The 57,671-nt window shown below is 67.7% G+C and carries 42 protein-coding genes, 2 tRNA genes and 2 pseudogenes (1 of these 46 only partly in view); 30 read left to right on the top strand and 16 right to left on the bottom strand.

Annotation, left to right across the window (positions count from 1 at the left end):
* Both WJ16_RS11235 and WJ16_RS11230 read right to left on the bottom strand, forming a co-directional pair.
* Window positions 1-2: a 2-nt sliver of an MFS transporter gene (locus tag WJ16_RS11235; protein WP_069257115.1), read on the bottom strand. It extends 1,231 nt beyond the left edge of the window; only 2 of the gene's 1,233 nt are visible here; the start codon is cut by the window's left edge — 2 of its three bases fall inside, at window positions 1-2; its stop codon lies off the left edge, out of view.
* 186 nt (window positions 3-188) lie between these two features.
* Window positions 189-1,130 carry a LysR substrate-binding domain-containing protein gene (locus tag WJ16_RS11230; protein ID WP_069257114.1) on the bottom strand — a complete coding sequence of 314 codons (942 nt, stop codon included), beginning with the start codon at window positions 1,128-1,130 and terminating at the stop codon, window positions 189-191.
* 146 nt (window positions 1,131-1,276) lie between these two features.
* Between WJ16_RS11230 and WJ16_RS11225 the strand changes: the two genes are divergently transcribed.
* Both WJ16_RS11225 and WJ16_RS11220 read left to right on the top strand, forming a co-directional pair.
* The gene (locus tag WJ16_RS11225) at window positions 1,277-2,317 is read left to right on the top strand and encodes an alpha/beta hydrolase family protein (protein ID WP_069257113.1); all 1,041 of its coding nucleotides are present in this window, start codon (window positions 1,277-1,279) and stop codon (window positions 2,315-2,317) included.
* Between the two features lie 161 nt (window positions 2,318-2,478).
* The gene (locus WJ16_RS11220) at window positions 2,479-3,234 is read left to right on the top strand and encodes a 4'-phosphopantetheinyl transferase family protein (protein WP_069257112.1); all 756 of its coding nucleotides are present in this window, start codon (window positions 2,479-2,481) and stop codon (window positions 3,232-3,234) included.
* Window positions 3,235-3,255: 21 nt separating this feature from the next.
* On the opposite strand, the pseudogene WJ16_RS11215 reads toward WJ16_RS11220, so the two are convergent.
* Window positions 3,256-3,633, bottom strand: a pseudogene (locus WJ16_RS11215) (amino acid ABC transporter substrate-binding protein); the annotation flags it as partial.
* A 179-nt stretch (window positions 3,634-3,812) separates the two neighbouring features.
* Here WJ16_RS11215 and hutH point away from each other — a divergent pair.
* The 10 genes from hutH to WJ16_RS11165 all read left to right on the top strand — a co-directional run bounded on the left by hutH (window position 3,813) and on the right by WJ16_RS11165 (window position 16,365).
* Complete coding sequence (gene hutH / locus WJ16_RS11210; RefSeq protein ID WP_069257111.1) at window positions 3,813-5,336, top strand: histidine ammonia-lyase; 1,524 nt, start codon at window positions 3,813-3,815, stop codon at window positions 5,334-5,336.
* Between the two features lie 4 nt (window positions 5,337-5,340).
* Window positions 5,341-6,036 (top strand): histidine utilization repressor, encoded by a 696-nt coding sequence (gene hutC / locus WJ16_RS11205; protein ID WP_069257110.1) that lies wholly within the window; start codon window positions 5,341-5,343, stop codon window positions 6,034-6,036.
* Between the two features lie 39 nt (window positions 6,037-6,075).
* Entirely contained in the window at window positions 6,076-7,764 is a 1,689-nt protein-coding gene (gene hutU, locus WJ16_RS11200) for a urocanate hydratase (protein ID WP_069257109.1), read from the top strand.
* 2 nt (window positions 7,765-7,766) lie between these two features.
* Complete coding sequence (locus WJ16_RS11195; RefSeq protein WP_069257108.1) at window positions 7,767-8,390, top strand: HutD/Ves family protein; 624 nt, start codon at window positions 7,767-7,769, stop codon at window positions 8,388-8,390.
* Between the two features lie 4 nt (window positions 8,391-8,394).
* Entirely contained in the window at window positions 8,395-9,618 is a 1,224-nt protein-coding gene (gene hutI, locus WJ16_RS11190; protein WP_069257107.1) for an imidazolonepropionase, read from the top strand.
* 199 nt (window positions 9,619-9,817) lie between these two features.
* Window positions 9,818-11,194: a formimidoylglutamate deiminase gene (locus WJ16_RS11185; RefSeq protein ID WP_069257106.1), complete on the top strand. Its 1,377-nt coding sequence runs from the start codon at window positions 9,818-9,820 to the stop codon at window positions 11,192-11,194.
* 59 nt (window positions 11,195-11,253) lie between these two features.
* Complete coding sequence (gene hutG / locus WJ16_RS11180) at window positions 11,254-12,051, top strand: N-formylglutamate deformylase (RefSeq protein ID WP_069257105.1); 798 nt, start codon at window positions 11,254-11,256, stop codon at window positions 12,049-12,051.
* 743 nt (window positions 12,052-12,794) lie between these two features.
* Window positions 12,795-13,601 (top strand): gamma-glutamyl-gamma-aminobutyrate hydrolase family protein, encoded by an 807-nt coding sequence (locus tag WJ16_RS11175; RefSeq protein WP_069257104.1) that lies wholly within the window; start codon window positions 12,795-12,797, stop codon window positions 13,599-13,601.
* Window positions 13,602-13,613: 12 nt separating this feature from the next.
* Window positions 13,614-14,951 carry a glutamine synthetase family protein gene (locus WJ16_RS11170; RefSeq protein WP_069257103.1) on the top strand — a complete coding sequence of 446 codons (1,338 nt, stop codon included), beginning with the start codon at window positions 13,614-13,616 and terminating at the stop codon, window positions 14,949-14,951.
* 28 nt (window positions 14,952-14,979) lie between these two features.
* On the top strand, window positions 14,980-16,365 hold the full coding sequence (locus WJ16_RS11165; protein WP_069257102.1) for an aspartate aminotransferase family protein: 1,386 nt from the start codon (window positions 14,980-14,982) through the stop codon (window positions 16,363-16,365).
* Between the two features lie 375 nt (window positions 16,366-16,740).
* Here WJ16_RS11165 and WJ16_RS11160 read toward each other — a convergent pair.
* The 3 genes from WJ16_RS11160 to WJ16_RS11155 form a co-directional block, all read right to left on the bottom strand.
* Window positions 16,741-16,815 (bottom strand) — tRNA-Val (locus tag WJ16_RS11160).
* A gap of 61 nt (window positions 16,816-16,876) precedes the next feature.
* The gene (locus tag WJ16_RS34790; protein WP_157126755.1) at window positions 16,877-17,062 is read right to left on the bottom strand and encodes a hypothetical protein; all 186 of its coding nucleotides are present in this window, start codon (window positions 17,060-17,062) and stop codon (window positions 16,877-16,879) included.
* Window positions 17,059-17,961, bottom strand: coding sequence for a LysR family transcriptional regulator (locus WJ16_RS11155; RefSeq protein ID WP_069257101.1), 903 nt, complete (start codon window positions 17,959-17,961; stop codon window positions 17,059-17,061). Before WJ16_RS11155 ends, WJ16_RS34790 begins: the two co-directional genes overlap by 4 nt.
* A gap of 174 nt (window positions 17,962-18,135) precedes the next feature.
* Between WJ16_RS11155 and WJ16_RS11150 the strand changes: the two genes are divergently transcribed.
* From WJ16_RS11150 to WJ16_RS11140, 3 genes are all read left to right on the top strand, one after another.
* Window positions 18,136-19,887, top strand: coding sequence for an acyl-CoA dehydrogenase family protein (locus tag WJ16_RS11150; RefSeq protein ID WP_069257100.1), 1,752 nt, complete (start codon window positions 18,136-18,138; stop codon window positions 19,885-19,887).
* A complete protein-coding gene (locus WJ16_RS11145; protein ID WP_069257099.1) occupies window positions 19,884-21,086 on the top strand; it encodes a CaiB/BaiF CoA transferase family protein in 1,203 nt (400 codons plus the stop codon). The genes WJ16_RS11150 and WJ16_RS11145 overlap by 4 nt, the downstream gene beginning before the upstream one ends.
* A 151-nt stretch (window positions 21,087-21,237) precedes the next feature.
* On the top strand, window positions 21,238-22,653 hold the full coding sequence (locus tag WJ16_RS11140) for an MFS transporter (protein WP_069258035.1): 1,416 nt from the start codon (window positions 21,238-21,240) through the stop codon (window positions 22,651-22,653).
* Window positions 22,654-22,829: 176 nt separating this feature from the next.
* Here WJ16_RS11140 and WJ16_RS11135 read toward each other — a convergent pair whose 3' ends face one another.
* Both WJ16_RS11135 and argA read right to left on the bottom strand, forming a co-directional pair.
* The gene (locus WJ16_RS11135) at window positions 22,830-23,105 is read right to left on the bottom strand and encodes an oxidative damage protection protein (RefSeq protein WP_006478357.1); all 276 of its coding nucleotides are present in this window, start codon (window positions 23,103-23,105) and stop codon (window positions 22,830-22,832) included.
* A 49-nt stretch (window positions 23,106-23,154) separates the two neighbouring features.
* Complete coding sequence (gene argA / locus WJ16_RS11130; RefSeq protein ID WP_069257098.1) at window positions 23,155-24,534, bottom strand: amino-acid N-acetyltransferase; 1,380 nt, start codon at window positions 24,532-24,534, stop codon at window positions 23,155-23,157.
* 23 nt (window positions 24,535-24,557) lie between these two features.
* Here argA and hrpA point away from each other — a divergent pair, with 23 nt between their 5' ends.
* From hrpA to WJ16_RS11105, 5 genes are all read left to right on the top strand, one after another.
* The gene (gene hrpA, locus WJ16_RS11125; RefSeq protein ID WP_069257097.1) at window positions 24,558-28,766 is read left to right on the top strand and encodes an ATP-dependent RNA helicase HrpA; all 4,209 of its coding nucleotides are present in this window, start codon (window positions 24,558-24,560) and stop codon (window positions 28,764-28,766) included.
* Window positions 28,767-28,946: 180 nt separating this feature from the next.
* Window positions 28,947-29,936 carry a YVTN family beta-propeller repeat protein gene (locus WJ16_RS11120; protein WP_069257096.1) on the top strand — a complete coding sequence of 330 codons (990 nt, stop codon included), beginning with the start codon at window positions 28,947-28,949 and terminating at the stop codon, window positions 29,934-29,936.
* A 16-nt stretch (window positions 29,937-29,952) separates the two neighbouring features.
* Entirely contained in the window at window positions 29,953-30,927 is a 975-nt protein-coding gene (locus WJ16_RS11115; RefSeq protein ID WP_069257095.1) for a sterol desaturase family protein, read from the top strand.
* A gap of 111 nt (window positions 30,928-31,038) precedes the next feature.
* Complete coding sequence (locus WJ16_RS11110; protein ID WP_069257094.1) at window positions 31,039-31,866, top strand: EI24 domain-containing protein; 828 nt, start codon at window positions 31,039-31,041, stop codon at window positions 31,864-31,866.
* On the top strand, window positions 31,863-32,678 hold the full coding sequence (locus tag WJ16_RS11105) for a competence/damage-inducible protein A (RefSeq protein WP_069257093.1): 816 nt from the start codon (window positions 31,863-31,865) through the stop codon (window positions 32,676-32,678). Before WJ16_RS11110 ends, WJ16_RS11105 begins: the two co-directional genes overlap by 4 nt.
* A 115-nt stretch (window positions 32,679-32,793) precedes the next feature.
* Here the strand turns inward: WJ16_RS11105 and WJ16_RS11100 are convergent, their stop codons facing one another.
* A complete protein-coding gene (locus WJ16_RS11100) occupies window positions 32,794-33,258 on the bottom strand; it encodes a rhodanese-like domain-containing protein (protein WP_069257092.1) in 465 nt (154 codons plus the stop codon).
* A gap of 406 nt (window positions 33,259-33,664) precedes the next feature.
* On the opposite strand from WJ16_RS11100, the gene glnA reads away from it, so the two are divergent.
* From glnA to WJ16_RS11080, 4 genes are all read left to right on the top strand, one after another.
* Entirely contained in the window at window positions 33,665-35,080 is a 1,416-nt protein-coding gene (glnA, locus tag WJ16_RS11095; RefSeq protein ID WP_069257091.1) for a type I glutamate--ammonia ligase, read from the top strand.
* A 160-nt stretch (window positions 35,081-35,240) separates the two neighbouring features.
* Entirely contained in the window at window positions 35,241-36,383 is a 1,143-nt protein-coding gene (gene glnL, locus WJ16_RS11090) for a nitrogen regulation protein NR(II) (RefSeq protein WP_069257090.1), read from the top strand.
* Between the two features lie 46 nt (window positions 36,384-36,429).
* Window positions 36,430-37,941, top strand: a complete 1,512-nt coding sequence (ntrC, locus tag WJ16_RS11085) for a nitrogen regulation protein NR(I) (protein ID WP_069257089.1) — start codon at window positions 36,430-36,432, stop codon at window positions 37,939-37,941.
* 89 nt (window positions 37,942-38,030) lie between these two features.
* Entirely contained in the window at window positions 38,031-40,145 is a 2,115-nt protein-coding gene (locus WJ16_RS11080) for a prolyl oligopeptidase family serine peptidase (RefSeq protein WP_069257088.1), read from the top strand.
* 23 nt (window positions 40,146-40,168) lie between these two features.
* Here the strand turns inward: WJ16_RS11080 and xth are convergent, their stop codons facing one another.
* On the bottom strand, window positions 40,169-40,945 hold the full coding sequence (gene xth / locus WJ16_RS11075; protein WP_069257087.1) for an exodeoxyribonuclease III: 777 nt from the start codon (window positions 40,943-40,945) through the stop codon (window positions 40,169-40,171).
* A 181-nt stretch (window positions 40,946-41,126) separates the two neighbouring features.
* Here xth and WJ16_RS11070 point away from each other — a divergent pair.
* Window positions 41,127-41,203: transfer RNA gene (locus WJ16_RS11070), tRNA-Met, on the top strand.
* A 108-nt stretch (window positions 41,204-41,311) separates the two neighbouring features.
* Here WJ16_RS11070 and WJ16_RS11065 read toward each other — a convergent pair.
* Window positions 41,312-42,004, bottom strand: coding sequence for an aspartate/glutamate racemase family protein (locus tag WJ16_RS11065; RefSeq protein ID WP_069257086.1), 693 nt, complete (start codon window positions 42,002-42,004; stop codon window positions 41,312-41,314).
* Between the two features lie 137 nt (window positions 42,005-42,141).
* Here WJ16_RS11065 and dinB point away from each other — a divergent pair, with 137 nt between their 5' ends.
* Window positions 42,142-43,305: a DNA polymerase IV gene (gene dinB, locus WJ16_RS11060; RefSeq protein WP_069257085.1), complete on the top strand. Its 1,164-nt coding sequence runs from the start codon at window positions 42,142-42,144 to the stop codon at window positions 43,303-43,305.
* Between the two features lie 61 nt (window positions 43,306-43,366).
* Here the strand turns inward: dinB and WJ16_RS11055 are convergent, their stop codons facing one another.
* From WJ16_RS11055 to fixL, 4 genes are all read right to left on the bottom strand, one after another.
* Window positions 43,367-45,454, bottom strand: coding sequence for a M3 family metallopeptidase (locus WJ16_RS11055; RefSeq protein ID WP_069257084.1), 2,088 nt, complete (start codon window positions 45,452-45,454; stop codon window positions 43,367-43,369).
* 240 nt (window positions 45,455-45,694) lie between these two features.
* Window positions 45,695-46,555, bottom strand: a complete 861-nt coding sequence (gene folD / locus WJ16_RS11050; protein WP_069257083.1) for a bifunctional methylenetetrahydrofolate dehydrogenase/methenyltetrahydrofolate cyclohydrolase FolD — start codon at window positions 46,553-46,555, stop codon at window positions 45,695-45,697.
* Window positions 46,556-46,796: 241 nt separating this feature from the next.
* Window positions 46,797-47,435: an oxygen response regulator transcription factor FixJ gene (gene fixJ / locus WJ16_RS11045; protein ID WP_006493245.1), complete on the bottom strand. Its 639-nt coding sequence runs from the start codon at window positions 47,433-47,435 to the stop codon at window positions 46,797-46,799.
* A complete protein-coding gene (fixL, locus tag WJ16_RS11040; protein WP_069257082.1) occupies window positions 47,432-49,948 on the bottom strand; it encodes an oxygen sensor histidine kinase FixL in 2,517 nt (838 codons plus the stop codon). Before fixL ends, fixJ begins: the two co-directional genes overlap by 4 nt.
* Here fixL and WJ16_RS35830 point away from each other — a divergent pair.
* The 4 genes and pseudogenes from WJ16_RS35830 to lpdA form a co-directional block, all read left to right on the top strand.
* Window positions 49,868-50,085, top strand: a pseudogene (locus WJ16_RS35830) (hypothetical protein); the annotation flags it as partial. The gene fixL and the pseudogene WJ16_RS35830 sit on opposite strands and share 81 nt — an antisense overlap.
* A 136-nt stretch (window positions 50,086-50,221) precedes the next feature.
* Window positions 50,222-52,918, top strand: a complete 2,697-nt coding sequence (gene aceE / locus WJ16_RS11035) for a pyruvate dehydrogenase (acetyl-transferring), homodimeric type (protein WP_069257081.1) — start codon at window positions 50,222-50,224, stop codon at window positions 52,916-52,918.
* Window positions 52,919-52,987: 69 nt separating this feature from the next.
* A complete protein-coding gene (gene aceF, locus WJ16_RS11030; protein ID WP_069257080.1) occupies window positions 52,988-54,634 on the top strand; it encodes a dihydrolipoyllysine-residue acetyltransferase in 1,647 nt (548 codons plus the stop codon).
* 275 nt (window positions 54,635-54,909) lie between these two features.
* Entirely contained in the window at window positions 54,910-56,676 is a 1,767-nt protein-coding gene (lpdA, locus tag WJ16_RS11025; protein WP_069257079.1) for a dihydrolipoyl dehydrogenase, read from the top strand.
* A 203-nt stretch (window positions 56,677-56,879) separates the two neighbouring features.
* Here lpdA and WJ16_RS11020 read toward each other — a convergent pair whose 3' ends face one another.
* Window positions 56,880-57,446, bottom strand: a complete 567-nt coding sequence (locus WJ16_RS11020) for a phasin family protein (protein ID WP_069257078.1) — start codon at window positions 57,444-57,446, stop codon at window positions 56,880-56,882.
* Window positions 57,447-57,671 lie beyond the last annotated feature (225 nt).

Below are 57,671 nucleotides of genomic sequence, written 5' to 3'. Positions count from 1 at the left end.
ATGCGTGTCTCCGGAAGGGACGCGCGGCAAAACGGCCGCGCTCGATCCGATTAGACGATCGGGCTCGTCGTCGCTCAAGCGATCATTCGGTCAGATTGGCATGCGTGGAAGGAATGCGACGAGGGGCGCGCAGGATGGGGCGGGCGCGTCCGGCCATGTTCAGGCCGGTTCGTGAAGGCCGCGCCGGCTCACGCCGATGCCGTGTCGTGCGCCCGCATCGCGGCGTCGCATTCGGCGGCTTCGGCGAGCATCCAGTCGCGGACGTCGGCGACTTCGCGGCGCGGGGCCGGATCGTGCTGGAACAGCCAGTAGCCGTATGCATCCGACAGCGCCTGCGTGTGCGGCCCGAGCACCGCGAGCCGGCCGTCCGCGAGCATCGGCGCGACGAGCGCGAGCCGGCCGAGCGCGACGCCCTGGCCCGCGATCGCGGCCTGGATCACCTGGTCGTACTGGTTGAAGCGCAGCACGCCTTTCGCGCGCGCATCGCCGAGCCCGGCCGCGTGCAGGTGCGCGCGCCATTGCAATTGCGGCTGCGGCGGTCCGTCGAATTCGAGCAGCACGTGATCGGCGATCGCGGCCGCGTTCGTGACGGGCCGCGCGGCGAGCGCCGGATGCGCGACCGGCACGACGATCTCGTCGAACAGGCGCAGCGCGCCGGCCGGCGCGCGGTCGCGCGGACAATAGCGGATCCCGAGGTCGATGCCTTCGGCACGCAAATCGAGTACCTTGTCGTTCGCGGCCACGCGCAGGTCGATCTCCGGCAGGCGCGCCTGCAGCCGCCCGAGCCGCGGCAGCAGCCACAGCGCGGTGACGCCGATGCTCGCGGTGATCGTGACCGGCTGGCGCTCGCGCGCGGCGGCGAGCGATGCGACGGTGGCCTGCAGGTCGTGCAGCGCCGCATCCGCGACGCGGAACAGCCGCTCGCCTTCCGGCGTGAACGTGATCTTCCGGTAGCCGCGCTGCAGCAGCGCGACGCCGAGATGCGATTCGAGCGCGTGGATCTGGCGGCTGACGGCCGATTGCGTGACGCACAGGTCCTGCGCGGCGAGCGTGATGCTCATGCGGCGCCCGACGGCGACGAAACCGCGGACGAGGTCGAGCGACGGGAGACGGACGAGCGGCGTTGACATGCGCGTGACTCATGCGAACGGAGCAGCAAGATTGGTTGAGAACGCGGGGCGCGTCAAGTTCAATGGAGGCTGGTGCGTGGCGTAACGCCTCGTGGAAGGGCGGGCTGGAGCCGGTGCGCGGGTGGCGGAGCGCAGGTGGAGACACGATGACATTTTCGAACGAAGTCGAAGGACCGAAGCCGGGCAACCGGGCGATGGACGCATTGCCGCCCGAGCCCGTGACGCTGCGCGCGGCCGACGGCTATGTATTGCGCGGCCATGTGTGGCGCCATCGCGGCGGCAGTGTCGTGCGACCGGTGACGGTCGTCAATTGCGCGACGTCGGTGCGGTGCGACTACTACTTTCGTTTCGCGGCGTGGCTGTTCGCGCAGGGGCGCGACGTGCTCGTCTACGACTACCGCGGGATCGGCGGGTCGCGCCCCGCGCAGCTTGCGAAGCTGCGCGCGAACTGGCTCGACTGGGGGCGGCTCGATTGCGAAGCCGCGCTGCAATACGCGCGCGACGCGTTCCCGGGCCAGCCGATCGACGTCGTCGCGCACAGCATCGGCGGGTTCGTGCTCGGGCTCGCGGCGTCGAACGTTCACGTGCGGCATGCGGTGACGGTCGGCGCGCAATATGCGTACTGGCGCGATTACCTGCCGGCCGAACGGCGGCGCATGTGGTGGAAGTGGCACGTCGCGATGCCGGTGCTCGCGGCCGTGTTCGGCTACGTGCCCGCGAAGCGGCTCGGCTGGATGGAGGACACGCCGCGCGGCGTCGCGTTGTCGTGGGTGCGCTCGCAGGCACGCTTCGAGGACGGCTACACGCGCGGCCTGCTCGCCGAACCCGCCGCGAGCCGCGCCGCATTGCCCGCCCGCTTCGCGGCGCTGTCGGCGCCGATGCTCGCGATCGGCCTCGACGACGACGGCTTCGGCACGGTCGACGCGATCGAGCGGCTGGTCGGCTACTACACGGGCAGCGACGTCACGCATCTGCGAATCGCGCCGGCCGATATCGGCGTCGATGCGATCGGCCATTTCGCGTTTTTCCACAGCCGCTTCACCGACACGCTGTGGCCGGTGGCGCTCTACTGGCTGCAGCATGGCGTGCTGCCGGCCGATGCGCCGGGCAACGTGCACGCGCTGCACCCGGCATCGCGTCGGCGGCCCGCGGGCGGCGGCGTACCGGGCGTCGCGGCGAACGGCTGACGAAGCGGTTGCACGCATGCGCATGCCGGCAGGGGCGGCACCCGCGCGGCGCAATGCGCCGACTGCCGCCGCCGCCATCGACACCGGCGGCCCGCGACGGCGCGCCGCGCCGCGTGATCGATTAACATCGGACGTTTGATCCCACAGGCCGCCGCACGTCGATGCTCGTCCCGCCCGATTTCGCTTCCTCGTCCGAAACTCCGCGCGCGTGGCGCATGCAGGCGCTCGACGCGCCGCCCGCCGCCTCCCGTGCCGGCGTGCGGCTCGCGCGCATCGATTTCGACTGGCGCGTGCAGCTTGCGTCGCCCGCGTTCGCGGCGCTCGACCGAGCCGAGCGCGCGCGGGCGGCGCGCTTCCTGAGACACGAGGATGCGGTGCGCAGCGCTGCGACGCGCGCCGCGCTGCGCGACGTGCTCGGCGCGGCCCTCGGCATCGCGCCGCAGGCGGTCGCGATCGTCGTCGACGCGTCGGGGCGTCCGTCGCTGGACGGTGCGCATTGCACGTCGCTCGACTTCAACGTGTCGCATGCGGGCGATCATGCGCTGCTTGCGTGGGCGCCCGCGGGCCGCGTCGGCGTCGATATCGAGGGCTGCGATCGCGTGGCCGACTGGCGCGCACTGGCGCGTGAAGTCTGCGCGCCCGCCGAGGCCGCCTATCTCGACGGCCTGCCGGCCGCCGCGCGCGCCGGCGAATTCATGCGCGTCTGGTGCGCGAAGGAGGCGCTGCTCAAGGCGCTCGGCACGGGCATCGTCGGCGGCCTGGGCGCGTTCGCGGTCTTGCCGCCGCGCGATGCCGCGACCCCCGCGACGACGATCGTCGAGCCGGCCGCGCCCGCCGCCGGCGTCGCGGCGTTCGATGCGGCGTGGTTCGACGCGGCATCCGGCTACGCCGCGTGCGTCGCGTGGACGCGCGGGTGAGCCGAAGCCGGTGCGCGGCGCTCATTCGAGCGGCGCGTCGTTCGGCGCCGCATAGCGCGCCCTGATCACGTCGCTCATCGCGAAGTCGAACGACAGCCCCTTCGGCGGCACCGGCTTCATGAACCACTTGTCGTACAGCGCGTCGATGTCGCCGCGCTTCATCAACTGCACGAGCACACCGTCGACGAGCGCCTTGAACTGCGGATCGTCCTTGCGCAGCATGAACCCGTAGGCTTCCGACGATTGCGGCGTGCCGACGAGGTGCCAGTCGGCCGGCTTCGCGGCGAGCTGGCGCGCGCCCGCGAGCAGCACGTCGTCCATCATGTAGGCGGCCGCGCGGCCCGATTCGAGCGTGACGCGTCCTTCGCCGTAGTCCTTCGCGCTGATGATCCGCATGTTGCCAAGAACAAAATAATCGCAACATCCGTTAAGCACCGGTTCGCACGCGCCGATCCGGCGGGCCGCACCGGGCATCAGGGAAACTCCCGAGTCGAAATCTGTGAAAAACGGGTTGTCTAGACAAGTTGGCGTGGCTACACTTCAATCCATTCCGAACTTGTCTAGACAGGATTGCTCACATGATTACGTTGACCCCCGGCCATCTGACCCTCCCGCAACTGCGCCAGATCGCGCGCGAATCGGTGCAGCTCACGCTCGACCCGGCGAGTTTCGCGAAGATCGACGCCGGCGCGAAGGCCGTCGCCGACATCGCGGCGAAGGGCGAGCCGGCCTACGGCATCAACACGGGTTTCGGCCGGCTGGCCAGCACGCACATCCCGCACGACCAGCTCGAACTGCTGCAGAAGAACCTGGTGCTGTCGCACGCCGTCGGCGTGGGCGAGCCGATGGCGCGTTCGTCGGTGCGGCTGCTGATGGCGCTGAAGCTGTCGAGCCTCGGCCGCGGCCATTCGGGCATCCGCCGCGAAGTGATGGACGCGCTGATCACGCTGTTCAACGCGGACGTGCTGCCGCTGATCCCGGTGAAGGGCTCGGTCGGCGCATCGGGCGACCTCGCACCGCTCGCGCACATGTCGGCCGTGCTGCTCGGCGTCGGCGAAGTGTTCATCCGCGGCGAGCGCGCGAGCGCGATCGACGGTCTGCGCGTCGCGGGCCTCGCGCCGCTCACGCTGCAGGCGAAGGAAGGTCTCGCGCTGCTGAACGGCACGCAGGCATCGACCGCGCTGGCGCTCGACAACATGTTCGCGATCGAAGACCTGTACCGCACCGCGCTGGTCGCGGGCGCGCTGTCGGTCGACGCGGCAGCCGGCTCGGTGAAGCCGTTCGACGCACGCATTCATGAACTGCGCGGCCATCGAGGCCAGATCGACGCAGCGGCGTCGTATCGCGACCTGCTCGAAGGCTCGCCGATCAACCAGTCGCACCGCGACTGCGACAAGGTGCAGGACCCGTACAGCCTGCGCTGCCAGCCGCAGGTGATGGGCGCGTGCCTGGACCAGATGCGCCATGCGGCCGACGTGCTGCTGGTCGAAGCGAACGCCGTGTCGGACAACCCGCTGATCTTCCCGGACACCGGCGAAGTGCTGTCGGGCGGCAACTTCCACGCGGAGCCCGTCGCGTTCGCGGCCGACAACCTCGCGCTCGCCGCAGCGGAAATCGGCGCGCTGGCCGAACGCCGCATCGCGCTGCTGATCGACGCGACGCTGTCGGGCCTGCCCCCGTTCCTCGTGAGGGACGGCGGCGTGAACTCGGGCTTCATGATCGCGCACGTGACGGCGGCCGCGCTCGCCTCGGAAAACAAGACGCTCGCGCACCCGGCATCGGTCGACTCGCTGCCGACTTCGGCGAACCAGGAAGACCACGTGTCGATGGCGACGTTCGCCGCGCGCAAGCTCGCCGACATCGCGGACAACACGAAGCACATCCTCGCGATCGAACTGCTGGCCGCCGCGCAGGGCGTCGACCTGCGCGCGCCGTACCACACGAGCCCGAAGCTGACGCCGGTGATGGAAACGATCCGCAGCAAGGTCGCACATTACGAGCTCGACCACTACTTCGCACCGGACATCGCGGCGATCGCGAAGCTGGTCGGCGAGCGCGCGTTCGCGAAGGTCGCACCGTTCTCGTTCGCATCGGAGCAGTAAGCCGATGAGCGCGCCGGTCTACCAGGAGATCAAGGATTTCATCCTGGGCCGCATTCATGCGGGCGAGTGGGAGGAGGGCGATCAGGTGCCGTCCGAGAACGAGCTGGCGCGCGAATTCAAGGTGGCGCGCATGACGGTCAATCGCGCGCTGCGCGAGTTGACGGCCGAGCAGGTGCTCACGCGCATGAAGGGCGCGGGCACTTACGTCGCGCGGCCGAAGTACGAGTCGACGCTGGTCGCGATCCGCAGCATTTCGGAGGAAGTCGGCGCACGCGGGCATGCGTATCGTGCCAGCGTGCTCGGCCTCGACGCGATCCGCGCCGACGACGCGCTCGCCGACGAGATGCAGGTGGCCGTGCGCACGAAGCTGTTTCATTCGCAGGTGCTGCACTTCGAGAACGACGAGCCGGTGCAGCTCGAAGAACGATGGGTGAATCCGGCGGTTGCGCCGGATTACGCCGAGCAGGATTTCACGAACACGACGCCGAACCTGTACCTGATGCGCGCGGCGCCGCTGCAGCGCGTCGAGTACCGGATCGAAGCGGCGGCCCCGGCGCCGGAGCGGCGCGAGCAGCTGCGGATGGACGACGTCGAGCCGTGTCTGGTTTTACATCGGCGCACCTGGTCGCAGGGCGTCGTCGCCTCGGTGGCGAATCTGTGGCACCCCGGCAGCCGTTATCGCTTCACCGGGCATTTCTGATTCCTATTTGATAGTCATTTTCCTTCGGGAGCAGTCGTCATGAACCATCCGAAACACATCGATCCCCGTCTCGATCCGACGCGCACGATCCGCGCGCCGCGCGGCAGCGAGAAAGTCTGCAAGACCTGGCTGGCCGAAGCGGCCTACCGGATGATCCAGAACAACCTCGACCCGGAAGTCGCCGAGCACCCGCATGCGCTCGTCGTGTACGGCGGCATCGGCCGCGCGGCGCGCAACTGGGAATGCTACGACCAGATCCTCGCGTCGCTGAAGGATCTCGAAGAGAACGAGACGCTGCTGATCCAGTCGGGCAAGCCGGTCGGTGTGTTCCGCACGCACAAGGATGCGCCGCGCGTGCTGCTCGCGAACTCGAACCTCGTGCCGCACTGGGCGAACTGGGATCACTTCCACGAGCTCGACCGCAAGGGCCTGATGATGTACGGCCAGATGACGGCCGGCAGCTGGATCTACATCGGCAGCCAGGGCATCGTTCAGGGCACCTATGAAACGTTCTTCTCGGTCGCCAACCAGCACTTCAACGGCGATCCGTCGGGCCGCTGGATCCTGACGGGCGGCCTGGGCGGGATGGGCGGCGCGCAGCCGCTGGCCGCGACGATGGCCGGCTTCTCGATGATCGCGGTCGAATGCGACGAGACGCGGATCGACTTCCGCCTGAAGACGCGCTACGTCGACAAGAAGGCGACGACGCTCGACGAAGCGCTCGGCATGATCGACGACGCGAAGCGCACCGGCAAGCCGGTGTCGGTCGGTCTGCTCGGCAACGCGGCCGACGTGTTCGCGGAACTCGTCACGCGCGGCATCACGCCGGACTGCGTGACCGACCAGACGAGCGCGCACGACCCGATCAACGGCTACCTGCCGCAAGGCTGGACCGTCGCGCAATGGCGCGAAGCGCAGAAGGTCGATCCGCAGAGCATCGTGAAGGTCGCGAAGCAGTCGATGGCGGTCCAGGTGCGCGCGATGCTGGCGCTGCAGGAACGCGGTGCGGCCACGCTCGACTACGGCAACAACATCCGCCAGATGGCACTCGAAATGGGCGTCGAGAACGCGTTCGACTTCCCGGGCTTCGTGCCGGCGTACATCCGCCCGCTGTTCTGCGAAGGCAAGGGCCCGTTCCGCTGGGTCGCGCTGTCCGGCGATCCGGAAGACATCTACAAGACCGACCAGAAGGTGAAGGAGCTGATCCCCGACGATCCGCACCTGCACAACTGGCTCGACATGGCGCGTGAGCGCATCGCGTTCCAGGGCCTGCCGGCACGGATCTGCTGGGTCGGCGTGAAGGATCGCTATCGTCTGGGCCAGGCGTTCAACGAGATGGTGAAGAACGGCGAACTGAAGGCGCCGATCGTGATCGGCCGCGACCACCTCGACACGGGTTCGGTCGCGAGCCCGAACCGCGAGACGGAATCGATGAAGGATGGTTCGGACGCGGTCAGCGACTGGCCGCTGCTCAACGCACTGCTGAACACGGCAGGCGGCGCATCGTGGGTGTCGCTGCACCATGGCGGCGGTGTCGGCATGGGCTTCTCGCAGCACTCGGGCGTCGTGATCGTCGCCGACGGTACCGCCGACGCGCACGAGCGTCTCGGCCGCGTGCTGCTGAACGACCCGGCGACGGGCGTGATGCGCCATGCGGATGCCGGCTACGAACTCGCGCAGCAGACGGCCCGCGAAGCCGGCCTGAAGCTGCCGATGCTCGGCCGCTGAGCATGACGGCGCTCCATCAGGCGCCGGTGAACGCGACGCCGGCCGCCGCGCTGATCCGCGCGGCGGATCTCGTCGCGTCGCCGTGGAAGAACGGCGGCGGCGTGACGCGCGAAATCGGCGCGTACCCGCCGGGCGCCGCGCTCGATGCGTTCGCGTGGCGCGTGAGTGTCGCCGACGTCGGCATGCCCGGGCCGTTCTCGCGTTTCGACGGGATCGACCGCACGATCGTGCTGCTGTCCGGCGCGGGCATGACGCTCGCGGAAGCGGGCGGCGCGAAGCACGTGCTCGATGCACCGCTCGCGCGCGCGGATTTCGCCGGCGAAACGGCGATCGATGCGACGCTGCACGACGGCGCGACGCGCGACTTCAACCTGATGACGCGCCGTTCGGCCGCGCGCGGCACGCTCGACGTGTGGCGCGCAGGCACGCACCGCGTCGAGCGCGTCGATACCGTGCTGTTGTTCTGCGCGACCGGTGCGGTTGGCGTCGACATCGACGGCGCGCACTACGCGCTGCAGGAAATGGACACGTTGCGGCTCGACGGGCCGCAACGTGCGTTTGACGTCGTCGTGAGCGGAGGCGGCGTGCTGCTCGCCGTGTCGCTCGCCGTCGGCGAACGAGACTGAACGCATGAAACCGACTGTCTGGCATCACCTGAGGCTGTGTCCGCACGGCCATCCCGACGAAACGATCGACGACGCGGCGATCGCCGTCGACGAAACCGGCACGATCGTGTGGCTCGGCGCGATGTCCGCGCTGCCGCACGGTTACGCTCACTGGCAGCGCGAGGATCTGCACGGCGCGTGGGTGACGCCGGGCCTCGTCGACTGCCATACGCACCTTGTATATGGCGGCACGCGTGCCGACGAATTCGCACAACGCCTCGCCGGCGTCAGCTACGAGGAAATCGCGCGGCAGGGCGGCGGGATCGTGTCGACGGTGCGCGCGACGCGCGCGGCCGACGAGACGACGCTGTTCGTGCAGGCCGCCGCGCGCCTGCAACCGCTGCTCGCCGAAGGCGTGAGCGCGATCGAGATCAAGTCGGGCTACGGGCTCGACCTCGCGAGCGAGCGCAAGATGCTGCGCGTCGCGCGCCAGCTCGGCGAGCGCTTCCCGGTCACGGTCTACACCACGTTCCTCGGCGCGCACGCGCTGCCGCCGGAATACGCGGGGCGTGCCGACGAATACATCGACGAAGTGTGCGAGCGCATGCTGCCGGCGCTCGCCGACGAAGGGCTCGTCGACGCGGTCGACGTGTTCTGCGAACGCATCGGCTTCTCGCTCGCGCAGACCGAGCGCGTGTTCGAGGCCGCGACGCGGCGCGGGCTGCCCGTGAAGCTGCATGCGGAGCAGTTGTCGAACGCGGGCGGCACGGCGCTCGCCGCGCGTTATCGCGCGCTGTCGGCCGACCACCTCGAGTTTCTCGACGAAGCGGGGATCGAGGCGATGAAGGCGGCCGGCACGGTCGCCGTGCTGCTGCCCGGCGCGTATTACTTCATTCGCGAAACGCAACTGCCGCCGATCGACCTGCTGCGCAAGCACGGTGTGCCCATTGCGCTCGCGACCGATCACAACCCCGGCACGTCGCCGCTCGAATCGCTGCTGCTGACGCTGAACATGGGCTGCACGCTGTTCCGCATGACGGTGCCCGAAGTGCTGCAAGGCGTCACGCGCCATGCGGCGGCGGCGCTCGGCCGCGCGGATCGCCACGGCGCACTCGAGGTCGGTCGCCAGGCCGACTTCGCCGCGTGGTCGGTCGGCTCGCTGTCCGAGCTTGCGTACTGGATCGGCCGGCCGCTGTGCGAGCAGGTCGTGCGTGGCGGCACGACGGTGTTTCGCCGGATGAACGGATAGGACGACGACGGATCGGGGCGATCATGACCGCCCCGATCCGCGCGACGCTTTGCATGAGACCGGGCCCCGCGCACCGATGCGCGGTCCGGTCGATCGCCGCGAAGCAGGGGCGGGCGCGCCGACGCGCCCGCGCTTGCCGAGCGCGGCACGCGGCCGGACGAGACGCCGGCGCGCCCGATCCAGTCAATAAGGACACGCAATGACCGACACAATGTTGTTCGCGGACCATGCCTACCTGCCCGATGGCTGGCGCCGCAACGTGCTGCTGCGCTGGGACGCGGCCGGCACGCTGATCGACGTGACGCCCGACACCGACGCACCGGCGGCCGTCGCGCGCGCGGCCGGGCCGGTGCTGCCCGGCATGCCGAACCTGCATTCGCACGCGTTCCAGCGCGCGATGGCGGGGCTCACCGAATATCGCGCGAATCCCGCCGACAGCTTCTGGAGTTGGCGCGACCTGATGTACCGCTTCGCGCTGAAGATCACGCCGGACGCGCTCGCGGCGATCGCGCGCTGGCTGTACGTCGAGATGCTCAAGTGCGGCTACACGTCGGTGTGCGAATTCCACTACGTGCATCACGCGCAGGACGGCTCGCGTTATCCGCAGATCGCGGAACTCGGCGCGCGCGTGGTCGACGCCGCCCGCTCGGCCGGCATCGGCATCACGATGCTGCCCGTGTCGTACCAGTTCGCCGGTTTCGGCAACAAGCCGCCGCGCGACGACCAGCGCCGCTTCATCAATACGCCCGACGGCCTGCTCGAACTGCTCGACGCGATGCGTCGCGACGCGCCGGAGCACGGCGGGCTGCGCTACGGCGTCGCACCGCACTCGCTGCGGGCGGTATCCGAAAACGGGCTGCGCGTGCTGCTCGACGGGCTGCCCGACGATGCGCCCGTGCATATCCATATCGCCGAACAGACGGCCGAAGTCGACGACTGCGTGCGTGCGTACGGCGCGCGCCCCGTGCAATGGCTGCTCGATCGCTTCGACGTCGATGCGCGCTGGTGCCTCGTGCACGCGACGCACGTCGATGCCGCCGAAACGGCGGCGCTCGCGAAGCGTCGCGCGGTCGCCGGCCTGTGCCTGACGACCGAAGCGAATCTCGGCGACGGCGTGTTCCCGGCCGTCGCCTATCTCGCGCAGGGCGGCGTGATCGGCCTCGGCTCGGACAGCCACGCGTCGGTCGACTGGCGCTCGGAGCTGCGCTTGCTCGAATACGGGCAACGGCTCGTGCACCGCGCGCGCAACGTGCTGGCGAGCGACACGCAGGCGCATGTCGCCGACCGCCTGTTCGACGCGTCGCTCGCGGGAGGCGCGCAGGCGAGCGGGCGGCGCGTCGGTGCGCTGCGCGCAGGGTGCCGCGCCGACTGGCTCGTGCTCGATCCCGATCATCCGGCTGTCGCCGAACACGACAGCACGTCGTGGTTGTCGGGTATCGTGTTCGCGGAGCACGGCGAGACGCCGGTGCTCGACGTTTATACGGGCGGCGAGCGCGTCGTGAGCGGCCGCCGCCATCGCGACGAAGCGCTCGCGTATGCCGACTACCGCGCCGCGCTGGCGCAACTGCTGCGCTGACGCGCGCAACCGGCGCACGCCGCATGCGTGCGCCGGCAGACCTTCAACGGTGATGCGACATGACTGAACAACCGGCTGTATTCACGCTGAAGCAGGGCACGCTGCCGCTGCTGATCTCGATTCCGCACGCGGGCACGCACATCCCCGACGACATCGCCGCGACGATGACGGCCGACGCGCGTTTCGTCGACGATTGCGACTGGCATCTGGAACGGCTGTACGGATTCGCGGCCGAACTCGGCGCATCGGTCCTCGTGCCGTCGCATGCACGCTACGTCGTCGACCTGAACCGTCCGCCCGACAACGAGAACCTGTACCCGGGACAGGACACGACGGGCCTCGTGCCGTTCGATACGTTCGACAAGGCGCCGCTTTACCCGCCGAACGCGCTGCCCGGCAACGACGAGATCATGCGTCGCCGCGACCGCTACTGGCTGCCGTATCACGACGCGCTGCGAAGCGAGATCGCGCGCCTGAAGGGCGAACACGGCCGCGTGCTCGTGTGGGAAGCGCATTCGATCCGCTCGCACGTGCCGCGTTTCTTCGACGGCCGCCTGCCCGACTTCAACTTCGGCACGTCGAGCGGCGCGAGCGCCGCGCCGGGTCTGGCCGACGCGCTGGCCGCGCGCGTGCTCGAACACGGCGGCTATACGGCGGTCGCGAACGGGCGCTTCAAGGGCGGCTACATAACGCGTCACTACGGTGTGCCCGCAACCGGTGTCGAGGCCGTGCAACTGGAGCTCTCGCAGATTACCTACATGGACGAGACGCGTCCTTACGCGTACGACGAAGCGCGGGCAGCGCGGATTGTGCCGCTGTTGCAGACGCTCGTCGAAACCGCGCTCGCGCATCGTTGAACGTGGGCCTCACGGATGCGGCAGCGCGGCGAAGCAGCAGCACCGCGGCCCGCCGCCGCGCCGCGTCGCGCACCGATGCAACGCACAACACGGCATCGATCCTCAAGATCGATGCCGTTTTTTTCGCGTGTTTTTCGTCTGACCGATGTCGTCATCCGCACCTGAAAATTTGACGCAATTTTTAGGTGATATAAGCTGAATGTCAGGAAGTCGTCACGCGCGCACCGGCGGCGGGGCCGTCGATCGTGGCCGCACCGCGCCGGAATGCGCTGCGCGACACCTTGCCGACGTGTCGCCGCGCGGCATTGCCGCATGCGCTTCATCGCGACACGCGTCCTGCCTTCATCAGTCAGTCGAGTACGATCGTGAAAGCCGCCAGCCCTTCGATACGCCGGACGCGAAGTCCGTCGGCGGGCGCGCCGCCTCAGGCCGGGCCGATCCGGCATGCTGATCGCGGCACGCGTGCCGCCCCTTTACGCGAGCGTTGCCGCTTCGCCGTTTCCCATCGCGGCCTGCGCCGCTTCAATCTCGTGACCGCGCACGTGTTCAGCGCGGTGCAGTGCGACGGCAGCGCATCGTTGTTGCCCTAGCGTCCTTTTCCGCTTCCGTTCCCGTTCCGGGGCGCACCGCCCGTTGCCGCATCGTCCGTGCGGCAGGCTCGCGCATGCGTATGCGTGGCGCCGGTGCGAACCTTCGTCGTCCCGCGTGCGAACGTGTCGCGCGCGATTTCCCGAGAGGCATCCATGCATGCGCGCCCGATCGTAGCCGTCACCGCCGACCGCATTCTGCGCGGCGCGCATCCGAACCACACGGCGGGAGAGAAATACCTGGCCGCGCTCGTCGACGGCGCCGGTGTGCTTGCGTTCGTGCTGCCCGCGCTCGGCGCGCGCCAGCCGGCCGACGCGATCGTCGCGGCGGTCGACGGGCTGCTCTTCACCGGCAGTTATTCGAACGTCGAGCCGCATCATTACGGCGGCGCCGCGAGCGCGCCCGACACGCTGCACGATCCCGCGCGCGACGCGACCGCGCTGCCGCTGATCCGCGTGGCGATCGAAGCGGGCGTGCCCGTGCTCGCGATCTGTCGCGGCATGCAGGAACTGAACGTCGCGTACGGCGGCACGCTCCACCAGCGGCTGCACGCGACGACCGGCTTCCACGATCACCGCGAGCGGCCGGCCGATCCGCTGGAGCGGCAGTACGGCCCCGCCCACGTCGTGCAGTTCGCGCCGGGCGGGCTGCTGCAGCGGGTCGCGCGCGGCGCGGCGCAGGCGACGGTCAATTCGCTGCACGACCAGGGCATCGCGCGGCTCGGCGCGGGGCTCGTCGTCGAGGCCAGCGCGCCCGACGGGCTGGTCGAGGCCGTCAGCGTGCGCGGTGCGCGCGCGTTCGCACTCGGCGTGCAGTGGCATCCCGAATGGCGCTACGCGGAGCAGCCGCTGTCGCGCGACATCTTCGCGGCATTCGGCGCGGCGTGCCGCGCGCGCATGACCCATCGCATTCATGCGGCCGGCGGCGCGATGCCGTCGCCGGCCGCATCCGACGTCGACTGAACGAGGCCGATCATGCAACCCGAACTGAGCGAATTCCTGCGTCAGCACCGCATCACCGAGGTCGAGGCGATCATTCCCGACATGGCCGGCATTGCGCGCGGCAAGATCATTCCGCGCAACAAGTTCGAATCCGGCGAATCGATGCGCTTGCCGCAGGCCGTGATGGTGCAGACCGTCACCGGCGACTATCCGGAGGACGGCACGCTGACCGGCGTGACCGACCCCGACATGGTGTGCGTGCCCGATCCGTCGACGATCTGCCTGATTCCGTGGGCCGTCGATCCGACTGCTCAGGTGATCCACGACTGCGTGCACTTCGACGGCTCGCCGGTCGAGATCTCGCCGCGCTACGTGCTGCGCCGCGTGCTCGATCTGTATCGGGCGAAGGGCTGGCAGCCGGTCGTCGCGCCCGAGCTCGAGTTCTATCTCGTCGACATGAACGCCGATCCCGACCTGCCGCTGCGTCCGCCCGTCGGCCGCACGGGCCGCGCGGAGACCGGCCGGCAGTCGTATTCGATCGAGGCCGTGAACGAGTTCGATTCGCTGTTCGAGGACATCTACGAATACTGCGAGATGCAGGGGCTCGATATCGAGACGCTGATCCACGAAGTCGGCGCCGCGCAGATGGAGATCAACTTCGTCCATGGCGATGCGCTGTCGCTCGCCGACCAGGTGTTCCTGTTCAAGCGCACCGTGCGCGAGGCCGCGCTGCGCCACAACATGTACGCGACCTTCATGGCCAAGCCGATGCAGGACGAGCCGGGCTCGGCGATGCACATCCACCAGAGCCTCGCCGACGCGCGCACCGGGCGCAATCTGTTCTCCGACGAAGACGGTGCCGTGTCGCCGATGTTCCACAGCTATCTCGCGGGGCTGCAGAAGTACACGCCCGCGCTGATGCCGATCTTCGCGCCGTACATCAACTCGTACCGCCGGCTGTCGCGCTTCATGGCCGCGCCGATCAACGTGCAGTGGGGTTACGACAACCGGACGGTCGGCTTCCGGATTCCGCAGTCGGACCCGTCGGCGCGCCGCATCGAGAACCGCATTCCGGGCGTCGACTGCAATCCGTATCTCGCGTTCGCGGCCACGCTCGCGGCCGGCTATCTCGGCTTGTCGCAACAGCTCGCCCCGACCGAGCCGATCGCTTCCGACGGCTACAACCTGCCGTACCAGCTGCCGCGCAATCTGGAGGAGGGCATCTCGCTGATGGCCGCCAGCACGCCGCTGGCCGGTATTCTCGGCGACAAGTTCGTGAAGGCCTACCTGGCGCTGAAGGAAACCGAATACGAAGCGTTCTTCCGCGTGATCAGCTCGTGGGAACGCAGGCATCTGCTGCTGCATGTATGAGCGTGCGGCAGCGTTATCCGGAGAAAACATGACCGATCGAAACGAAGCAGTCTCCCCGCCATCGACCGCGGATTATCGCGCGCTCGACGCCGCGCACCACATTCACCCGTTCTCGGACATGGGTGCGCTGAACCGCGCGGGCAGCCGCGTGATCGTGAAGGCCGACGGCGTCTACCTGTGGGACTCGGACGGCAACAAGGTGATCGACGGGATGGCGGGCCTCTGGTGCGTGAACGTCGGCTACGGCCGCAAGGAACTCGCCGACGCCGCATATCGCCAGCTCCAGGAGCTGCCGTTCTACAACACGTTCTTCAAGACCACGCACCCGCCGGTGATCGAACTCTCCGCGATGCTCGCGGAAGTCACGCCGGCCGGCTTCAACCACTTCTTCTATTGCAACAGCGGCTCGGAAGGCAACGACACCGTGCTGCGCGTCGTGCACCAGTACTGGCGCGTGCAGGGCCAGCCGCAGAAGAAATACGTGATCTCGCGCAAGAACGGTTACCACGGCTCGACGATCGCCGGCGGCACGCTCGGCGGCATGGGCTACATGCACGAGCAGATGCCGTCGAAGGTCGAGAACATCGTGCACATCGACCAGCCGTATTTCTTCGGCGAAGCGGCCGCCGGCGAAACGCCGGAAGCGTTCGGGCTCGCCCGCGCGCAGCAGCTCGAAGCGAAGATCCTCGAACTCGGCGCGGAGAACGTCGCCGCGTTCATCGGCGAGCCGTTCCAGGGCGCGGGCGGCGTGATCTTCCCGCCGTCGACGTACTGGCCGGAAATCCAGCGGATCTGCCGCAAGTACGACATCCTGCTCGTGGCCGACGAAGTGATCGGCGGCTTCGGGCGTACCGGCGAATGGTTCGCGCACCAGCACTTCGGCTTCGAGCCGGACCTGATCACGATGGCGAAGGGCCTCACGTCGGGCTACGTGCCGATGGGGGCGGTGGGCATTCACGAGCGTGTCGCGCGGCCGATCATCGACAACGGCGAATTCAATCACGGCCTCACGTACTCGGGGCACCCGGTCGCGGCGGCCGTCGCGGTCGCGAACCTGAAGCTGCTGCGCGACGAAGGGATCGTCGAGCGCGCGAAGAACGACATCGGGCCATACTTCCAGCGCCGGTTGCGCGAGGCGCTGGGCGACCATCCGATCGTCGGCGAGATTGCGGGGGCGGGGCTGGTCGCGGGCGTTCAGCTTGCGCGCGATCGCGGCCGGCGCGAGCGGTTCGGTGCGAACGTCGACGTCGGCACGATCTGCCGCGACTTCTGCTTCAACGGCAACCTGATCATGAGGGCAACCGGCGACCGGATGCTGCTGTCGCCGCCGCTCGTGATTCGCGAAGCGGAGGTCGACGAGATCGTCGACAAGGCGAAGCGTGCGTTCGATGCGACGGCGGAGCGGGTGGGGTAGTGCGGGAAAGCGATGTGCTGCGTTCGTGTGATCGCAATCACGCGAGAAGCATGGCGAATGGGTACTGACCGGGCTTGGATGTGTTTCGACGGATCCGTGCGTGGTCGGTCTTCATGCGGCACGGCGTGGCGTCTGAAAGCTTGTTGATGGCCTGAATCAAATATCTGAACTTCGTTCGCGCATCGGACGGGAAGACGGCGAGGATCCGATGGGGCTTGATGCGTGAAGAAATCCGGGATTGGGCCGTTTCCGGATCGACATCGGGATGGCGGATGCGTGGACGACGCGATGGCCGCCGACCCACGCGAGTTTGCGCGGGTGGGCCATGCAAAACGAAAAGGCCCTGCGTCGTGAGACGCAGGGCCTTGAATTCTTTGGTGGGCGGTACTGGGATCGAACCAGTGACCCCTGCCGTGTGAAGGCAGTGCTCTACCGCTGAGCTAACCGCCCAAAGAAGCTGAAATTATGTCAGGGCTTTGAGGGTCTGTAAAGCCCTTTCTGCAAATATTTTTCAAGGCCGCGCAAATTTCCGTCGGCCGGCCGTCGACGGCTCGACGAGATCGAGGATCGAGCCGTCGCGCTTAAGCGTCGCGAGCACGATACCCGGATTGATCGACATCGCGCCGGTGGCGCGGCGCAGTGAATGATGACCTTCGTCACGCACTATTGCTTCCGGTGTCGCCGCATGCCGATTCACCTCGCCAGCGCGGGCAGCGCGTCGATCGACGCACGTACGTAGTCGGCGAAGCGCAGCGCGACCGGTTCGGCGGTGCCGCTGCGCTTCAGCGCGAGCGTGCGCGATTCGAGCGACGCATCCTTCAGCGGCCGGAACGCGAGCCGCTCGCTCTTCACCTGCTGCAGCACGCGCGGCACGAGCGCGATGCCCATCCCGAATTCGATCATCGACAGGATCGTCTGCCACAGCCGCGCCTCGTGCCGGATCACGGGGCTGAAGCCGGCGTTCACGCACTGCGCGATGATCAGGTCGTGATAGTGCGGCGCCGCTTCGCGCGGGAACAGGATGAACGGTTCCGCGGCCAGCGCGGCGAGCGCGACCTGCCTGCGCCGCGCGAGCGGATGCGCGGCCGGCAGGCAGCACACGAACGGTTCCGCATAGACGGGTGCCGACTCGACATCGGGCGGGAAGTGGCCCCAGTGCGCGTAACCGAGGTCGATCTGGCCGCGCTGGATCGCCTGCACCTGCGCGTGCGTATTCATTTCGCTCAGCACGACCTCGACACCGGGGTAGTCGGCCTCGAAGCGCCGCACGGCATCGGGCAGCCCGCGATACAGCATGGAATGAACGAAGCCGATCCGCAGCCGGCCCGCGAGACCGGACGCGGAGCGCACCGTCAGGCGTTCGGCTTCGGCTGCCTGCATCAGCAACCTGCGGGCTTCGCCGAGCAGCACCTGGCCCGCGTTGGTCAGCGCGACGGTCTTGTTGGCGCGCGAGAACAGTTGCACGCCGAGCGCGTCCTCGAACTTGCGGATGTCGAAACTCAGCGCCGGCTGCGAGATGAACAGGCGCTTCGCCGCGCGCCCGAAATGCAGTTCCTCGGCGACCGCCACGAAGTAGCGCAACTGCCTCAGTTCCATGGTGTCTCCTTCCGGCCTCGGCATCGATAAGCGATATCTATCGTACCGGATAAATCCTGTATTGGACGCTTATCGATCGCGCGCCTACGCTCTGCGGAAGGCTTTGCACGGGACTGGCCGGGCGCGGCGGCGCCGCCCACCAGCCGACGTGCAGGCAACTCAGGAGACGCACGCATGCACGACACCGCTCGCACGCCGGACGCCGGCGCATCCAACATCCCCGACAGCCGGGGCATCGATTTCTTCACGGCCGATCCCGACCTCGGCGCGTTGCTGAAGCTGCATCTCGGCGCTGCCCGATACGCGGAACTCGAACCGCAGTTGCGCGCGCTCGGCGCCCGCGTGTCGGGCGAACTCGACGAATGGGCATCGCGCGCGGACAAGCACCCGCCCGTGCTCGAGCACCGCAACCGGCGCGGCGAGGCGCTGCAGCGGATCGACAAGGATCCCGCGTATGTCGCGCTCGAACGCGTCGCATATTCCGAACTCGGGCTCGCGGCGCTGAGCCACGGCGCCGAATCCGTTCCGCCGCTCGTCAAGTACGCGCTGACGTTCCTGTTCGTGCAGGCGGAATTCGGGTTGTGCTGCCCGGTCAGCATGACCGACTCGCTCACGCGCACGCTGCGCCGCTTCGGCGATCCGGCGCTCGTCGCGCGCTACCTGCCGAGGCTGGCGTCGCGCGATTTCGACACGCTTTACCAGGGCGCGATGTTCATGACCGAGCAGGCGGCGGGTTCCGACGTCGGCCGCATCGCGACGCGCGCGACGCGCGAGACGGACGCACACGGCGAGACCGTGTGGCGCCTGACCGGCGACAAGTGGTTCTGCTCGAACGCGGACGCCGATCTCGCGATGGTGCTCGCGCGGCCCGACGGCGCGCCGGCCGGCATCAAGGGCCTGGCGCTGTTCCTGCTGCCGAAGACGCTGCCGGACGGTACGCGCAACCGCTACCGGATCGTGCGCCTGAAAGACAAGCTCGGCAGCCGTTCGATGGCGAGCGGCGAGATCGCGCTCGAAGGCGCGCAGGCATACCTGATCGGCGAGATCGGCCGCGGCTTTCACCAGATGGCCGACATGATCAACATGTCGCGGCTGTCGAATGGCGTACGCGCGGCCGGGCTGATGCGGCGCGCGCTGAACGAAGCGCTGCACGTCGCCGCGCACCGCGAGGCGTTCGGCCGCAAGCTGATCGAGATGCCGCTGATGCAGCGCCAGTTGCTGAAGATGCTGCTGCCGGCCGAGGCCGCGCGCGCGATGTTCATGCAGATCGCGATGCTGCTGCCGCAGGCCGATGCGGGCGACGAACAGGCCGCGCGCTGCGTGCGCATTCTGACGCCGCTGATCAAGTTCCGCGCGTGCCGCGATGCGCGGCGCGTGACGGGCGATGCGATGGAAGTGCGCGGCGGCACCGGCTACATCGAGGAGTGGAGCGATGCACGCATCGTGCGCGATGCGCATCTCGGCTCGATCTGGGAGGGCACGAGCAACATCGTCGCGCTCGACGTCGCGCGGGCCGCGCAGCGCGAACAGGCGCTCGATGCGCTGCGCGCGTTTCTCGGCGACCGCCTCGGCGCGGCGCCGTTGCCCGATGCGAGCCGTGCGGCGCTGCGGCGCATCCTCGCGCGCGCGTGCGACGCGCTCGCACGGGTCGCGGCCGAAGGCGACGACACACGCGTGCGGCAGGCCGCGTCCGCGCTGTACTACGCGAGCGCGGCCGTGCTGATGGCGTGCGAGGGCGTGCGGCTCGCACCGGATTTCCGGCGTCTCGCGCTCGCGCACCTGATCGTGCGCCACAAGCTGCTGCCGGTCGATCCGCTCGCGCCGGCATCGCGCGACGACGGATCGGCCGCATGCGACGCGCTGCTGCGCAACACGCCGATCGCGCTCGATACCGCGCTCGACCTGCTGCCGGAGGTCGAACGATGAGCACGACGCGTGGCGCACTGGACGGCCTGAAGGTCGTCGACCTGAGCCGCGTGCTCGGCGGCCCGTACTGCACGCAGGCGCTCGCCGACCACGGTGCGACGGTGATCAAGATCGAGCCGCCGGCCGGCGACGAGACACGCGGCTGGGGGCCGCCGTTCGCCGGCGATACTGCGTGGTACTTCATGGGCGTGAATCGCAACAAGGAAGGGCTGGCGCTCGACCTGTCGCGCGACGAAGGGCGCGCGATCCTGTGGCGCTTGCTCGAAGAGGCCGACGTGCTCGTCGAGAATTTCAAGCCCGGCACGCTCGCGCGCTGGGGGATGGACTACGCACGCGATCTGCAGCCGCGCCTGCCGCGCCTGATTCACTGCGCGGTGACGGGCTTCGGCGCGGACGGCCCGCTCGGCGGGCTGCCCGGCTACGACGCGGTGATCCAGGCGATGGCCGGGCTGATGAGCGTCAACGGCGAGCGCGACGGCGACGCGACGCGCATCGGCCTGCCGATCGTCGACATGGTCACGGGGCTCAACGCGCTCGCGGGCATCCTGCTGGCGCTCGCGGAGCGCGAGAAGAGCGGGCGCGGGCAGTCGATCGACATCGCGCTGTACGACTGCGGCGTGTCGCTGCTGCATCCGCACCTGCCGAACTTCTTCGGCGCCGGGCGCGTGCCGGAGCGCAGCGGCAACGCGCATCCGAACATCGCGCCGTACGACAGCTATCGCACGGCGACCGTGCCGATCTTCCTCGCGGTCGGCAACGACCGGCAGTTCGCGCGGCTCGTCGCGCATCTCGGCGTGCCGGCGCTCGCCGGCGATCCACGCTTCATCGACAACCGCAGCCGCTGCGCGCACCGGCCCGAGCTGAAGGCGGAACTGGAAGCACGGCTCGCCGCGCACGCGTGCGAGCCGCTCGCGCGCGATCTGATGGCCGCCGGCGTGCCGTGCGGGCCGGTGCGCACGGTGGCCGACGTCGCGCACGATCCGCATGCGCTGCACCGGAACCTTTTCGTCGAGCTCGGCGCGTATCGCGGCACCGCGTCGCCGGTGAAGCTGTCGCGTACGCCGGCGACCTACCGGCGCGCGCCGCCCGCGCTCGGCGGCGACACGCGCGCGGTGCTCGATCGCCTCGGCGTCGATCCCGCGCTCCAGCAGCAATTGCTCGACGCCGGCGTGCTGAAGGCCGCGCCGGAGCCGACCTGACCGTTCGACGGAGTCGGCAGGCGCGCTTCCGTTGCCGCTACGACTCGACACGGCGCAACGCAGCGCAAACCCGCCAGCCGGCGGCGCAAGGCCGGCCAACCGGCCACGCGCGCGACAGTCGCGCCGCCGATCACGAAAAATGGAGACATCGATGAGCCGTCCGCAATCCCCGTCCGCCGCGCAGCAGCCGCGGCCCGGCCGCGCCGCCTTCGCGGCGTTCGTCGGCACCACGATCGAGTGGTACGACTTCTATATCTACGGTACCGCCGCGGCGCTCGTGTTCGGCAAGGTGTTCTTTTCGAGCACGATGGACTCCGGCGTCGCGACGCTGCTTGCGTTCGTCACGTTCTGGGCCGGCTTCGCCGCGCGGCCGCTCGGCGGCATCGTGTTCGGGCACCTCGGCGATCGCGTTGGCCGAAAGACCGCGCTCGTGATCACGCTGGTGATGATGGGCCTCGCGACGACCGGCATCGGCCTGCTGCCCGGCTATGCGCAGATCGGCGTGTGGGCGCCGGCCGGCCTCGTCGTGCTGCGCGTGCTGCAGGGCGTCGCGGTCGGCGGCGAGTGGGGCGGCGCGGTGCTGATCGCGAGCGAGAACGCACCGAAGCATCGCAGCATCCTGTATGCGGCGTTCGCGCAGCAGGGCTCGCCCACCGGCAACCTGCTGGCCACGGCCGCGTTCTTCGCGTTGAGCGCGCTGCCGACCCCGTCGTTCCTGATGTGGGGCTGGCGCATTCCGTTCCTGCTGTCGGCCGTGCTCGTGATCATCGGCATGGTGATCCGGCTGCGGCTCGAGGAGTCGATCGACATGCAGCGCGTGCTCGCGCGCAAGCGCACGGTGAAGCTGCCGCTGCGCGACGTCGTGCGCGATCACTGGGTGGTCGTGCTGCTCGCGGCGGGCACGCTGCCGGTGATCAACGTCACGTATTTCCGCAGCACGTTCGCGCTGTCGTGGGCGACCAAGACGCTCGGCTACGCGCAGGGCACGTTCCTCGGCATCCTGTCGATCTCGCTCGTCGTGCAGTTCCTGATGCAGCCGGTCGGCGCGTGGTTCGTGTCGAAGGTCGACATGCGCCGCGCGATGTGCTGGATCCTGATCCCGGAAATCGTGCTGATGCCCGTGATGTTCCATGCGCTCGCGACGCGCTCCTACTGGGTGGCCGTCGCGGGCATGTGCATCTCGACGATTCCGTCGGCGATGTTCTACGGCGCGGTCGGCGGCGTGCTCGCGCGCGTGTTTCCGGCGAACATCCGCTATACGGGCCTGTCGCTCGCATATCAGCTGAGCGCGCTCGTCGTCGGCGGCGGCACGCCGGTGCTCGCGCAGGCGATCCTGAACGCGACCGGCAGCATCGTCGGCGTCGCGATCGCGTCGGGGCTCTATGCGCTCGTGTCGCTCGCATGCATGCTCGCGCTGCTCAATCGCACCGGCTACCGCGCGGACGAACTGTCGAGCGCCGAGCGCAGCGATGCGCTCGAATGGGGTACGGAAGGCGCCGTCGCCGACACCCCGGCCGGCGCGGCCGCGTCGCCGGACGATCGCGGCGCGCTGAAGCCGGCGGGTTGAATCGGGCGGCCGATGTGACCGGTCGGCCCGGCGGTGTCGAGTGCGGCGGCCGCGTCGCATCGCACCGATTCGGATGCGCCAAAGGCAAACGGCACCGTGCGATGATACGGTGCCGTTTGTCGTTTGCCGTTTCCCCGCGACGAGACCGGCGTGGCCGGCCGTCGCGAACGACGCGGTCAGCCTTCGGTCGGCGGCACGTAGCCGGATGCCTGGTCCGCGCCGTCGCCGAAGAAGTATTTCTCGGTCTGCTTCATCAGGTACTGGCGCGCGCGCGGGTCGGCCATGTTCAGGCGGTTTTCGTTGATCAGCATCGTCTGCTGCTTGAGCCAGCCTTGCCATGCTTCCTTCGAGACGCTCTCGTAAATGCGCTTGCCGAGTTCGCCCGGCAGCGGCGGGAAATCGAGGCCTTCGGCTTCCTTGCCGAGCTTCGCGCATTGAATCATTCGAGCCATCGTGTACTTCTCCTGTAATCGGACGGGGGGAGGGCAGTCGTGCCGGTGCTCAGAGCTGTTTCATCAGCACGAGCGACTTGCGCTGCCAGTTATAGAGTTTGCGGCGGTCTTCCGGCAGGTCGTCGACGCTGACCTTGACGAAGCCGCGCTTGAGGAACCAGTGCTCGGTGCGCGTCGTGAGCACGAAGATGTGCGTGAGGCCGCGCGCGCGGGCACGCTGCTCGATGCGCTTGAGCAGGCGTTCGCCGTCGCCCGAGCCCTGCGCTTCCGGTGCGACCGTCAGGCACGCCATCTCGCCGATCTTCTCCTGCTGGTACGGGTACAGCGCCGCGCAGCCGAACAGCACGCCATCGTGCTCGATCACCGAGAAGTGGTCGATGTCGCGTTCGATCTGGTGGCGGCCGCGGCGCACCAGCGTGCCGTCGGATTCGAGCGGCTCGATCAGCGACAGGATGCCGCCAACGTCGTCCGGCGTCGCTTCGCGCAGGCTTTCGAGGTTCTCGTACGAGATCATCGTGCCGACGCCGTCGTGCAGGAACAGTTCGAGCAGCATGCTGCCGTCGAGCGACTGCGGGATCAGGTGGGCACGGGTCACGCCGCCTCGGCACGCGCGGATCGCGTGCTTCAGGAAGAACGCGTCGTCGCCCTGCACGTTGCCGGAATCGAGCAGCTCGGCGGCTGCGTCGAGCGACATTTCGCGCACCAGCCCGCCTTCGTCGTCGACGATGCCGGGCGCTTCCGTCAGGAAGATGATCTTGTCGGCGCGCAGCGCGATCGCGGCGGCCGACGCGACGTCTTCCATCGACAGGTTGAACGCTTCGCCGGTCGGCGAGAACCCGAGCGGCGACAGCAGCACGAGCTTGCGGCTCGCGAGCGAATGACGGATCGATTCGGCGTCGATCTTGCGCACGATGCCCGTGTGCGCGAAATCGACCCCGTCGAGAATCCCCACCGGCCGTGCGGTCACGAAGTTGCCCGACACGACGCTGATGTGCGCGTGCGCCATCGGCGAGTTCGGCAGACCCTGGCTGATCGCGGCCTCGATGTCGAGACGCACTTCGCCGGCCGCTTCCTTCGCGGATTCGAGCGCGCGCGCATCGGTGATGCGCAGCCCGTGCGAAAACTCGGATTCGACACCATGCAGGCTCAGCTGCTCCTCGACCTGCGGGCGCGAGCCGTGCACGAGCACGATCTGGATGCCCATTGCCTGCAGCAGCGCGATGTCGGACACGAGCGCGTTCAGCAGCCCCTGCTGCACCACTTCGCCGCCGAACCCCACGACGAACGTGCTGTTGCGGAACTTGTGGATATAGGGGGCGACGGAACGCATCCAGTCGACGAACTGCGCGTGGCTGGCGGCCGAATCGTCGGCAGCCGGCGGCGTCGCGGCGCCGGTCTGGGCGGGAGGGAGGTCGGTTTGGGAATTCATGGGCGGGATTATAATGCGCCCCCATGTCGAATGTTTCTAAAAGTCCCGCGCCGACGCGGGCCAATACGCCGTCGGCCCGGCACCCGGAGGGTGCGGCCGATGCACGCGAGCAGCCGGGCCAGCCGCCTCGCCGGCAGCAGGACAAGCCGGCGGGCACGCCGGCACACGCGCCGCGCGGGCCGCGCGACGACGAACGGCGCGGCGATGCGCGCCAGCCGGCCGCGAAGGGCGCGCCCCAAGCGGCGGCCGAGCGCGCGCCGCGCCGCGAGCGTCCCCCGCGCGCGGCCGTCGCGCCGAATCCCGTTCCGCCGATCACGTACCCCGAAAGCCTGCCCGTGTCGGGCAAGCGCGACGAAATCGCGCGCGCGATCGCCGGTCATCAGGTCGTCATCGTCTGCGGCGAAACCGGCTCGGGGAAGACCACGCAGCTGCCGAAGATCTGTCTCGATCTCGGCCGCGGCCTCGGCGCGGGCGGCACGGGCCTGATCGGCCATACGCAGCCGCGCCGGCTCGCCGCATCGTCGACCGGCCGCCGGATTGCCGAAGAACTCGGCACGCCGTTCGGCGAGGTGGTCGGCTACAAGGTGCGCTTCACCGACAATCTCGCGCCGGGCGCGTCCGTGAAACTGATGACGGACGGCATCCTGCTCGCCGAGACGCAGACCGACCCGCTGCTGAAGGCGTACGACACGCTGATCATCGATGAGGCGCACGAGCGCAGCCTGAACATCGACTTCCTGCTCGGCTACCTGAAGGAAATCCTGCCGCGGCGGCCGGACCTGAAGCTGATCGTGACGTCCGCGACGATCGACGCCGATCGCTTCGCGCGCCATTTCGGCACCGACGAGCACCCGGCGCCCGTGATCGAGGTGAGCGGGCGGCTGTATCCGGTCGAAATGCGCTACCGGCCGGTGGCCGAGGATCGCCCGGCCGTGAAGCATGCCGAAGGCACGGGCGGCCGCGACCGCGTGAAGACCGCGCGCGAGGCCGAGCGCGACCTGATGGACGCAATCGTCGACGCCGTCGACGAGCTGTGCCGCGAAGGCCCCGGCGACGTGCTGGTGTTCCTGCCCGGCGAGCGCGAGATCCGCGAGGCGGCCGAGGCGCTGCGCAAGCACCATCCGCCGCACACCGAGATCCTGCCGCTGTTCGCGCGGCTCTCGGCAGCGGATCAGGACAAGGTGTTCAAGGCGTCGAACGCGCGCCGGATCGTGCTCGCGACCAACGTGGCCGAAACCTCGCTGACGGTGCCGGGCATCCGCTACGTCGTCGACACCGGGCTCGCGCGCGTGAAGCGCTATTCGTACCGGAACAAGGTCGAGCAGCTGCAGGTCGAGTCGATCTCGCAGGCGGCCGCGAACCAGCGCGCGGGCCGGTGCGGCCGCGTGGCCGACGGTATCTGCATCCGCTTGTACGAGGAAAGCGACTACCAGGCGCGCGCGCGCTTCACCGATCCGGAAATCCTGCGCTCGTCGCTCGCGTCGGTGATCCTGCGGATGAAGTCGCTGCACCTGACGGCGATCGAATCGTTCCCGTTCCTCGAGCCGCCGCCCGGCCGCGCGATCGCGGACGGCTACCAGTTGCTCAACGAGCTCGGCGCGGTCGACGACGACAACGCGCTGACGCCGCTCGGCCGCGAACTCGCGCGGCTGCCGCTCGACCCGCGCGTCGGCCGGATGATTCTTGCCGCGCGCGACCAGCAGTCGCTGCGCGAGGTACTGATCATCGCGAGCGCGCTGTCCGTGCAGGACCCGCGCGACCGCCCGATCGAAGCGCAGGAGCAAGCCGACCAGGCGCACCGCCGGTTCGCCGACGAGCGTTCCGAATTCCTGCAGTGGCTGAAGATCTGGGCGTGGTTCGAAGACGTCGTCGCGCACAAGAAGTCGAACCGCCAGCTCGTCGACGCGTGCCGGCAGAACTTCCTGTCGCACCTGCGGCTGCGCGAGTGGCGCGATGTTCATTCGCAACTGCTGACCGTCGTGCGCGAGCACGGCTGGCGGCTGAACGAAGCCGATGCGACCTACGAACAGGTGCATCTGGCCCTGTTGACCGGCTTGCTCGGCAACCTCGGCCTGAAGGCCGACGACGATCCGCATTATCTGGGCGCGCGCGGGATCAAGTTTTACCTGTGGCCGGGTTCCGTCCTCGCGAAGAAGGCCGGCCGCTGGGTGATGGCGGCCGAGCTCGTCGAGACGAGCCGGCTGTACGCGCGCTGCCTCGCGAAGATCGAGCCCGAATGGGTCGAGAAGGTCGGCGCGCACCTGTTGAAGAAGTCGTTGTCGGAGCCGCACTGGGAGAAGCGCCCCGCGCAGGTCAGCGCGTACGAGCGCGCGACGCTGTACGGGCTGCCGATCTACCACCGCCGGCGCGTCGCGTTCGGCAAGCAGGATCCGGCCCGCGCGCGCGAGTTGTTCATCCGCGGCGCGCTGGTCGAAGGCGAATTCGACACGAAGCTGCCGTTCTTCGCGCACAACCGCAAGCTGCTCGCCGACATCGAGCAGCTCGAACACAAGTCGCGCCGCCAGGACGTGCTGGTCGACGACGAGCTGATCTACGCGTACTACGACCACGCGATTCCGGCGGGCATCCACACGGGCGCCGCGTTCGAGCGCTGGTACCGCGACGAGGTGAAGAAGGGCGGCCAGCCCGACGACAGGCAGCGCCTGCTGTACCTGTCGCGCGACGACCTGATGCGCCACGAGGCGGCCGGCGTGACGACCGAGCTGTTCCCGAAGCGCGCGACGATGGCCGGCGTCGAGATGGCGCTCACGTACCACTTCGAGCCCGGCACGCCGCGCGACGGCGTGACCCTCGCGGTGCCGCTGTACGCGCTGAACCAGGTCGACGCACGCCGCTGCGAGTGGCTCGTGCCCGGGATGCTGAAGGAAAAGGTGCAGTTGCTGCTGAAGTCGCTGCCGCAGAAGCTGCGCCGGCATTGCGTGCCGCTGCCCGAGTACGCTGCCGGCTTCGTCGAGCGGATGGGCCGCGAGCGCTTCGGCGCGGGCGGGCTCGTCGAGGCGCTGATCGCCGACGTGCGCGGCCAGACGCAGGTCGCGATGAAGACGGCCGATTTCAAGCTCGAGACGCTGCCCGCGCACCTGTTCATGAACTTCAAGGTGATCGACGAGCACGGCCGCCAGCTCGCGATGGGGCGCAATCTCGCGCAGCTTCGCCAGGAGCTGGGCGCGCAGGCGCAGCAGCAGTTCCAGAAGATCGCGGCGGCGTCGACGCTCGCGACGGGCGGTGACGCCGATGCGGGCCAGCCGGTCGGCCAGGCTCCGGGCGCGGCTGCCGCGACGGGTGCCGCCGGCCGCAACGCGAAGGCGGGCAAGGGCGCGGCGCCGCAGACGGCCGCGGCGGCGGAAGCCGGTGCGACCGCGCTGTACGAGAACCTGACGACGTGGAATTTCGGCAAGCTGCCCGAGCTGCTGGAGATCCGCCGGCGCGGCCAGACGCTGTACGGCTACCCGGCGCTCGTCGACCGCGGCACGCATTGCGACGTCGAGGTGTTCGATTCGCCGGAGGAAGCCGCGCGCATCCACCGGGCCGGCCTGCGGCGGCTGTTCGCGCTGCAGCTGAAGGAGCCGATCAAGTTCCTCGAGAAGAATCTGCCGGGGCTGCGCGAGATGGCGATGCAGTACATGTTGCTCGGCACGCAGGACGAGTTGCGCGACCAGCTGATCGACACGGCGCTCGACCGCGCATGCCTGCAGGACCCGCTGCCCGACGACGACGCGAGCTTCCACGCGCGCCGCGACGAGGGCCGTAGCCGCCTGAACCTGCTCGCGCAGGAAATCGCGCGGCTCGTCGGGCAGATCCTCGCCGAGTACGCGGGGCTCGTGAAGAAGCTCGCGCAGGCGAAGCCGTTCGCACAGGCCCACGCGGACCTGCAGCAGCAGCTCGCCGCGCTGGTCGGCAAGCGCTTCGTGATCGATACGCCCTACGCGCAACTGGCGCATTTTCCGCGCTACCTGAAGGGCATCGCGCTGCGGATCGACAAGCTGAAGGCCGATCCGGCGCGCGACGCGAAGCAGTCGGCCGACCTGCTGCCGCTTGTCCAGCAGTACCAGCGCGCGGTGTCGCAGCGCGGCGGCGTGGCCGATTCGCGGCTCGCGGAATTCCGCTGGCTGCTCGAGGAACTGCGGATTTCGCTGTTCGCGCAGGAACTGCGCACGCCGATGCCGGTCTCTGTCAAGCGGCTGCACAAGGTCTGGGAGTCGATGCAGCGCTAGCGCAACAGCGGTTTCCCGGGCCCGCACCGGCGGCCGGCCGCGCGGGGCCTGCCGGGCCTGCCGGGCCGGCCGACAGCGCCGCCGCGGCACGCGTCGAAGCGGCGCAATGCCCCGTTACGGTCAACCGTCAGGCCCGGTTGAACGTTTTACAATGACGGTTGTTCCTCGACGTGAGTCTTCATGCGTACTTTCCTTTCCCTCGGCCGCACGCTCGCGCTGGCCGCCGCCGTACTGGCGCCCGCCGCACACGCGAATAACGTGATCGTCCTCAATTCGGCCGAAGCGACGCTTTCCCTGATCGACCAGCAGACCCGCGAGGTCGTCAGCACGATGCCGACCGGCAAGGAGCCGCATCACCTGATGGCGACGCCCGACAACACGTCGCTGATCGTCGCAAATTCGGTCTCGAACAGCCTGATGTTCCTCGATCCGAAGACGGGCAAGCTGCAGCGCACCGTCGAAGGGATCGACGATCCGTACCAGCTCGGCTTCTCGCCCGACCGCAAGTGGTTCGCGGCGGCCGGCCTGCGGCTCGACCGCGTCGACATCTACGGTTACGACGGCCGAGACCTGAAGCTCGTGAAGCGCGTGCCGCTCGCGGTGATGCCGAGCCATCTCGCGTTCACGAAGGACAGCAAGACGCTGCTCGTGTCGCTGCAGGTGTCCGGCGAGATCGCGGCGATCGACCTGCCGACGCAGACGGTCAAATGGAAGATGAAGGTCGGCAAGGTGCCGGCCGGCCTGTGGCTCACGCCGGACGACAAATACCTGCTCGTCGGGATGACCGGCGCGGATTACGTCGCGGTGGTCGACTGGCGCAACCAGAAGGTCGTCAAGCAGATCTACACGGGCAAGGGCGCGCACAATTTCCGCTCGCTCGCCGACGGCACGCACGTCGCGGTGACGAACCGCGTCGCGAACACGATCAGCATCATCGACGAGAACACGCTCACCAACGTCGGCGACATCACCGGCCTGCTGCCGGGCCCCGACGACATGGAGCTGTCCGCCGACAAGAAGACGCTGTGGGTGACGTTCCGCTTCGCGAAGAAGGTCGGGATCATCGACCTCGCGTCGCGCAAGCTGGTGCAGACGATCGCCGTGGGCCGTTCGCCGCACGGCATCTATTTCTACGACCGCGCGCCGTGGCGCGCTGCGAACGGCGCATGACGGGCGGGGGAGAGCGATGCTGCACCTGATCGATGCGTTCGTGTCGGACATCCAGACCTGGCTGTACGTCGACGTCGTGCAGCCGCTCCTCTTCAAGTTCAACCTGATGGACTATGACGAGGACACCTACGACGCGCTGTACTGGGTGATCGTCGGCGCCCTGCAGATGGTGCTGATGTTCGTGCTGCTGCGCCCGCTCGAGGCGCTGCTGCCCGTCGAGCGCTGGACGAACCGCCGGGCGGTGCGGGTCGACGTGATCTACACGGCCATCTCGAAGCTCGGCATCTACTCGCTGTTCTTCTTCTTCGCGCTGCAGCCGCTGTTCGACAACTTCCAGGCGTGGCTGCGCCTGCACGGCGTCGCGAACGTCAATCTCGACTACCTGTGGCCGGGCGTGACCTCGCAGCCGATCGTCGCGTTCGCGATCTATCTCGTCGTGCTCGATTTCGCCGGCTACTGGTATCACCGCTGGCAGCACAAGTTCGGCATCTGGTGGGAGCTGCACGCGGTGCATCACAGCCAGCGCCAGATGTCGCTGTGGTGCGACGACCGCAACCACGTGCTCGACGACGTGATCCAGTCGTGCTTTTTCGCGGCGATCGCGCTCGTGATCGGCGTGACGCCGTCGCAGTTCGTCGTGCTGACCGCGTTCACCAACTTCATGCAGAGCATTCAGCACACGAATGCGCGGCTGTCGTTCGGCTGGCTCGGCGAGCGCCTGTTCGTGAGCCCGATCTTCCACCGGCGCCACCACGCGGTCGGCTACGGCCACGAAGGCACGAAGTACGGCTGCAACTTCGGCGTGCTGTTTCCGTGGTGGGACATGATGTTCGGCACCGCGTCGTGGAACCGCACGGTCGAGCCGACCGGCATCCGCGACCAGGTCGAGGGCGTGTCCTACGGCGACGGCTTCTGGGCGCAGCACGGCCTCGCGTTCGTGCGGATCTTCCGGCGCCTGTTTCCCGCCAAGCGCGGCGCGGCATCGGCCTGATCCGGCCATTCCCCCGTTGAGCGGCTCTCCCACGCGGCCCGCATGCGCTTTGGCGCATGCGGGCCGCGTGGTTTATCCTTTCCCCGTTTTTCTCCGTCGATACAGGCTCGCATGAACGATTTGCTGCGTTCCTTCCTCCGGGCATTGGCGAGCGCACTGCATCCGCGCATGCTCTGGCTCACACTGATGCCGTTTCTGGTCTCGGCCGTCCTGTGGGGCGCCGTGCTGTGGTTCTCGTGGCAGACGCTGCTGGATCTCGCCCGCGGCGCGCTCGACGGCTTCGTGCTGACGGCCGCGCTGTATCGCGCGTTCGATGCGATCGGCATGTCGCAGCTGCATGCGGTCGTCGCGCCGTTCGTGGTCGTGTCGCTCGCGATTCCGCTGATCGTGCTGACCGTGCTGCTGCTGATCGCGACGATCTCGATGCCGGTCGTGATCAAGCACCTGTCGAACCGGCAGTTCGCGGCGCTCGAACAGAAGCGCGGCGGCACGTTCTTCGGCAGCGTGTTCAATTCGCTCGGCGCGGCGCTCGTCGGCGTCGTCGCGCTCGTCGTCACCATTCCGCTGTGGTTGATCCCACCGTTCTTCGCGCTGCTGCCGCCCGTGATCTGGGGCTGGCTCACGTACCGCGTGATGACCTACGACGCGCTCGCGCTGCATGCGAGCCGCGACGAGCGCCGCGCGCTCGTGCGGCAGCGCCGCTGGCCGCTGATCGGCATCGGCGTCGCGACCGGGCTGCTCGGCACGGTGCCGACCTTCGTGTGGGTCTCGTCGGTCTGGATGATGGTGCTGTTTCCGTTCGTCGCGGCGGCCATGATCTGGGTTTACGCTTTCATCCTCGTCTTCTCGGCGCTGTGGTTCGGGCATTACTGCCTGCGCGCGCTGGAGGACCTGCGTGCGGGTTCGCGCGCCACCGCAATCGACATGGGGCAGGCATGAGCATCGGCATCATCATCATCGGCGACGAAATCCTTTCGGGCCGCCGGCAGGACAAGCATCTGGCGAAGGTCATCGAGCTGCTCGGCGCGCGCGGCCTCGCGCTCGACTGGGCCGAATACGTCGGTGACGATCCGGCGCGCATCACGGCCACCCTCGCGCGCGCGATTGCGTCGGGAGACATCGTGTTCTCGACGGGTGGCATCGGCGCGACGCCGGACGACCACACGCGCCAGTGCGCGGCCGCCGCGCTCGGCGTGCCGCTCGAGCTGCATCCGGACGCGAAGGTGCTGATTTCCGAGCGCATCCGCGAAACGCACACCGATCCGGCCACGCCGATCGATTTCGATTCGCCGGAGAACCGGCACCGCTTCAACATGGGCGTGTTCCCGGCGGGCGCGACGATCATCCCGAACGGCTACAACAGGATTCCCGGTTTCTCGGTCGGCGACCTGCACTTCGTGCCGGGCTTCCCGGTGATGGCATGGCCGATGATCGAATGGGTGCTCGATACGAAGTACGCGCACCTGCATCATGCGACCCCGCATGCGGAGCGCTCGCTGTACGTGTTCGAACTGCCGGAATCGACGCTCACGCCGCTGATGGAGCGCATCGAGCGCGACTTCCCGGGCGTGCGCGTGTTCAGCCTGCCGAGCGTGGGCGATGCGGAGCGCGGCGGGATCTACGCGCGCCGTCACATCGACCTCGGCGTGAAGGGCGAGCCGGAAGCGGTTGCCGCCGCGTTCGTGAAACTGCGCGAAGGCGTGCATCTGCTCGGCGGCGACGTCGTCGAGCCCGACACGCCGCGCGCGTAAGCGGCCGGCCAGCCGGCCGCACCCAGGCCACGGGCCGCGCAACGCGGCCCGTCATCGGCATGTCATCGCCCGGCTCGACGATGGGGTTGTCGTCACCGGCGGGAGCAGCGTGCCGTCAGGCGCCGATCCACGGCAGTTTCCGGAAGCACCAGCCGTCGACCGTCTTGCGGTGACCTTCGGCGTCCTTCGCGCCCTCGAAGCCTTCGAGGAGGTCGAATGCCTTCGTGAAGCCGGCCTGCGCGGACGCGACCGCGGCGAGCTTCGAGCGCGCGGCGCTGCGGCACAGGAACAGGATCGGCGTATCGGCCGGGAGGGCCGCCTTCAGTTCGTCGACGAATGCGGCGTTCGGCACGCCGCCCGGGTAGCGCGTCCATTCGACGTGCAGGTACTGGCCGTCGCCGACGAGCGGGCGGCCGATCCAGTCGAGTTCGGCGCGGGTACGCACGTCGACGAGGCGCGCCGACGGGTCGAGCTGCAGCAGTTCGAATGCCTCGACCGGCAGCAGTGCGCCGGCGTAGTTGAGCGCGCCTTGTGCGCGGCGTTCGTCGGCCTTTGCGTAAAGCTGGTCGAGCGTACTCATGGCAGGGGGTCTCCGTATCGGTCAAACGAACATTCTAGCGCGGCGGTGCGCCCCGGACGCCCGCATGCGGTACGGTGCACGCGCGGCCCACGCGTTCACCAAAAGCGTGCAGAATGACGCGCATGCACCAGAATGATTCGGTTGCCGACGCGAGTGGCGAGGATTGCACCATTGCGGTGCTTTCGATGAGAAGCCGGTGCGGCGCGAAGCCCCGGAATCGCGCAGCCCGGCCCCGTCGTGGCGAGCTCTGGCGCGATTTGCGCGCAGCGTTCGCACAGGTGGCACGGAAGCTGCTTTATAGAATTCGGTCGAATCGGGGCGCGCTGCGCCAAAGCAAGACCCCGGTCAGCTCGATAAACGAGGCGGTTCCCAGTCCGCCGGAATTGTTCAATCAGGAGAAGAGGTTATGAGTAAAACCGTCGCCGACGTCATGCAGCTCGTGAAGGACGAGGACGTCAAGTTTGTCGATTTCCGCTTCACGGATACGCGCGGCAAGGAACAGCACGTGTCGGTGCCGGTTTCGGCGTTTGACGAAGACAAGTTCGAAAGCGGCCATGCATTCGACGGCTCGTCGATCGCGGGCTGGAAGGGCATCGAGGCGTCGGACATGCTGCTCATGCCGGACCCGAGCGCGGCCTTCGTCGACCCGTTCTACGAAGAGTCGACCCTCGTGCTGACCTGCGACGTGGTCGAGCCGGCCGACGGCAAGGGCTACGAGCGCGATCCGCGTTCGCTCGCGAAGCGCGGCGAAGCGTACCTGAAGAGCACGGGCATCGGCGACACGGCCTTCTTCGGTCCGGAACCGGAATTCTTCATTTTCGACTCGGTCCAGTGGAACACGGACATGTCGGGCTGCTTCGTGAAGATCAACTCGGAAGAAGCGCCGTGGTCGTCGTCCAAGGAATTCGAAGGCGGCAACACGGGCCACCGTCCGGGCACGAAGGGCGGCTACTTCCCGGTCGCACCGGTCGACACGTTCCAGGACATGCGTTCGGAAATGTGCCTGCTGCTCGAACAGCTCGGCATTCCGGTCGAAGTGCACCACCACGAAGTGGCGGGCCAAGGCCAGAACGAAATCGGCACGAAGTTCTCGACGCTGGTGCAGCGCGCCGACTGGACGCAATGGTCGAAGTACATCATCCACAACGTCGCGCACTCGTACGGCAAGACGGCGACGTTCATGCCGAAGCCGGTCGTCGGCGACAACGGTTCGGGCATGCACGTTCACCAGTCGATCTGGAAGGACGGCCAGAACCTGTTCGCGGGCAACGGCTACGCCGGCCTGTCGGAACTCGCGCTGTTCTACATCGGCGGCATCATCAAGCACGCCCGTGCACTGAACGCGATCACGAACCCGACGACGAACTCGTACAAGCGTCTGGTCCCGCACTTCGAAGCACCGGTCAAGCTCGCCTACTCGGCACGCAACCGCTCGGCATCGATCCGCATTCCGCACGTGTCGAACCCGAAGGGCCGCCGTATCGAAACGCGCTTCCCGGACCCGATGGCGAACCCGTACCTGTGCTTCACCGCGCTGATGATGGCCGGCCTCGACGGGATCCAGAACAAGATCCATCCGGGCGAAGCAGCGGACAAGAACCTGTACGACCTGCCGCCGGAAGAAGATGCAAAGATCCCGACCGTGTGCGCGGGCCTCGACCAGGCACTCGAAGCGCTCGACAAGGATCGCGAGTTCCTGACGCGCGGCGGCGTGTTCACCGACGGCATGATCGACGCGTACCTCGCGCTGAAGGAGCAGGAGCTGGCGAAGTTCCGCATGACGACGCACCCGATCGAGTTCGAGATGTACTACTCGCTCTAATCGGCGATGGCGCTTCGATTCAGCGCCGTCATGCCGGTTCGTTCCCGTCGCGCGGCCTGCGGCGGGAACGGCGGAGTCTGAAAGGGGCGGCGTCCAGCCGTCCCTTTTTTGTTCCGGCGATTTTCCTTTTCTGGCCCGTTGAGGCGCGACAGGCACGCAGATGGTTCTGAAGAATCTGATCAAGGCGAAAGCGGGGCAGCCCGAGCGACTGACGGACGACGAGCGGCTCGCGCGTTCGGGCCTGCTGGCGGGGCTCGAAGCACTGCCGACGGTCGTCATCGTGCTCGACCGCAAGACGCTGCGGATCGCGTTCGCGAACCCGTCCGCGGAGGCGATGCTCGACATCTCGCGCCGGCAGCTCGCGCAGCGGCCGTGGGGCGAGATCTTTCCGAACGCGAACGAGCTCGCGTCGACGATCACCGCGATCGGCGAGGAACGCTTTCACGCGACGCATCTCGATACCGTGCTCGACCGGCCCGGCCGCGAACCGCTGCACGTGCACGCGATCGTCGGCTTCCTCGAGACCGCGCCCGATTTCGTGCTCGTCGAGCTGTTCGAGAACGAGCGGCAGTCGCGCACCGACCGGGAAGAGCGCATCCACGACCTGACCGCGGTCAACAAGCAGCTGATCCGCAACCTCGCGCACGAGATCAAGAACCCGCTCGGCGGCATTCGCGGCGCGGCCCAGCTGCTCGAATTCGAACTCGGCGAGCGCGAGCGCGGCGAGTTGCGCGAATACACGCAGGTGATCATCAAGGAGTCCGACCGACTGCAGACGCTCGTCGACCGGTTGCTGGAGCCGCACCGGCATCCGCACATCGTCGGCGACGTGAACATTCATGAAGTATGCGAACGCGTGCGCGCGGTGATGCTCGCGGAATTCCCGCGCGGGCTCACGATCGAGCGCGACTACGACGTGAGCGTGCCGGACCTGCGCGGCGACAAGGAGCAACTGATCCAGGCGCTGCTCAACATCGTGCGCAATGCCGCGCAGGCGCTGCGCGAACGGATCGCGCAGGGCGACGCGAAGATCGAGCTGCGCACGCGCATCGCGCGCAAGGTGACGATCGCGAAGCGCCTGTACCGGCTGGCACTGGACTTGCACGTGATCGACAACGGGCCCGGCATTCCGGAAGAGATCCGCGACCGGATCTTCTACCCGCTCGTGTCCGGGCGCGACGACGGCAGCGGCCTCGGCCTCACGCTCGCGCAGACGTTCGTGCAGCAGCACGACGGGATGATCGAGGTCGAAAGCCGGCCCGGACGTACCGAATTTCAGATCCTGCTGCCGCTCGATCACTGAGCGGCGGCATGGCGATTCACCGGATTTACCCATACCTGACCGACCTATGAAGCCGATCTGGATAGTAGACGACGACCAATCGATCCGCTGGGTGCTCGAAAAGGCGCTCGCCCGCGACAGTTTCGCGACGAAGAGTTTCGCGAACGTGCGTGACGCGCTGGCCGCGCTCGACCACGAGACACCGCAGGTGCTCGTATCCGACATCCGGATGCCGGGCGGCTCGGGCCTCGAGTTGCTGCAGGCGATGCACGAGCGGCTGCCGGGCCTGCCCGTCATCATCATGACGGCGTTCTCCGATCTCGACAGCGCCGTCGCGGCGTTCCAGGGCGGCGCGTTCGAATATCTCGCGAAGCCGTTCGACGTCGACAAGGCGGTCGAGCTGATCCGCCGCGCGGTCGAGGAAAGCCTGCGCGGCGGCGCGCCGCAGGACGAGCGCGTGGCCGAGGCGCCCGAGATGCTCGGCCAGGCGCCCGCGATGCAGGACATGTTCCGCGCGATCGGCCGCCTGTCCCACTCGGCCGCGACCGTGCTGATCACCGGCGAATCGGGCACCGGCAAGGAGCTCGTCGCGCGTGCGCTGCACCGTCACAGCCCGCGGGCGAACGGGCCGTTCATCGCGCTGAACACCGCGGCGATTCCGAAGGACCTGCTCGAATCCGAGCTGTTCGGCCATGAGCGCGGCGCATTCACCGGCGCGCAGACCACGCGGCAGGGCCGCTTCGAGCAGGCGGAGAACGGCACGCTGTTCCTCGACGAAATCGGCGACATGCCGTTCGACCTGCAGACGCGCCTGTTGCGCGTGCTGTCGGACGGGCAGTTCTACCGGGTCGGCGGACACAACCCGCTGCGCGCGAACGTGCGCGTGATCGCCGCGACGCACCAGAATCTCGAATCGCGCGTGCGGCAGGGGCTGTTCCGCGAGGACCTTTACCACCGCCTCAACGTGATCCGGCTGCGCCTGCCGCCGCTGCGCGAACGCAGCGAGGACATCGCGCTGCTCACGCGCCACTTCCTGCAGAAGAGCGCGCGCGATCTCGGCGTCGAGCCGAAGCGCGTGTCCGACGAAGCGCTCGCGTACCTCACGTCGCTGCAGTTTCCCGGCAACGTGCGCCAGCTCGAGAACCTCGCGAACTGGCTGACCGTGATGGCGCCCGCGCAGACGGTCGAGATCAAGGACCTGCCGCCCGACCTCGTGCCGTCCGGCGCGCCGGTGGCCGCGACGGGCGACGGGGCGGACCTGCACGGCAGCGGGACGGCGCTCGCGCAACCGGCGACCGGCATGGCGCCGGTTGCGGCCTTGCCCGTCGCGGCCGCGCCGAACGGCAGCGCGCCGGCCGGCTATCCGCTGTGGGAGCACGGCCTGCGCACCGAGGTGGCACGCCTGTTGCGCGAGAACTCGTCCGACGTGATGGACGAACTCGCACGCCGCTTCGAGGCGGCCGTGATCCGCGAGGCGCTCGACTTCACGCGCGGGCGCAAGGTCGAGGCCGCGGAGCGACTCGGCATCGGCCGCAACACGATCACGCGCAAGATCCAGGAGCTCCATCTGGAGCCCTGAGCACGATTCGCGGCATGCGCACGCTTCGCGCATGCCGCGATCGGACATAATCGCGGTTTGCACGCCGTTTGCCATTCCGCCCATCCGCAATGTCCGATTCCTTCCGCTGGCCCGCCGGGGCCGACCCGTTCCGTTTCCTCGAAGCGCTCGACAGCAAGCGCGCCCGCACGTGGGTCGACGAGCAGAATGCGCGCACGCGCGCCGCGCTGCGCGACGACGACGCGTATCGCGCGCTGACGGCGCGCCTCGCGAAAGCGTACCTGCCGCGCGAACGCCCGGTGATTCCCACCCGCTGGCGCGACTGGGCCTACGACCTGTGGCAGGACGATCTCCATCCGAAGGGGCTGTGGCGCCGCGCGCGCTGGGACGACTGGCGCGCGGGACAACCGGCGTGGGAAACGCTGCTCGACGTCGACGCGCTCGGCGCGCAGGAGGGCGAATCGTGGGTGTTCGAGCAGGACGCGATCCTGTATCCGGACGGCGATCGCGCGCTGCTGTCGCTGTCGCCGGGCGGCGCCGACGCGGTCGTCGTGCGCGAATTCGATCTCGTCGAACGCCGTTTCGTCGACGGCGGCTTCACGATCGACGAGCCGGGTCATCACACGGTCGGCTGGATCGATCGCGATACCGTCTACGTGAGCTGGGATCGCGGCGAAGCGCACGCGACCGCGGCCGGCTATCCGTATGAAGCGCGGCGCTGGGTGCGCGGCACGGCGCTCGCCGATGCGCCCGTCGTCTTTAGCGGCGAACCCGACGACATCAGCGCGGGCGCCGGTTTCGATCCGGTCGACAAGCGTCACGTCGCATGGCGCAGCGTCGATTTCTTCGACGCGCATGCATATCGTCTGACGGACGCGGGCGAGTGGGCGCGCTACGACGTGCCGACCCATGTCGAGGTCGGGTTCTGGGAAGGCTGGCTCGTGCTGGAGCCGCGCCTCGACTGGGAGTGCGACGGGGTGCGCCATGCGGGCGGCTCGCTGCTCGCGATCCGCGAGCAGGCGTTCCTCGCCGGGTCGCGCGCATTCACGACGCTGTTCGCGCCGCAGCCGTCGACGTCCGCGTGCACGTGGACCCACACACGCACGACGCTGATCGCGAGCTGGCTCGACGACGTGCACAACCGCACGATGCTGTGGCAGCCGCGACAGGCCGACGACGGCACGTGGACGTGGGACGCGCGGCCGTTCGAGTGGCCGGGGCCGGCCGATGCGCAGATCGATATCGAGCCCGTCGAGCCGACGCTGAACGACGAGATCTACGTGGACGTCGACACGTATCTCGATCCGCCCGAATGCTGGCTCGCCGATCTTGCGGATCGCGCGGACGATGCGCGGTCGCGCCGCGTGCTGCTCGACCGGCCGCCGGTGCAGTTCGACGCGGCCGGGCTCGTCGTGCGCCGCGCGAGCGCGCGCTCGCGGGACGGCACGATGGTGCCGTACACGCTGATCGGGCCGCGCGACGCACTCGACGTACCGGAAGGCGGCGCGCGTGTCGCGCGGCCGTGCCTGCTGTCGGGCTATGGCGGTTTTGCGATCCCGAACCTGCCGGGCTACAGCGATGCGTTCGGTATCGGCTGGCTCGAGCGCGGCGGCGTGATGGCGTTCGCGCACATCCGCGGCGGCGGCGAGTTCGGGCCGCGCTGGCACGTCGATGCGCAGCGCGAACATCGTCAGCGTTCATTCGACGATTTCATCGCGGTGGCCGAGGATCTGGTCGCGACCGGCGTGACGAGCGCCGCGCAGCTCGGCATCGAGGGCGGCAGCAACGGCGGGTTGCTGGTCGCCGCGTGCATGGTGCAGCGGCCGGCGCTGTTCGGCGCGGTGCTCTGTCGCGTGCCGCTGCTCGACATGCGGCGCTATCCGAAGCTGCACGCGGGCGCCGCATGGCTCGACGAATACGGCGACCCGGACGATCCGCGCGAAGGCGCGGCGCTGGCCGCGTACTCGCCGTATCACCAGGTGCGCGAAGGCGTCGCGTATCCGCCGCTGCTGCTGACTACCTCGACGCGCGACGACCGCGTGCATCCCGCGCACGCGCGCAAGATGGCCGCGCGCATGCATGCGCTCGGTCACGAACGGGTGTGGTACTGGGAGAATACCGACGGCGGCCACGGCAGCGCCGACGATCTGGAACGCGCGCAAGCCGATGCGGCCGAATTCGGGTTCCTGTGGGCCCATCTCGGGCCGGCGTCCGCGCGGCGCTGAATGCGCGCGGGCGGTTCGAACGATCAGCCGACGATCGCGACGACGGGCGTGTGGTCGGACGGCTGTTCCCACGTACGCGGCGTGCGATCGACGACGCACGACGTGCACGTGTTGGCGAGCGCCGGCGACAGTAGTACGTGGTCGATGCGCAGCCCCGCGTTGCGGCGGAACGCCATCATCCGGTAGTCCCACCACGTGAAGGTCTTCTCCGGCTGCTCGAAGCGGCGGAACGCATCGACGAAGCCGAGTTCGATCAGTTGCGCGAAGTGCGCGCGTTCCTGCGGCGACACGAGGTTCTGGCCTTCCCATTTCGCGGGGTCGTGCACGTCGCGGTCTTCCGGCGCGATGTTGTAGTCGCCGAGCAGCGCGAGCTTCGGGTAGCGCTGCAGCTCGGTACGCAGCCACGCCTGCAGCGCGTCGAGCCACTGCATCTTGTAGACGAACTTGTCGGAGTCGGGCGCCTGGCCGTTCGGAAAGTAGGCGGACACGATGCGGATGCCGTCGACCGTCGCGGTGACCACGCGCTGCTGCGGATCGTCGAAGCCGGGAATGTTGCGCACGATGTCCGACTCGTCGACGGACAGCGTGTCGCGCGCGAGGATCGCGACGCCGTTGTAGGTCTTCTGGCCCGTGAACCAGCTGCGGTAGCCGGCCGCTTCGAGCTCGGCGCGCGGGAATTTCTCATCCGGCAGCTTCAGTTCCTGCAGGCACAGCACGTCGGTTCCGCTGTGCGCGAGCCAGTCGAGCACGTGCTGCTTGCGGACGTTGAGCGAGTTGACGTTCCAAGTTGCGATTTTCATGAACGGGAGTGTGCGTGCGGGGTGAATGCGAAGGCCGCCATCTTACCGCGAGCCCGCGGTGCGAACGCGCATCGTGCGGCGCGGGGGAGGGGCCTCACGCGGCCGCGTCGATCGACGAAGAAGAAATTGTGACAAAAGGATTGACGTGAGTGCTTCCTTACCCTATAATTTATTTCTCTGACGCGGGGTGGAGCAGTCTGGCAGCTCGTCGGGCTCATAACCCGAAGGTCGTAGGTTCAAATCCTACCCCCGCAACCAAGCACACCAGACGATGTGCAGCGCAAATGACCGATGCGCGCTTCGTCGACAAGAACCCGGCTCCGTGCCGGGTTTTTTGTTTTCCGCGCGCCGAGCGCGCCATCGCGGTTACCGCGCGGCCCACTCCACGGCCGCCTGCGCATGCAGCGCGGTCGTATCGAATACCGGCAGCGGCGAGTCGTCCGCGCCGATCAGCAGCGTGATTTCCGTGCAGCCGAGAATCACGGCCTGCGCGCCGCGCCGGGCCAGCGCCTCGATGATCGTCACGTACGTCGCGCGCGATTCCGGCGAAATGATGCCGTGGCACAGCTCGTCGTAGATGATCCGGTGCACGTCGTCGCGCCCGCGTTCGTCCGGCACGAGCACGTCCAGCCCGAAGGTGTCGCGCAACCGCTCCGCGTAGAACGGCAGCTCCATCGTGTAGCGCGTGCCGAGCAGCGCGACGCGCTGGACGCCGGCCTCGCGCAGCGCGGTGCCGGTCGGGTCGGCGATGTGCAGGAACGGCAGTTTGACCGCGGCTTCGATCGCATCGCACACGCGATGCATCGTATTGGTCGTCAGGACGACGAGATCGGCGCCGGCCGCTTCGAGCTGCCGCGCGGCGCCGGCCATCCGCTCGCCGAGCGCGGCCCAGTCGTGCGTGCGCTGCAGCGCCTCGATTTCCGCGAAATCGACCGTGACCAGCACGCTCTTCGCGTTGTGGTGCCCGCCGTGCAGCGCCTTCGAATGGCGGTTGATCATCCGGTAATACTCGGCCGACGATTCCCAGCTCATTCCACCGATCAGTCCGATCGTCTTCATCCGTCACCTTTGCGTTTCGTGTATTGCGGCACACGAGTATAGGCGCCGCTGCCCGCGCCCGGCCGGTACGATCCGCGCAAGGCGGGCCGGTACGGCGCAGCCGGGCAGGGCCGCACGCGACAGTTGAAACCGGCACTGTGTTTTTGTACAGTATCGGCACCGTGAACCCGACCATCATTCCGCCTGTCGAACCGCACGCGCCGCCGCCCGGCGACGCGCTGCCGCGCATGCGCAAGATCATTCATTGCGACTGCGACTGCTTCTACGCGTCGGTCGAGATGCGCGACGACCCGTCGCTGCGCAACCGCCCGCTCGCGGTCGGCGGCCGGCCCGACCAGCGCGGCGTGATCGCGACCTGCAATTACGAGGCGCGGCGCTACGGCGTGCATTCGGCGATGTCGTCGGCGCTGGCGATGCGCAAGTGCCCGGAGCTGCTGATCCTGCCGTCCGCGATGGACAAGTACCGCGCGGCGTCGCGGCAGATCATGGCGATCTACCGCGACTACACGCCGGACGTCGAGCCGCTGTCGCTCGACGAGGCGTACCTCGACGTCACCGGGTCGGAGCGCTGCCAGGGCAGCGCGACGCTGATTGCGCGCGAGATTCGCCAGCGCGTGTACGACACGGTCGGCGTCACCGTCTCGGCGGGCGTCGCGCCGAACAAGTTCATCGCGAAGATCGCGTCCGACTGGAACAAGCCGGACGGCCTGTTCGTCGTGCGGCCGCACGAGATCGACGCGTTCGTTGCGGCGCTGCCGGTGCGCAAGCTGCACGGCGTCGGCAAGGTGACGGCCACGCGGCTCGACCGGCTCGGCATCCAGACCTGCGCGCAGTTGCGCGACTGGCCGCTGATCGACCTGCACCGCGAATTCGGCGCGTTCGGGCGGCGGCTGTACGAGCTGTCGCGCGGCATCGACGAGCGGCCCGTGCAGGCCGACCAGGAGCGCAAGTCGGTCAGCGTCGAGACGACCTACGTGACCGACCTGACGACGCTCGAGCAATGCGCGGACGAAATCCGCCGCCTCGTCGTGCAGCTCGACGCGCGGATCGAACGGGCGGGCGCCGCGCGGTCGATCCGCAAGCTGTACGTGAAGATCCGCTTCGCCGATTTCCAGCGCACGACGGTCGAGTGCGTGGCCGATGCGACGAATGCGGACACGGCCGTCACGCTGCTCGCGAAGGGGCTGCAACGGCGCGCGCAGGCGGTGCGGTTGCTCGGCGTCGGCGTGCGCATCGACGAGGATACGGCCGCGCGCCACGGGCAGTTCTCGTTGTTCGACGACGAATCCTCCGCGCCATGAAAAAGGCACCGCCGAAGCGGTGCCTTTGCGGGCATGCAGCCGAACGGGCCGTGCGGCGCGCTCAGTGCGCGGGCGCGGTCATCCCGTTGTGGCGCAGCAGCGCGTCGATCTGCGGTTCGCGGCCGCGGAACGCCTTGAACGAATCCATCGCCGGACGGCTGCCGCCGACCTCGAGGATTTCGCGGCGATAGCGCGTGCCGGTCGCCGCATCGAGCACGCTACCGCTCGCGGCGGCCGCTTCCTCGAACGCCGCGTACGCGTCGGCCGACAGCACCTCGGCCCATTTGTAGCTGTAGTAGCCGGCCGCGTAGCCGCCCGCGAAGATGTGGCTGAACGTGTTCGGCCAGCGCGAGAACGCCGCTTGCGGGATCACGTGGTAGCGCTCGTTGATCTCGCGCGCGAACGCGGTCACGTCGGTAGCGCCGGCCGGGTCGAAGTCGACGTGCAGCAGCATGTCGAACATCGAGAACACGATCTGGCGCAGCGTGCCGAGCCCGCTCTGGAAGTTCTTCGCGGCGATCATCTTGTCGAACAGCTCGCGCGGCAGCGCGGCGCCCGTGTCGACGTGCGACGACATCGACGACAGCACGTCCCATTCCCAGCAGAAGTTTTCCATGAACTGCGACGGCAGCTCGACCGCATCCCATTCGACGCCGTTGATGCCCGACACGCCGAGTTCGTCGACGCGCGTGAGCATGTGGTGCAGCCCGTGGCCGAATTCATGGAACAGCGTGATGACTTCGTCGTGCGTGAAGCATGCGGGCTTGCCGCCGACCGGCGCCGAGAAGTTGCAGGTGAGATAGGCGACCGGCGTCTGCACGCTGCTGCCGCGCTTCGCGCGCGAACGCGCATCGTCCATCCATGCGCCGCCGCGCTTGCCTTCGCGTGCGTACAGGTCGAGATAGAACTGCGCGACGAGCGAGCCGTCGCGGTTCTCGACGCGGAAGAACCGCACGTCCTTGTGCCACACCGGCGCGTCGTCCGGCTTGATCCGCACGCCGAACAGCGTTTCGGTGACGGTGAACAGGCCCTTCAGCGCGGCCGGTTCCGGGAAATACTGCTTGACCTCGTTTTCCGAGAACGCGTAGCGCTGCTGGCGCAGCTTCTCGGCTGCGTACGCGACGTCCCACGGCGCGAGTTCGGCGAGGCCGAGTTCCTTCGCGGCAAACGTGCGCAGTTCGTCCCAGTCCTTGTCCGCGTGCGGGCGCGCGCGTGTCGCGAGATCCTCGAGGAACGCGATCACCTGCTGCGGCGACTCGGCCATCTTCGGCGCGAGCGACACTTCGGCGAAGTTGCGGTAGCCGAGCATCTGCGCCTCTTCGCGGCGCAGCTTCAGCGCATCGATGACGATCTTCGTGTTGTTCCATTCGGCCTTGCCGTCGCCGTACTGCGGCCCGAGTTCCGACGCGCGCGTCGCATAGGCGCGGTAGAGCGTCTCGCGCAGCGCGCGGTTGTCGGCGTATTGCAGCACCGGGAAGTACGACGGGAAGTGCAGCGTGAACTTCCAGCCTGCCTTGCCGTCCTTTTGCGCGGCTTCGCGGGCGGCCTCGATCGCGTCGCCGGGCAGGCCGGCCAGTTCGGCTTCGTCCTGCACGACGTACGCGTACGCATTGGTCGCATCGAGCACGTGATCGGAGAATGCCTTCGACAGCGCGGCCTGCTGTTCCTGCAGTTCCGCGAAGCGCGGCTTCCGGTCCTCGGGCAGCTCGGCGCCCGACAGGCGGAAATCGCGCAGCGCGTTGTCGAGGATCTTCTTGCGTTCGGCGGACAGCGTCGCGTATTCGGCGCTCGCGGCGATCGCCTTGTACTTCTCGTACAGCGCGAGGTTCTGGCCGACGCTCGACCAGAATTCGGTCACGCGCGGCAGGTTCTCCCCGTAGGCGGCGCGCAGTTCCGGCGTATCGGCGACCGCGTTCAGGTGGCCGACGATGCCCCACGCGCGGCCGAGCGGTTCCGTCGCATGCTCGACCGTCTCGACGACGTCGGCCCAGGTTGCCGGCGTCGCGGCCGCGCTTGCCGTCTCGACCGCGCGGTTGGCGGCATCGAGCAGCGTGTCGAGCGCGGGCGTCACGTGTTCCGGGCGGATCTCGCCGAAGCGGGGCAGGCCCGAGAAATCGAGCAGCGGGTTGGTGTTGGCGCTGGCGGACATAAGACTCCCTGTCTGTTGCCGGATGAACCGGAGTGAAAAGGGTAAGGCGCGCAAGACGACGCGGCGCCCGATATCGACATTATTGGGGCGCATCGCGCGCTTTCCAATCGTTAGTTTCTAACGACGCGATTGACGCGGGGTCGAATACGGAGCGGGGTGCCGGGCGGCGCGAGCGGGGCGCGGTGCGCCTCGGCGAGGGGCCGGCACGCGCCATCGCGCGCCGGCTGCAGGGGAAAGGGGTCAGGCGGCCGCGTCGGCGGCGCGTTCGGCCGATTCGATCGTGTTGATCAGCAGCATCGTGATGGTCATCGGGCCGACGCCGCCCGGCACCGGCGTGATGTGGCCGGCCACTTCCTTCACGCCGGCGAAGTCGACGTCGCCGCACAGCTTGCCCGCGTCGTCGCGGTTCATGCCGACGTCGATCACCGTCGCGCCCGGCTTCACCATGTCGGCGGTCAGGATGTTGCGCTTGCCGACCGCGGCGACGACGATGTCGGCCTCGCGCGTGTGCGCGGCGAGGTCACGCGTCTTGCTGTGGCAGATCGTCACGGTCGCGCCGGCGTCGAGCAGCATCATCGCCATCGGCTTGCCGACGATGTTCGAGCGGCCGATCACGACCGCGTTCGCGCCCTGCAGCGCGATGCCGTACGCGTCGAACATCTTCATCACGCCGTACGGCGTGCACGGGCGGAACAGCGGCTTGCCCGTCATCAGCGCGCCGGCGTTCGCGACGTGGAAGCCGTCGACGTCCTTCTCCGGCGCGATCGCCTCGATCACCTTGTGGCTGTCGATGTGCGCGGGCAGCGGCAGCTGGACGAGGATGCCGTGGATCTTCGGGTCGCGGTTCAGTTCGTCGATGCGCGCGAGCAGGTCGGCTTCCGACAGCGTGGCCGGGTACGCATCCTTCTGCGAGAAGAAACCGTTGTCCTCGCACGCCTTGATCTTGTTGCGCACGTAGACTTCGCTCGCCGGGTTGGCGCCGACGAGGATCACCGCGAGACCGGGCTGGTGGCCGCGTGCGGTCAGGGCGGCGGCGCGTTCGGCGGCCTGGGCGCGCAGGGTCTTCGAAAGGGCGTTGCCGTCGATGAGGAGGGCTGTCATGGTGGTGGTCCTGCCGGGAAGTTGGAATGCGGTCGTGCGACGCGCGAAGCGTCGCAGCAAAGCACGCGATTATACCGTTCGCCTGCTGCCGTCCGACAGCGAATACGCAGGAAGCGTCATGGCCGCGGCGCGTCGCGCCGGGAGGAAAGGCCGCCGCCGCGCAAGCGGGCCGCAATCGCGCGGCGGCGGCACGCCGTTCGCAGGCCGGGCGGGCAGCGCCGCCGCGGCCGGCATCGACGTTTCAGGCCTGCTTCTTCGACAGCGCGAGGCGCAGCAGGTCGGCCACCGTGTTGACGTTGAGCTTTTCCATGATGTTCGCGCGGTGCGCTTCGACCGTCTTGATGCTGATGCCGAGATCGTCGGCGATCTGCTTGTTCAGGCGGCCCGCGATGATCCGCTCGAGCACCTGCTGCTCGCGCGCGGTCAGCTTCGACAGGCGTTCGCTCGCGGCACGCTGTTCCTGAACGCTCTTGCTTTCGCTTCGGGCCTTGTCGAGCATCCGCTCGACGAGCTTGCGCAGCTCGGCCTCGTCGAACGGTTTCTCGATAAAGTCCATCGCACCCTTTTTCATCGTCGACACGGCCATCGGCACGTCGCCGTGACCGGTGACGAAGATGATCGGCAGCGCGGCATTGTCGGCAATCAGGCGCTCCTGCAGTTCGAGGCCGCTCATGCCCGACATCCGGACGTCGAGGATCAGGCATGCGATCTGGCCGGCCTGCTGGGCGGGCTGGTAGGCATCGAGGAACTGCTCGGCGCTCGAGAAGCATTGAACGCGATAGCCGTTCGCCTCCAGCAGCCAGCGCAGCGAGTCCCGTACGGCCTCGTCGTCGTCGACGACAAAGACGGTTTCCTGAGTGGTGGTGACAGGGCTATTCATAGTTCTCCCGTAACGGTATGTGATGCCGATGCCTCGCGCCCCCCTTGGCCGAGATCAGCGGGTTCCCCAATGGGCAGGCTGCAGTGGAACGTCGCGCCGGAGATGCGGCCATCCGGCTCGACGTTGTTGACCACCCACAGACGCCCCCGATGCGATTCGATGATCGAACGGCAGATGTTCAGCCCCATGCCCATCCCGTCGGACTTGGTGCTGTAAAACGGTTCGAACAGGCGCTCGGCGGTCGCTTCGTCGACGCCCGGGCCCTGGTCGATCACGCGGATGTCGACGAAGCCCGCGTCGATGTCGGCGACGACGCGGATCACGCCGTCCGCCGACACCGGCTTCACGTCGGCCATTGCTTCGGCCGCGTTCTTCATCAGGTTCACGAGCACCTGCTCGATCAGTACAGGGTCGACATAAATAATAGGCATTCTTGCGAGGATTTCCGTGACGATCCGGATCCTGCGCTTCCTGGCCTCGATTTCGGCGAGCCCGACCGCGTCGGCGACGATGTCCGCGACCCGCGCCGGCTGGCGCTTCGGCTCGCTGCGCTTCACGAATTCGCGGATCCGCTTGACGATCATCCCCGCGCGCAGCGCCTGCTGCGCGGTCTTTTCCAGCGCGGGCTGCAGCGTCTCGGGCGTGCCGCGGCCGCTCTTCACCAGCGCGAGCGTGCCCGAGCAATAGTTGTTGATCGCGGCAAGCGGCTGGTTCAATTCGTGAGCAATCGACGACGCCATTTCACCCATCGTCATCAATCGGCTCGTGAACTGCAGCTTCTCTTCCTGCTGGTGCGCGAGTTCCTGCGCCTTCTTGCGGGTCGTGATGTCGGTCGCGATCTGCATCTGCGCGAGGTGGCCGTCCACCCACTGGATGTACTGGCGGCGCACCTCGAACCACTTCTGGATGCTTTCGACGTATACCTCCTGCGCGTCCGCCGTGCTGCTCGTCAGCGCGGCGGCCGGCAGGCCCGCGAACGCGTCGACCATGTCGATCGAGTCGGACGAGGCCTGCGCGCGGTCGAAGCCGCCGCCGGACAGTTCGAGATGGCCGTCCGGACGAATGCCGAACAGGTGGCGGTAGTAGCGGTTCGCGAACAGCAACTCGGCTTCGTCGGCGGCCAGTACCGACACCGCGGCGTCGAGGCTTTCGAGCACCGTCGTGAAGCGCTCGTGCGCGGCCGCGAGTTCCTCGCGCGCGCGCTTCGGCTCGGTGATGTCGGTCATCGACGACATCCAGCCGGTCTGGCGGCCCGAGCTGTCGATCAGCGGCGACACGTACAGGCGCGCATGGAACAGCGTGCCGTTCTTGCGCCGCACGCGCAGCTCGAAGCCCGAGCTCGGCGCCTTGCCGCGCAGCGTCATGTCGAGCTGGCGCTGCATTTCCGGGTACGCGTCGCGCGGCCAGTACGGGAACGGCGCCACCTTGCCGACGAGGTCGGTTTCGTCCCAGCCCGTCATCCGGCAGAACGCCGGGTTCACGTGCGTGATACGGCCGTGCATGTCGAGCACGCGCATGCCGATCAGCACCGAATTCTCCATCGCGCGGCGGAAGAACGCTTCCGCGTACAGCGCCTGCTGCGCCTCGAAGCGCTGGCGCGTGTGCTTCCACAGGCTCCAGAGGCTCCACAGCACGAAGCACGACAGGCCCGCGACGAGCCACACGAGCGTGTTGTTGGTCAGGTTCGTGAGCTGCGGGAATGCGTAGACGCGCACGGTCAGCCCCTGGCCGGGCGGGTCGAGCGGCAGGTCGTAGTGCGAGTCGCGCGGCAGGCGCGGGCGGGTGGACGTGGACGACAGCTCGCGGTTGTTCGCGTCGGTGATCGAGATCTTGTACTTCGACGACAGTTCCTGCGGGATGTCGTGCTTCAGGATGCCTTCGACCGAGAACACCGCGGCGATCGAGCCGAGGTACTCGCGATCGCCGCGCATCACGGGCGTCTGCAGCGTGATGAAGCCGTTGCCGAAGTCGTCGTAGATCAGCGGCGAATAGGCCTGGCGGCGCGTGCTGCGCGCCTCGTCGTAGGCGCCGCGCACGGCGTCCTGCAGCTGCGCGTCGCCGGGCTTCGCGAGCCGCTGGCCGAGCAGCGGCGGATGCACGGCCGGCCAGCGCTGCACGCCGGGCGACGTATACCAGTTCAGGTAGAGGATTTCCGGATGCGTTTGCATGACGTCCGCGACGGCCATCTGGAATGCATTCTGGTCGAGGCGGCCCGACGCGAGATCGCGCGACAGCGCCTGCAGCTGTTCCTGCGCGCCCGTCATCGACAGGCGGATCTGCTGCTGCGCCCACGCGACGTTACGAAAGAGGGTGTCTTCCTGCTGCTGCTGTTCGCGGCGATTGAGGCTCCACAGGATGAGGCTCATCACCACCAGGAACACGAGGATCGACAGCAGCGGCGTCAGCAAATAGGAATTGGACCACCACGGTCCGTGGTGCCAACGGGACGGCTGCGACTCCGCCGGCGGGCCCGACGGTCGCGCCGAGCGTGCGAAAAGCCGATCGGTCAACATGGCAGGATTGTAGCGCAGCGCAATACATGGAAAACCTATACCGGATATGTTGAACGGAAACGGATTTGTTCTGCGCAGACGCGCCGCGGAGCCCCGAAACATGGGTGCGGCGCAGCAATATTTCGCATTGCGAGAAAAGATCTCACAATTCGAAAATTTTGTTGCGCAGCCCCGCGCACGCTCATTACAATCCGTCGGAGCTTGCCCGCAGCCGGTCGCGTCGCGTCGTCTGCATGAGAGCGATCCTCACATTCCAGGACCCAGGAGACGAGAATGTCCGCTGTACCGAACGAAGTGATGAAATATGTCGCCGCCGAACATGACGACGACCCGCAAGAAACCGTCGAGTGGCTCGAGTCGCTCGATGGCGTGATCTCCTCCGTGGGCACCGGCCGCGCGCACTACCTGATCGAAAAGCAGATCGAGTTCGCCCGCATGCACGGCGAACACCTGCCGTTCTCCGCCAATACCCCGTACATCAACACGATCCCGGTCGCCGCGCAGGCGAAGATCCCGGGCGACCAGGACATCGAGCACCGCATCCGTTCGTACACGCGCTGGAACGCGCTGGCGATGGTGCTGCGCGCAGGCAAGGACACGAACGTCGGCGGCCACATCGCGTCGTTCGCGTCCGCCGCGACGCTCTACGACGTCGGCTACAACCACTTCTGGCACGCAGCGTCCGACCAGCACGGCGGCGATCTCGTGTTCGTGCAGGGCCACTCGTCGCCGGGCGTGTACTCGCGCGCGTTCCTGCTTGGCCGCCTGACGGAAGAGCAGCTCGACAACTTCCGCCAGGAAGTCGACGGCAACGGCATTTCGTCGTACCCGCACCCGTGGCTGATGCCGGACTTCTGGCAGTTCCCGACCGTGTCGATGGGCCTCGGCCCGATCATGGCGATCTACCAGGCCCGCTTCATGAAGTACCTGCAGGCGCGCGGCATCGCGAAGACGGAAGGCCGCAAGGTGTGGGCATTCCTCGGCGACGGCGAGACGGACGAGCCGGAATCGCTCGGCGCGATCGGGATGGCGAGCCGCGAGAAGCTCGACAACCTCGTGTTCGTGATCAACTGCAACCTGCAGCGTCTCGACGGCCCGGTGCGCGGCAACGGCAAGATCATCCAGGAACTCGAATCGGAGTTCCGCGGCGCCGGCTGGAACGTGATCAAGGTCATCTGGGGCAGCCGCTGGGATGCGCTGTTCGCACGCGACAAGACGGGCGCGCTGATGCGCCGCATGATGGAAGTCGTCGACGGCGAATACCAGACGTACAAGTCGGAGTCGGGCGCGTTCGTGCGCGAGCACTTCTTCAACACGCCTGAACTGAAGGCGCTCGTCGCCGACTGGTCGGACGACGACATCTGGGCGCTGAACCGCGGCGGCCACGATCCGCACAAGATCTACGCGGCCTTCCACGAAGCCAGCAACACGAAGGGCGCGCCGACCGTCATCCTCGCGAAGACCATCAAGGGCTACGGGATGGGCGAGTCGGGCCAGGCGATGAACATCACGCACCAGCAGAAGAAGCTGCCGGTCGAGCAACTGAAGAAGTTCCGTGACCAGTTCCGCCTGCCGATCACCGACGAGCAGATCGCCGACGTGCCGTACCTGAAGTTCGACGAAGGTTCGAAGGAGCTCGAATACATGCGCCAGAAGCGCATGGACCTCGGCGGCTACCTGCCGCATCGCCGCGAGAAGGCGACGTCGCTGCCGGTGCCGGCGCTCGACGCGTTCGAGCCGCTGCTGAAGGGCACGGGCGAAGGCCGCGAGATCTCGACGACGATGTCGTTCGTGCGGATCCTGAACATCCTGCTGAAGGACAAGGCGCTCGGCAAGCGCATCGTGCCGATCGTCCCGGACGAGTCGCGTACGTTCGGCATGGAAGGCCTGTTCCGCCAGATTGGTATCTGGAACCAGGAGGGTCAGAAGTACGTGCCGGAAGATTCCGACCAGTTGATGTTCTACAAGGAATCGGAAACCGGCCAGATCCTGCAGGAAGGCATCAACGAAGCGGGCGGCATGTGCGACTGGATCGCGGCGGCGACGTCGTATTCGACGCACGGCGAGATCATGGTGCCGTTCTACATCTTCTATTCGATGTTCGGCTTCCAGCGGATCGGCGACCTCGCATGGGCCGCGGGCGACATGCGTTCGCGCGGCTTCCTGCTCGGCGGCACCGCGGGCCGCACGACGCTGAACGGCGAAGGCCTGCAGCACGAAGACGGCCACTCGCTCCTGTGGGCGGCGTCGGTGCCGAACTGCGTGAGCTACGACCCGACGTTCGGCTACGAACTGGCCGTGATCGTCCAGGACGGCCTGCGCCGCATGGTGCAGGACCAGGAAGACGTGTACTACTACATCACGGTGATGAACGAGAACTACGAGCACCCGGCGATTCCGCAGGGCGAGCACGTGGCGGCCGACATCATCAAGGGCATGTACGCGTTCAGGAAGGCCGACGCCGACAAGAAGGCGCCGCGTGTGCAACTGCTCGGCGCGGGCACGATCTTCAACGAAGTGATCGCCGCCGCCGACCTGCTGAAGAACGACTGGGGCGTCGCCGCCGACCTGTGGAGCGTGCCGAGCTTCACCGAACTCGCGCGCGAAGGTCACCAGGTCGAGCGCTGGAACCTGCTCCATCCGACCGAGGAGCGTCGTCTGTCGCACGTGCAGAAGTGCCTGAAGGACACGCAGGGCCCGGTCATCGCGTCGACCGACTACGTCCGCGCGCTGGTCGACCAGATCCGCGGCCAGGTCGATCGCCGCTTCGTCGTGCTGGGCACGGACGGCTTCGGCCGCTCGGATACCCGCGAGAAGCTGCGTCACTTCTTTGAAGTCGACCGTCACTGGGTCACCGTCGCCGCGCTCAACGCGCTGGCCGACGAGGGCACGATCGAGCGCAAGGTGGTCGCGGACGCGATCGCCAAGTACAACCTCGATCCGTCGAAGCCCAACCCGATGACCGTTTAACGCACACGCCGTGTGATGCCGCGCGCCGCGCCCGCAAGGGTGCGCGCGCGGCCATGGAGACAGAAACAGATGAGTCAAGCGATCGAAGTGAAGGTGCCGGACATCGGCGATTACAAGGACGTGCCGGTGATCGAGATCGGCGTGAAGGTCGGCGATACCGTCGAACCCGAGCAGTCGCTCGTCACGCTCGAATCCGACAAGGCGACGATGGACGTGCCGAGCCCGGTGGCGGGCGTCGTGAAGGAAATCAAGGTCAAGGTGGGCGATTCCGTGTCGGAAGGCTCGCTGATCATCCTGCTCGAAGGCGGTGGCGCGGCGCAGGCGAACGGCGCGGCAGCGCCCGCCGCTGCACCGGCTCCGGCCGCAGCGCCGGCACCGGCTGCTGCTGCACCGGCGGCCGCACCGGCAGCAGCCGGCGGCACGCTCGAAGTGAAGGTCCCCGACATCGGCGACTACAAGGACGTGCCGGTGATCGAGATCGGCGTGAAGGTCGGCGACACGGTCGAGAAGGAGCAGTCGCTCGTCACGCTCGAATCGGACAAGGCGACGATGGACGTGCCGAGTCCGGCCGCCGGCGTCGTGAAGGACATCAAGGTCAAGGTCGGCGATTCGGTATCGGAAGGCACGCTGATCGTGCTGCTCGAAGCCGCAGGCGCACCGGCTGCCGCACCGCAGGCGAGCGCACCGGCTCCGGCCGCTGCCGCCCCGGCGGCGCCCGCCGCTGCACCGGCACCCGCGAAGGCCGCACCGGCCCCGGCTGCTGCGGCACCGGCCGCCGCATCGTCGGGCGAGTACCGCGCGAGCCACGCGTCGCCGTCGGTGCGCAAGTTCGCACGCGAACTCGGCGTCGAAGTCGCACGCGTGCAGGGTTCGGGTCCGAAGGGCCGTATTACGAAGGAAGACGTCACGGCCTTCGTGAAGGGCGTGATGACCGGCCAGCGCGCAGCGCCGGCCGTGGCAACCGCGCCGGCAGGCGGCGGCGAGCTGAACCTGCTGCCGTGGCCGAAGGTCGACTTCTCGAAGTTCGGCCCGTTCGAGGCGAAGCCGCTGTCGCGCATCAAGAAGATCTCGGGCGCGAACCTGCATCGCAACTGGGTGATGATCCCGCACGTCACGAACAACGACGAAGCGGACATCACCGAGCTCGAAGCGCTGCGCGTCCAGCTGAACAAGGAACACGAGAAGGCGGGCGTGAAGTTCACGATGCTCGCGTTCGTGATCAAGGCGGTCGTTGCCGCGCTGAAGAAATTCCCGACCTTCAACGCGAGCCTTGACGGCGACAACCTGGTGTTCAAGCAGTACTACCACATCGGTTTTGCCGCGGATACGCCGAACGGTCTCGTCGTGCCGGTGATCCGCGATGCGGACAAGAAGGGCCTCGTCGATATCGCGAAGGAAATGGCCGAGCTGTCGAAGGCCGCACGCGACGGCAAGCTGAAGCCGGACCAGATGCAAGGCGGCTGCTTCTCGATCTCGTCGCTCGGCGGGATCGGCGGCACGAACTTCACGCCGATCATCAACGCGCCGGAAGTGGCGATCCTCGGGTTGTCGCGCGGGCAGATGAAGCCGGTGTGGGACGGCAAGCAGTTCGTGCCGCGTCTGACGCTGCCGTTGTCGCTGTCGTATGACCATCGTGTCATCGATGGCGCGGAAGCCGCGCGGTTCAATGCGTATCTCGGGGCGTTGCTCGGGGATTTCCGTCGCATCGTTCTTTGATGAGCAGAGGGGCTCGCGGGGGCGTGGGTTTTCTGTCGGTCATCCACGCCTCGTCGTTGAACTTGCTTTCTTGACGGTCTGCCAGCGTCGCCCCTGCGCGGGGCGGCGGTCACTTTTCTTTGTCTTCCAAAGAAAAGTAACCAAAAGAAAGGCGCGTCCTTGGGCGGACGGCAAAGGTGGTCCTGCCCAGCATCGCGTTCTCCTGTCAGGCCGGAGTCGGGTTCTTCCGCGGGTTTTCCTCCCTCTTTCAGCAGCCAAACAAGAAGGGGACGTACATGAGTCTCATCGAAGTCAAGGTTCCGGATATCGGCGATTTCAGCGGCGTCGATGTCATCGAAGTCAACGTGAAGCCGGGCGACGTGATCGAAAAAGAGCAAACGCTCATCACGCTCGAATCCGATAAAGCCTCCATGGAAGTGCCCAGCGACGTCGCCGGCACGGTCAAGGAAATCAAGGTCAAAGCCGGCGAGAAAGTCTCGCAAGGCACCGTCATCGCCATCGTCGAAGCAGCGGCAGGCGACGCCGCACCCGCGAAAGCTCCTGAGGCAGCGAAACCCGCGGCCGCTGCGCCGGCACCGGCCGCAGCCGCTCCGGCACCCGCGCCGCAAGCCGGCAGCTATGCCGGCGCCGCCGACATCGAGTGTGACATGCTCGTGCTCGGCGCCGGCCCCGGCGGCTATTCGGCCGCGTTCCGCGCCGCCGACCTCGGCATGAAGACGGTGCTCGTCGAACGCTACCCGACACTCGGCGGCGTGTGCCTGAACGTCGGCTGCATCCCGTCGAAGGCGCTGCTGCACACGTCGCTCGTCGTCGAGGAAGCCGCGGCGCTCGCGTCGCACGGCATCACGTTCGGCAAGCCGGAAGTCGATCTCGACAAGCTGCGCGACTTCAAGGGCGGCGTCGTCAAGAAGCTGACGACGGGCCTCGCCGGTATGGCCAAGGCACGCAAGGTCGAAGTGGTCACGGGCGTCGGCGCATTCGTCGATCCGTTCCACATGGAAGTGCAGGGCGAAAACGGCAAGAAGGTCGTCAAGTTCAAGCAGGCAATCATCGCCGCGGGTTCGCAGGCCGTGAAGCTGCCGTTCATGCCGGAAGACCCGCGCGTCGTCGATTCGACCGGCGCACTCGAACTGCGTCAGTTGCCCAAGCGCATGCTCGTGATCGGCGGCGGCATCATCGGCCTCGAAATGGCAACCGTGTACTCGACGCTCGGCGCCGAGATCGACGTGGTCGAAATGATGGACGGCCTGATGATGGGCGCCGACCGCGATCTCGTGAAGGTCTGGGAAAAGTACAACGCGAAGCGCTTCGGCAACGTGATGCTGAAGACCAAGACGGTCGGCGCGGAAGCGAAGGAAGACGGCATCTACGTGAAGTTCGAGGGCGAGAAGGCGCCGGCGGAAGCGCAGCGCTACGACCTCGTGCTCGTCGCGGTGGGCCGCAGCCCGAACGGCAAGAAGATCGGTGCGGACAAGGCCGGCGTCGCGGTCACGGATCGCGGCTTTATCGACGTCGACAAGCAGATGCGCACGAACGTCCCGCACATCTTCGCGATCGGCGACGTCGTCGGCCAGCCGATGCTCGCGCACAAGGCCGTGCATGAAGGCCACGTCGCAGCGGAAGCCGCGCACGGCGAGAAGGCGTACTTCGACGCGCTGCAGATCCCGTCGGTCGCATACACCGATCCGGAAGTGGCGTGGGCCGGCAAGACGGAAGACCAGTGCAAGGCCGAAGGCATCAAGTACGGCAAGGCCGTGTTCCCGTGGGCAGCGTCGGGCCGTGCGATCGCGAACGGTCGCGACGAAGGCTTCACGAAGCTGATCTTCGACGAGGAAACCCATCGCGTGATCGGCGGCGGCATCGTCGGCCTGAACGCGGGCGACCTGATCAGCGAAGTGTGCCTCGCCGTCGAGATGGGCGCGGACGCGGAAGACATCGGCAAGACGATCCATCCGCACCCGACGCTCGGCGAGTCGGTCGGCATGGCCGCCGAACTGTACGAAGGCGTCTGTACGGACCTGCCGCCGCAACGCAAGAAGTAACGCGACCGGCACGGCCGGCCATGAGCCGGCCCAAAAAAAACGCCGCCGCCCGGGCAATCCGGGCGGCGGCGTTTTCTTTTGTCCGCGTGTCGGCGGCGGCCGGCGCTGCGATCGACGAACGATGGTTCGAGCGCGACCGGCTGCTGCGGCGCCGGAAAAGAAAAAGCCGCGCTGGGCGCGGCTCTTTCAGGAGCAGGTGGCGCTTACGCGGCCGGCTTGCTCGTACGGCGTGCAGCAGCGGCAGAAGCAGCCTTCGTTGCGACGGCAGCCGCCGCGTTGAAGTTCGTTTCAGCGATTTCGACCGCTTGCTTCGTGGCCTTCTGAACCGTTTCGTACGTGGTGTTCGCAGCGTTCAGCGCCGACTTCAGTGCGGCGACGGCCGTTTCCGAACCGGCCGGAGCGTTCTTCGCGACGTTGTCGACGAGCGCCTGGACCTTCTTGTTCTGTTCGTCGAATTGCGCTTCGGCAACCTTCGCGAACTCGGCTTGCGTCGACGACGCGATTTCATACAGGTGACGGCCGTACGACAGCACCTTTTCCGCGACCGGCTGCGACAGGCTGGCTTGCAGGGCGATCAGTTCCTGTGCGTCCTTCACCGACAGCAGACGCTGTGCGTTTTCCTGGCCTTCGGCCAGCGTCGACTTCACGACCTGCAGGTTGAGTTCGATCAGCTTTTCGACGCCTTCGAACGCCTTGGTCGTCAGACCGAACAGGCTTTCGAGGTTGGCTTTCTGGGCGGCGGCGATTTGCTCGGGGGTCAGCAAGGACATGTCAAGCTCCTGAAAAGCGATCGCGTCGATCGCAGGATAAAGGGCACTACACTGGGGAACCTCGGATGCGCGTGCTTTGTGCAACGCAGCAATGAGGCCTATTTTAGGGCAGAGAAAGCCAATGTCAAGTATTTTTTGTGCGTTGCACAATTGCGACAAATTATCGATAAAACAACGAGTTATCGTGTCCGTCCGGAATCGGTTTCAGGCGTGATCCCACATGGT

The organism is Burkholderia metallica, from assembly GCF_001718555.1.
GTDB classification, from domain to species: domain Bacteria; phylum Pseudomonadota; class Gammaproteobacteria; order Burkholderiales; family Burkholderiaceae; genus Burkholderia; species Burkholderia metallica.
Note: the sequence above shows the minus strand (reverse complement) of the source record. Positions and strands in the feature narration are given on the sequence as shown.

What these genes read in the sequence shown, in the direction of transcription:
- hrpA (WP_069257097.1), top strand. Translation starts at nt 24,558, where the DNA reads ATGTCGAATGTTTCTAAAAGTCCCGCGCCGACGCGGGCCAATACGCCG.
- hutG (WP_069257105.1), top strand. Translation starts at nt 11,254, where the DNA reads ATGACTGAACAACCGGCTGTATTCACGCTGAAGCAGGGCACGCTGCCG.
- lpdA (WP_069257079.1), top strand. Translation starts at nt 54,910, where the DNA reads ATGAGTCTCATCGAAGTCAAGGTTCCGGATATCGGCGATTTCAGCGGC.
- fixJ (WP_006493245.1), bottom strand. Translation starts at nt 47,435, where the DNA reads ATGAATAGCCCTGTCACCACCACTCAGGAAACCGTCTTTGTCGTCGAC.
- glnA (WP_069257091.1), top strand. Translation starts at nt 33,665, where the DNA reads ATGAGTAAAACCGTCGCCGACGTCATGCAGCTCGTGAAGGACGAGGAC.
- WJ16_RS11175 (WP_069257104.1), top strand. Translation starts at nt 12,795, where the DNA reads ATGCATGCGCGCCCGATCGTAGCCGTCACCGCCGACCGCATTCTGCGC.
- WJ16_RS11105 (WP_069257093.1), top strand. Translation starts at nt 31,863, where the DNA reads ATGAGCATCGGCATCATCATCATCGGCGACGAAATCCTTTCGGGCCGC.
- WJ16_RS11020 (WP_069257078.1), bottom strand. Translation starts at nt 57,446, where the DNA reads ATGTCCTTGCTGACCCCCGAGCAAATCGCCGCCGCCCAGAAAGCCAAC.
- ntrC (WP_069257089.1), top strand. Translation starts at nt 36,430, where the DNA reads ATGAAGCCGATCTGGATAGTAGACGACGACCAATCGATCCGCTGGGTG.
- hutH (WP_069257111.1), top strand. Translation starts at nt 3,813, where the DNA reads ATGATTACGTTGACCCCCGGCCATCTGACCCTCCCGCAACTGCGCCAG.
- WJ16_RS11110 (WP_069257094.1), top strand. Translation starts at nt 31,039, where the DNA reads ATGAACGATTTGCTGCGTTCCTTCCTCCGGGCATTGGCGAGCGCACTG.
- WJ16_RS11150 (WP_069257100.1), top strand. Translation starts at nt 18,136, where the DNA reads ATGCACGACACCGCTCGCACGCCGGACGCCGGCGCATCCAACATCCCC.
- WJ16_RS11155 (WP_069257101.1), bottom strand. Translation starts at nt 17,961, where the DNA reads ATGGAACTGAGGCAGTTGCGCTACTTCGTGGCGGTCGCCGAGGAACTG.
- glnL (WP_069257090.1), top strand. Translation starts at nt 35,241, where the DNA reads ATGGTTCTGAAGAATCTGATCAAGGCGAAAGCGGGGCAGCCCGAGCGA.
- WJ16_RS11135 (WP_006478357.1), bottom strand. Translation starts at nt 23,105, where the DNA reads ATGGCTCGAATGATTCAATGCGCGAAGCTCGGCAAGGAAGCCGAAGGC.
- WJ16_RS11120 (WP_069257096.1), top strand. Translation starts at nt 28,947, where the DNA reads ATGCGTACTTTCCTTTCCCTCGGCCGCACGCTCGCGCTGGCCGCCGCC.
- fixL (WP_069257082.1), bottom strand. Translation starts at nt 49,948, where the DNA reads ATGTTGACCGATCGGCTTTTCGCACGCTCGGCGCGACCGTCGGGCCCG.
- aceF (WP_069257080.1), top strand. Translation starts at nt 52,988, where the DNA reads ATGAGTCAAGCGATCGAAGTGAAGGTGCCGGACATCGGCGATTACAAG.
- WJ16_RS11230 (WP_069257114.1), bottom strand. Translation starts at nt 1,130, where the DNA reads ATGTCAACGCCGCTCGTCCGTCTCCCGTCGCTCGACCTCGTCCGCGGT.
- WJ16_RS11195 (WP_069257108.1), top strand. Translation starts at nt 7,767, where the DNA reads ATGACGGCGCTCCATCAGGCGCCGGTGAACGCGACGCCGGCCGCCGCG.
- hutC (WP_069257110.1), top strand. Translation starts at nt 5,341, where the DNA reads ATGAGCGCGCCGGTCTACCAGGAGATCAAGGATTTCATCCTGGGCCGC.
- hutU (WP_069257109.1), top strand. Translation starts at nt 6,076, where the DNA reads ATGAACCATCCGAAACACATCGATCCCCGTCTCGATCCGACGCGCACG.
- WJ16_RS11220 (WP_069257112.1), top strand. Translation starts at nt 2,479, where the DNA reads ATGCTCGTCCCGCCCGATTTCGCTTCCTCGTCCGAAACTCCGCGCGCG.
- WJ16_RS11140 (WP_069258035.1), top strand. Translation starts at nt 21,238, where the DNA reads ATGAGCCGTCCGCAATCCCCGTCCGCCGCGCAGCAGCCGCGGCCCGGC.
- WJ16_RS11055 (WP_069257084.1), bottom strand. Translation starts at nt 45,454, where the DNA reads ATGTCCGCCAGCGCCAACACCAACCCGCTGCTCGATTTCTCGGGCCTG.
- aceE (WP_069257081.1), top strand. Translation starts at nt 50,222, where the DNA reads ATGTCCGCTGTACCGAACGAAGTGATGAAATATGTCGCCGCCGAACAT.
- WJ16_RS11065 (WP_069257086.1), bottom strand. Translation starts at nt 42,004, where the DNA reads ATGAAGACGATCGGACTGATCGGTGGAATGAGCTGGGAATCGTCGGCC.
- WJ16_RS11080 (WP_069257088.1), top strand. Translation starts at nt 38,031, where the DNA reads ATGTCCGATTCCTTCCGCTGGCCCGCCGGGGCCGACCCGTTCCGTTTC.
- hutI (WP_069257107.1), top strand. Translation starts at nt 8,395, where the DNA reads ATGAAACCGACTGTCTGGCATCACCTGAGGCTGTGTCCGCACGGCCAT.
- xth (WP_069257087.1), bottom strand. Translation starts at nt 40,945, where the DNA reads ATGAAAATCGCAACTTGGAACGTCAACTCGCTCAACGTCCGCAAGCAG.
- WJ16_RS11185 (WP_069257106.1), top strand. Translation starts at nt 9,818, where the DNA reads ATGACCGACACAATGTTGTTCGCGGACCATGCCTACCTGCCCGATGGC.
- WJ16_RS11170 (WP_069257103.1), top strand. Translation starts at nt 13,614, where the DNA reads ATGCAACCCGAACTGAGCGAATTCCTGCGTCAGCACCGCATCACCGAG.
- WJ16_RS11165 (WP_069257102.1), top strand. Translation starts at nt 14,980, where the DNA reads ATGACCGATCGAAACGAAGCAGTCTCCCCGCCATCGACCGCGGATTAT.
- WJ16_RS11145 (WP_069257099.1), top strand. Translation starts at nt 19,884, where the DNA reads ATGAGCACGACGCGTGGCGCACTGGACGGCCTGAAGGTCGTCGACCTG.
- WJ16_RS11225 (WP_069257113.1), top strand. Translation starts at nt 1,277, where the DNA reads ATGACATTTTCGAACGAAGTCGAAGGACCGAAGCCGGGCAACCGGGCG.
- WJ16_RS11100 (WP_069257092.1), bottom strand. Translation starts at nt 33,258, where the DNA reads ATGAGTACGCTCGACCAGCTTTACGCAAAGGCCGACGAACGCCGCGCA.
- folD (WP_069257083.1), bottom strand. Translation starts at nt 46,555, where the DNA reads ATGACAGCCCTCCTCATCGACGGCAACGCCCTTTCGAAGACCCTGCGC.
- argA (WP_069257098.1), bottom strand. Translation starts at nt 24,534, where the DNA reads ATGAATTCCCAAACCGACCTCCCTCCCGCCCAGACCGGCGCCGCGACG.
- WJ16_RS11115 (WP_069257095.1), top strand. Translation starts at nt 29,953, where the DNA reads ATGCTGCACCTGATCGATGCGTTCGTGTCGGACATCCAGACCTGGCTG.